This window comes from Flavitalea flava, assembly GCF_054461575.1.
Window position 1 is genome coordinate 57,672 of record NZ_JBTLQH010000015.1, and the last position, 57,671, is coordinate 115,342.

The 57,671-nt window shown below is 47.3% G+C and carries 37 protein-coding genes (2 of these 37 cut by a window edge); 6 read left to right on the forward strand and 31 right to left on the reverse strand.

Translation table 11 applies throughout. The features are described from left to right. From ACX0G9_RS15075 to ACX0G9_RS15140, 14 genes are all read right to left on the reverse strand, one after another. Positions 1 to 480: the beginning of a condensation domain-containing protein gene (locus ACX0G9_RS15075; RefSeq protein ID WP_459065755.1), read on the reverse strand. It extends 831 nt beyond the left edge of the window; 480 of the gene's 1,311 nt are visible here — the first part of the coding sequence; the start codon lies at positions 478 to 480; the stop codon falls past the left edge of the window. Positions 481 to 499: 19 nt separating this feature from the next. Then, positions 500 to 1,759, reverse strand: a complete 1,260-nt coding sequence (locus tag ACX0G9_RS15080; protein ID WP_459065756.1) for a condensation domain-containing protein — start codon at positions 1,757 to 1,759, stop codon at positions 500 to 502. A 4-nt stretch (positions 1,760 to 1,763) separates the two neighbouring features. Next, the gene (locus tag ACX0G9_RS15085) at positions 1,764 to 2,993 is read right to left on the reverse strand and encodes a glycosyltransferase (RefSeq protein ID WP_459065757.1); all 1,230 of its coding nucleotides are present in this window, start codon (positions 2,991 to 2,993) and stop codon (positions 1,764 to 1,766) included. Positions 2,994 to 3,013: 20 nt separating this feature from the next. Further along, the gene (locus ACX0G9_RS15090) at positions 3,014 to 4,273 is read right to left on the reverse strand and encodes a nucleotide disphospho-sugar-binding domain-containing protein (protein WP_459065758.1); all 1,260 of its coding nucleotides are present in this window, start codon (positions 4,271 to 4,273) and stop codon (positions 3,014 to 3,016) included. A gap of 15 nt (positions 4,274 to 4,288) precedes the next feature. Next, positions 4,289 to 5,062, reverse strand: coding sequence for an alpha/beta fold hydrolase (locus ACX0G9_RS15095; RefSeq protein ID WP_459065759.1), 774 nt, complete (start codon positions 5,060 to 5,062; stop codon positions 4,289 to 4,291). After that, entirely contained in the window at positions 5,050 to 5,352 is a 303-nt protein-coding gene (locus ACX0G9_RS15100) for an acyl carrier protein (RefSeq protein WP_459065760.1), read from the reverse strand. Before ACX0G9_RS15100 ends, ACX0G9_RS15095 begins: the two co-directional genes overlap by 13 nt. Beyond that, positions 5,340 to 9,740, reverse strand: coding sequence for a type I polyketide synthase (locus ACX0G9_RS15105; protein WP_459065761.1), 4,401 nt, complete (start codon positions 9,738 to 9,740; stop codon positions 5,340 to 5,342). The genes ACX0G9_RS15100 and ACX0G9_RS15105 overlap by 13 nt, the downstream gene beginning before the upstream one ends. A gap of 47 nt (positions 9,741 to 9,787) precedes the next feature. Next, positions 9,788 to 16,516, reverse strand: a complete 6,729-nt coding sequence (locus ACX0G9_RS15110; protein ID WP_459065762.1) for an SDR family NAD(P)-dependent oxidoreductase — start codon at positions 16,514 to 16,516, stop codon at positions 9,788 to 9,790. A gap of 291 nt (positions 16,517 to 16,807) precedes the next feature. Beyond that, positions 16,808 to 17,257: an inner membrane protein YiaA gene (yiaA, locus tag ACX0G9_RS15115; RefSeq protein WP_459065763.1), complete on the reverse strand. Its 450-nt coding sequence runs from the start codon at positions 17,255 to 17,257 to the stop codon at positions 16,808 to 16,810. A gap of 717 nt (positions 17,258 to 17,974) precedes the next feature. Further along, complete coding sequence (locus ACX0G9_RS15120) at positions 17,975 to 18,973, reverse strand: c-type cytochrome (protein ID WP_459065764.1); 999 nt, start codon at positions 18,971 to 18,973, stop codon at positions 17,975 to 17,977. Positions 18,974 to 19,013: 40 nt separating this feature from the next. Then, positions 19,014 to 19,730 carry a twin-arginine translocation signal domain-containing protein gene (locus ACX0G9_RS15125; protein ID WP_459065765.1) on the reverse strand — a complete coding sequence of 239 codons (717 nt, stop codon included), beginning with the start codon at positions 19,728 to 19,730 and terminating at the stop codon, positions 19,014 to 19,016. A 74-nt stretch (positions 19,731 to 19,804) separates the two neighbouring features. Continuing rightward, on the reverse strand, positions 19,805 to 20,440 hold the full coding sequence (locus ACX0G9_RS15130; protein WP_459065766.1) for a response regulator: 636 nt from the start codon (positions 20,438 to 20,440) through the stop codon (positions 19,805 to 19,807). Positions 20,441 to 20,503: 63 nt separating this feature from the next. Further along, the gene (locus ACX0G9_RS15135) at positions 20,504 to 23,626 is read right to left on the reverse strand and encodes a ligand-binding sensor domain-containing protein (RefSeq protein ID WP_459065767.1); all 3,123 of its coding nucleotides are present in this window, start codon (positions 23,624 to 23,626) and stop codon (positions 20,504 to 20,506) included. Between the two features lie 90 nt (positions 23,627 to 23,716). Beyond that, on the reverse strand, positions 23,717 to 24,181 hold the full coding sequence (locus ACX0G9_RS15140; RefSeq protein ID WP_459065768.1) for a hypothetical protein: 465 nt from the start codon (positions 24,179 to 24,181) through the stop codon (positions 23,717 to 23,719). Positions 24,182 to 24,503: 322 nt separating this feature from the next. On the opposite strand from ACX0G9_RS15140, the gene ACX0G9_RS15145 reads away from it, so the two are divergent. Beyond that, positions 24,504 to 25,676 carry a BamA/TamA family outer membrane protein gene (locus ACX0G9_RS15145; RefSeq protein ID WP_459065769.1) on the forward strand — a complete coding sequence of 391 codons (1,173 nt, stop codon included), beginning with the start codon at positions 24,504 to 24,506 and terminating at the stop codon, positions 25,674 to 25,676. A 15-nt stretch (positions 25,677 to 25,691) separates the two neighbouring features. Here the strand turns inward: ACX0G9_RS15145 and ACX0G9_RS15150 are convergent, their stop codons facing one another. From ACX0G9_RS15150 to ACX0G9_RS15190, 9 genes are all read right to left on the reverse strand, one after another. Continuing rightward, the gene (locus ACX0G9_RS15150) at positions 25,692 to 26,510 is read right to left on the reverse strand and encodes a sugar phosphate isomerase/epimerase family protein (protein ID WP_459065770.1); all 819 of its coding nucleotides are present in this window, start codon (positions 26,508 to 26,510) and stop codon (positions 25,692 to 25,694) included. 63 nt (positions 26,511 to 26,573) lie between these two features. Beyond that, a complete protein-coding gene (locus ACX0G9_RS15155) occupies positions 26,574 to 27,254 on the reverse strand; it encodes a GDSL-type esterase/lipase family protein (RefSeq protein WP_459065771.1) in 681 nt (226 codons plus the stop codon). A gap of 39 nt (positions 27,255 to 27,293) precedes the next feature. After that, entirely contained in the window at positions 27,294 to 28,490 is a 1,197-nt protein-coding gene (locus ACX0G9_RS15160; RefSeq protein ID WP_459065772.1) for a polysaccharide deacetylase family protein, read from the reverse strand. A 35-nt stretch (positions 28,491 to 28,525) separates the two neighbouring features. After that, positions 28,526 to 30,211: a DUF5597 domain-containing protein gene (locus ACX0G9_RS15165; protein WP_459065773.1), complete on the reverse strand. Its 1,686-nt coding sequence runs from the start codon at positions 30,209 to 30,211 to the stop codon at positions 28,526 to 28,528. A 26-nt stretch (positions 30,212 to 30,237) separates the two neighbouring features. Then, entirely contained in the window at positions 30,238 to 34,104 is a 3,867-nt protein-coding gene (locus ACX0G9_RS15170; protein WP_459065774.1) for an alpha/beta fold hydrolase, read from the reverse strand. A 58-nt stretch (positions 34,105 to 34,162) separates the two neighbouring features. Beyond that, positions 34,163 to 35,452 (reverse strand): glycoside hydrolase family 172 protein, encoded by a 1,290-nt coding sequence (locus tag ACX0G9_RS15175; RefSeq protein ID WP_459065775.1) that lies wholly within the window; start codon positions 35,450 to 35,452, stop codon positions 34,163 to 34,165. Between the two features lie 10 nt (positions 35,453 to 35,462). Beyond that, positions 35,463 to 37,760, reverse strand: coding sequence for an alpha-amylase family protein (locus tag ACX0G9_RS15180; protein ID WP_459065776.1), 2,298 nt, complete (start codon positions 37,758 to 37,760; stop codon positions 35,463 to 35,465). A 142-nt stretch (positions 37,761 to 37,902) separates the two neighbouring features. Beyond that, a complete protein-coding gene (locus tag ACX0G9_RS15185; protein ID WP_459065777.1) occupies positions 37,903 to 38,730 on the reverse strand; it encodes a phytanoyl-CoA dioxygenase family protein in 828 nt (275 codons plus the stop codon). A gap of 49 nt (positions 38,731 to 38,779) precedes the next feature. Then, a complete protein-coding gene (locus ACX0G9_RS15190; RefSeq protein WP_459065778.1) occupies positions 38,780 to 39,772 on the reverse strand; it encodes a sugar phosphate isomerase/epimerase family protein in 993 nt (330 codons plus the stop codon). 158 nt (positions 39,773 to 39,930) lie between these two features. Between ACX0G9_RS15190 and ACX0G9_RS15195 the strand changes: the two genes are divergently transcribed. Then, a complete protein-coding gene (locus ACX0G9_RS15195; RefSeq protein ID WP_459065779.1) occupies positions 39,931 to 40,803 on the forward strand; it encodes an AraC family transcriptional regulator in 873 nt (290 codons plus the stop codon). A 1-nt stretch (position 40,804) separates the two neighbouring features. On the opposite strand, the gene ACX0G9_RS15200 is transcribed toward ACX0G9_RS15195, so the two are convergent. After that, positions 40,805 to 42,184, reverse strand: a complete 1,380-nt coding sequence (locus ACX0G9_RS15200) for a sugar porter family MFS transporter (protein ID WP_459065780.1) — start codon at positions 42,182 to 42,184, stop codon at positions 40,805 to 40,807. 128 nt (positions 42,185 to 42,312) lie between these two features. Between ACX0G9_RS15200 and ACX0G9_RS15205 the strand changes: the two genes are divergently transcribed. The 3 genes from ACX0G9_RS15205 (at position 42,313) to ACX0G9_RS15215 (ending at position 44,944) form a co-directional block, all read left to right on the forward strand. Further along, positions 42,313 to 42,912 carry a nucleotidyltransferase family protein gene (locus ACX0G9_RS15205; RefSeq protein ID WP_459065781.1) on the forward strand — a complete coding sequence of 200 codons (600 nt, stop codon included), beginning with the start codon at positions 42,313 to 42,315 and terminating at the stop codon, positions 42,910 to 42,912. Between the two features lie 10 nt (positions 42,913 to 42,922). Beyond that, the gene (locus ACX0G9_RS15210) at positions 42,923 to 43,888 is read left to right on the forward strand and encodes a LysR family transcriptional regulator (RefSeq protein WP_459065782.1); all 966 of its coding nucleotides are present in this window, start codon (positions 42,923 to 42,925) and stop codon (positions 43,886 to 43,888) included. 75 nt (positions 43,889 to 43,963) lie between these two features. Next, on the forward strand, positions 43,964 to 44,944 hold the full coding sequence (locus ACX0G9_RS15215; protein ID WP_459065783.1) for a YeiH family protein: 981 nt from the start codon (positions 43,964 to 43,966) through the stop codon (positions 44,942 to 44,944). On the opposite strand, the gene ACX0G9_RS15220 is transcribed toward ACX0G9_RS15215, so the two are convergent. After that, positions 44,888 to 45,382, reverse strand: a complete 495-nt coding sequence (locus ACX0G9_RS15220; RefSeq protein WP_459065784.1) for a hypothetical protein — start codon at positions 45,380 to 45,382, stop codon at positions 44,888 to 44,890. The genes ACX0G9_RS15215 and ACX0G9_RS15220 overlap by 57 nt on opposite strands. Here ACX0G9_RS15220 and ACX0G9_RS15225 point away from each other — a divergent pair. Next, positions 45,330 to 45,440: a hypothetical protein gene (locus ACX0G9_RS15225; protein WP_459065806.1), complete on the forward strand. Its 111-nt coding sequence runs from the start codon at positions 45,330 to 45,332 to the stop codon at positions 45,438 to 45,440. The two genes, ACX0G9_RS15220 and ACX0G9_RS15225, sit on opposite strands and share 53 nt — an antisense overlap. A gap of 104 nt (positions 45,441 to 45,544) precedes the next feature. On the opposite strand, the gene ACX0G9_RS15230 is transcribed toward ACX0G9_RS15225, so the two are convergent. The 6 genes from ACX0G9_RS15230 to ACX0G9_RS15255 form a co-directional block, all read right to left on the reverse strand. Continuing rightward, positions 45,545 to 46,939 (reverse strand): aminopeptidase P family protein, encoded by a 1,395-nt coding sequence (locus ACX0G9_RS15230; RefSeq protein ID WP_459065785.1) that lies wholly within the window; start codon positions 46,937 to 46,939, stop codon positions 45,545 to 45,547. Positions 46,940 to 47,078: 139 nt separating this feature from the next. Beyond that, positions 47,079 to 48,254, reverse strand: a complete 1,176-nt coding sequence (uxuA, locus tag ACX0G9_RS15235; protein ID WP_459065786.1) for a mannonate dehydratase — start codon at positions 48,252 to 48,254, stop codon at positions 47,079 to 47,081. A 133-nt stretch (positions 48,255 to 48,387) separates the two neighbouring features. Continuing rightward, complete coding sequence (locus tag ACX0G9_RS15240; RefSeq protein WP_459065787.1) at positions 48,388 to 50,640, reverse strand: glycoside hydrolase family 3 C-terminal domain-containing protein; 2,253 nt, start codon at positions 50,638 to 50,640, stop codon at positions 48,388 to 48,390. A gap of 1 nt (position 50,641) precedes the next feature. Continuing rightward, entirely contained in the window at positions 50,642 to 53,872 is a 3,231-nt protein-coding gene (locus tag ACX0G9_RS15245) for a glucuronyl esterase domain-containing protein (protein WP_459065788.1), read from the reverse strand. A 190-nt stretch (positions 53,873 to 54,062) separates the two neighbouring features. Further along, positions 54,063 to 55,844 carry a RagB/SusD family nutrient uptake outer membrane protein gene (locus ACX0G9_RS15250; RefSeq protein WP_459065789.1) on the reverse strand — a complete coding sequence of 594 codons (1,782 nt, stop codon included), beginning with the start codon at positions 55,842 to 55,844 and terminating at the stop codon, positions 54,063 to 54,065. A 21-nt stretch (positions 55,845 to 55,865) separates the two neighbouring features. After that, positions 55,866 to 57,671 carry the 3' portion of a SusC/RagA family TonB-linked outer membrane protein gene (locus ACX0G9_RS15255; protein ID WP_459065790.1) on the reverse strand. It continues 1,395 nt past the right edge of the window, so the window shows 1,806 of its 3,201 coding nt (coding positions 1,396-3,201); its start codon lies off the right edge, out of view; it ends in the stop codon at positions 55,866 to 55,868.

The window sequence follows — 57,671 nt, forward strand, 5'->3', positions numbered from 1 at the left end:
ACCGGAAGCTGGAGTTGGAGACAAATGGGTATCCGGTTGATCAGCCACCATTAAAAGCTCCCGCATAAGATTTACCAGGGAAATACCGTCACAGATAAAATGAGGACATACTACCAGCAGTTCGGAAACCTCTTCACTTTTTAACCATATCACTCTGGCAAGCGGCCCCTGTTTCTTATCGAAGGGTGATTCCCATTCCAGCTTGGTCCGGATAAACCAATCCAAATCGGATTTTCTTTTTTCGATCAGCAAAGGAATATCTCCCATCTTTTCATCAACTACAAAATAGGGAATACCAGCGCTGTCTTCCTCCACTTTTGCCCGAAGCAATGGATGTTTGATTTGCAGTTGACGAAGAGCCGCCAATAAATTCCCGGACGGGAACGTTCCTCTTATTTTAACCGCTAATACACAATTGACTGAAGTGGCGTCATTAATATACATGATCCTTTCCCCTGATAAAAATTTTCTTCGTACCATAAGTCCTTTCTCTTTTATTTTATTGGCCCGGGACATTTTGTTGTAATAATTCCATAGCCCAGTATTTTATGGCCATTGCGTCTTTATTCTCCATGAATTGTTCATTGGATACGAAGGAAAAATCCAGCCTGCCCCGGAACGTAGAAGCGATAATAGTTGTTGGATTGGCGAACGGCCCGATAACGGTAGGGCTATAAACGGTTTCGATGGTAAGGTTTCCGCAGCATTCGGGAAGATCCAACCTCCCCATATTGGAAAACATAAAATCATTGCCTGGTTTGCCGTACGTCAAAAGCCGGATTAACTTTTTTAGAGAAGAATGAGCATACTCCATCGCCATCAAAACCGGGTAGGCATTCAGCTTAGTCATTTTTTTAGTGCCTTCCTCCTGTAAAAATGAAGCCATTTCCCAGAAATCCTTTTCCGGTTTACGACGATCCATGGACAGGGTTATGGAAAGACCGAAAGCAAAAAGAGTATCCTTTTTAACCGCCGGAACAAATTTCCGGATATCCACCGGACACATCACCTTGTTATGAAATCCGGCCCCCTTTACCTGTTGAAAGGCCTTTAGAAAAACCAGGGCCAGGATAGTATTTACCGTGATACCGCTTGTTTTACATCGTTTGAACAAGACGTCTGATTCTTCTTCCGTCAATTTCCAGTGAAGTAAATAATCCTTCTCCCTGCTTATTCGTTTTTTGTTCTTCGTACCTATAAAAAGGGATGCGGCGGAAAGGGCCAGACCCAAAAATGCGGAATTAGCCCAGGCTTTTAGCTTGTCCTTTTTATGATTGAATATCGGGGAAGGAATAAGATCTGCCAGGGAATGAAAGACAGGAGTTTGACCAATGATCAGGCCTGGTTGATCCAATAAATTCAGAAGATCGTTCAGGATCGCGGAAGCGGAGCCTCCATCACACAGACAATGATGAAATGACATGATCAGTTCGCCGGTTTCTTCACCCCTCAGCCATACCAGGCGGAGCAAAGGGCCGGTATTCAGATCGAAAGGCCTGGCCCATTCGGATTTTGTTTCTTCCATCCAGTCCGTATCGGAATGGCGCCCGGCAATACGCACTGGAATGGGAGGAACCGTTTGTTTCCCGAAAATAAAATAAGGGAGGCCTTTATCATCCTCCTGGATGCCTGCCCCCAGCAAAGAATGTTTTGCCTGCACCCTGGCGAGCGCTGTACGCAAACGGACGAGTGTAAAGGTCCCCCTTACCTTTACGGCAAAAACGCCATGAAAGGTAGAGGATCCATCCCCGTACATCATTCGCTCAGGGAATAAAAGTTTCCTCTTTTCGATCAGGTGTAAATTTTTTTCGATTTGTTTTGTTTTTAAATTCTTCCAGGTAAAAAACAGCTTTTTCGGCGCCTCCTGCCCGTATAAATGTTTCCCTTGTCAACAAAGCAGCTTTACGGTAACTATCATTCCGGAGAACTTCCCACAAAGCCTCCCTCAGTGCAGGTATCCGCATGCGTTTATAACGCAGGGCAATGCCGCAGCCCGCTTTTTCTACCAGGGAAGCGGTATGGAACTGGTCATAGGCCATCGGGAGAATGACCATCGGCAGGCCATGTAAGAAACTATCGTTTACCGTATTAAATCCTCCATGGCAGATCACCGCATCCACCCTTGCCATGATTTCCGTTTGCGGAACATAACGTTGAACGATAAAATTATCGGGCCAGGTCTCCAGGATATCCGGTTCCGTAGCGGCGATGATGGTAAGAGGTTCTCCGGCAAAAGCTTCTGTCAATTGCCTGAAAAATGTTTTTCGGATATCTACCAGCAGGGTTCCAATCGAAACATATACTATTGGCCGGGTGGTTCCGGCAAGGAGCCCCCAATCGAATTCAACAGGGCTGGGTCTCCCCTGTACAGGTCCTACGAATTTCATACCGGGGGGAGGATCCCTGATCCCTGCAAATTCCTGGGAGGTAAAAACAAGATTCAATTTATCCGGGTGAACCATAAATTCTTCGGTTGGAATCCCCAACTCCTGGTGCAGGCCCATTATAAGATTCTTCTGCCATTCAAAAACCCTGGGAGTCCTGATGGTATCTTCCAGCAATGCGGGAGGAACCGGAGTAGTAGTAACCAGGGGAATTCCTTTTTGAAAGGCACAAATGGCTCCTGCAAACATGGTACAATCACTAATGATCACATCCGGTTCAAAATCGTCCGCCAAACGGTTCAAACCATTCATCAGGATGCGGCAAAAAGGGAGATAGGTTTCTTCCAGGGCGAGTTTCAAGGCCTCTGCGCCACCGATCCGGGGTCCGTCATCCTGTCTTTTAAGGATCTTTCGGATCGTATCCTCGTGTTCTGCCAGTTCCTCCTGAGGAACCAGGAATTTTCCACCCCGGGGAATATGTTCCTGGTCTATTTCACGGATACCGACCCAGACAACAGCATGCCCCCTGGCCAACAGGCTGGCGCCAACACTTAGCGTGGGACTGATATGCCCGAAAAAAGGAGGTACGACAAAAAGGAATCTGGCCATGCTAATTTTTTTTCAATACGCTAAAATTTAAAATGGTCATTGCAGCAAGCCGTTTCGGGTTGAAAGGGTTTTACGGGTTGAACGGCCCTTTCCAACAATTCAGCGGCCTTAACCGCTCCCCCTGCCTCCTCAAAGGAGAGTTGAATACGCCTGGCGGCAGACCGGTATTGATCCTTGAAAAGGATTTCTTTAATCGCCTCGTTTAATTGGGTGGACCGGAATCGGGAAAAATTCAGTCGTATTCCACTTCCGCTTTGTGCAACCCTGCCGGCTACATGGGATTGATCATAGGCAATGGGAATCACTACTATAGGCAGACCATGCATCAGCGCCTCACTGACCGTATTATGTCCCCCGTGACAAACAACCCCATCGAGATAAGGGAGCAATTCAATCTGCGGGATCTTTTCCCGTACCAGGAAATTTTCGGGCCACTCTTCAAAAAGGGAGGGGTCGGTAACTACGATCACGGAAACAGGTTCATTACCCAACGCCTCCCGCACCCTGGCGAAGAATGTTTTTTTGTTAACAGGATCAAAGGTTGTGCCGATCGAAACCAATACCTTGGGCCGGTTCCCCATCGCGTGGAAGGCTGACCAATCGAAAGTGGAAGCAAAAGACCTGTGCCCGATTACAGGACCGGCAAATTGGTAACATGCGGGAAGGGACATCTCCCCGAAAAACAGGCGGGAAGTGAATACCAGGGTCAGCAAGGACGAGCAAATGATGGACTGGTCTCCCTGTATACCCAGTTCATATTGAATCGATTTTATTTTATTGACCTCCCATTCATGAACACGGGGCAATTCCTCCATTATCTTAAGGGCAGCAGGCGCGGTAACGGAAGTCGCATAAGGGATATTCCTTTTGAAGGCAGCAATAGCTCCCGCAAAAAGCTGATGATCATTTATCACCAGGTCCGGTTTAAATTTTTCCAGCCATGTCTCAATGCCCGGGGCCATATAACGGCTTAAAGGGATCAATACCTCTTCATACAGGAACTTAATACTTTCGATCCCGATCACGTTCCTTTCTTTAAGGATAGTCAGGAAATGTTCGTTCTTGCCATGTTGGTTCTTCCGGCCTTCTTCTATACCATGATCATCCTGTTCATACCGGACCAGCAACAAACGCCCCCCCGATGGTAATTGATCCTTTAAGGCGGCATCCAGGCTAATCCATCCTACCTCATGTCCCCGGCCGATCAGTTCAGCGCCAAGACTTAAGGTTGGGTTGACATGGCCGGCAAAGGGAGGAACAATAAAAACAAATCTTGACATAATCGGGTTATTAAATCAGGTTAAGTCAGTACGATAAAAAAAACCTTTCAGGGCACTGGCGATTAGCAAGGGTTCCTGGATGGGAATATTATGATCCCCATCGATAAAAGAAAGATGGGAATTCGGTATCCTGGACAAGAGCTTTTTACCGGCGGATACGCAGTTGGAATTTTTTCCATAGATCAGCAGGGTATCATGCCCCATACTTTCGATTCGTTGATCCATAAAAAAGTTTTTCGCGTAATGCATATCGTTCCTGATCGATGTCTCATTAAAAAGAAATTCATACATGCGATGGTTCCGATCCAATTGGCGTTTGCCCATCCTTATCCTGGTGGTGTCGGTATAATTATTAATATAATTGACCAGGAATTCCTTGCTGTAGATGTCAATAATATCGAGTGTTTCCTGGTCGCTGGGGTCCGGACCTTCAATAATGGCCAGTTTCCTTACTTTCTCCGGAAATCGCATGGCCATCTCCATCGCAATCAATCCGCCATAACTATAACCAACCAGGTGAACGGATTCCAGTTTCAGGGCGTCCATTAAAGCCAGCAGATCATCGGTCATCGAATGCAGATCATATCCCTTTGCCACACGATCGCTCAGGCCATGGCTTTTGAGATCGTACAGGACAACGTGAAAATCCTGCGCGATAAGGGGTGCTATCTTAAAATAATAAAGTGCCAGGTTACTGAACATCCCATGTATCATCAGCACGGGCCGGGAAGCGCCTTTATTCATTTCCAGGAAGTGAACCCCGGTTCTATGAATGTCTAGGATTGGCAACTTTCAATATATTTTATAATTTCCAGAAGATTAAGCTCAATAAGCTGATCCAGATCCATGTCGGACAGCCAGCCGGTAAAATCGATCCCTTCACCGAAATAACTTTTTACCTTTTCCGAAAAAGACACGATCTCGATACTGTCCATTTCAAGATCCCTGGTAAAGGAACTTTCTTTGGATATATTTATTTCTGCAGCGAAATCTTCTCCAATGACTTCGGAAATAAATCTTTTCAGAACAGTAAAGATCTCATCGCTATTCAGTTTTGTATTGGTCCCTAAATGGTCCATCCTATTATATAGTTTTTATGTTTGATTGTTCGGATTACAACATCTTTAATTCGGAGGTCATTCCCGTTGATCGCTTCTATTTCATAAACTCTGGGGTTGCCTTGTAAGCCCTTACCCAGGAATTTCCCATAGGCTTCCTTGGCCACCCAGCAGCGGGTGATCCATTCCGCAGGGTCGGTACCGGAAATATTGAATCCAGGCAGTTCCAATTCGTGGGAAGAAAAAGCCAGTTCATTAAAACCTGGCCCCCGGTCCCGGATCTCTTCTATATCGATCCCGATGGAATTACCATATCGGGCGGTTGCTATGGCAATATTTTTTTTATGGGCGATGGAGATATGAATGTCTTCGGTCATTTTCCCTTCAACAAAGGGTCTGCCGGACTCCTCTGAGCGTATCCTGAATTCTATCGGGTAAACGGGATCAACTCCTGAAAGGATGAGCAGGTTTCGGACTGCATCTTTTGCGGCTACCCTGCTAATCAGCCATTCTCTCTTTTTACTGGGGGGAAGTTTGTGATAAACCTTTTTCTCTTCCCCCGAAAAATAACGCTTCAGAATAAAATCCCAGGAAACTACCCGGGAATAAGCATTATCGAATAAGAATAATCCCGGAACAGGCTCCCCGGCCAGGAAATTATGCAAGGGGGCCATCGATACATTCCAAAGACGGTCATCAAATTCCAATCTCCTGTTTTGCCATCCCCTGATTACACACCAGACATCTTCATTTTTCTTTATTACAAAATCGGCCGTGGCAAATTCATCAGTGAGAGAAGTAAGTATGCAGGTACAATCAAATTCACCGGATTGGTTCTGCATATCTCCATAGAACTCCACTTCCTGTATTTTAACGGGAAAGGCGATCCTGTCTCTTGCCAGGGTCAGTTGCAGCCAAAGACCGAACAATTGCCCTGCATTATCCAACAGGGAACCCTTCCCCCGGCACCCTTCGATGATTCCGTTTATTCCCTTATCCCCAATTGTCTTTACCTTCTTTATTCCCTGGTAGGCAGGTCCATGGAACATATTTTTTTCATAGATCTCTCCGGGTAAAATATGCATGGGCAGGGGAATGCCCATATCGGCAGAAACCGTTGAAAGCGGATAGGATTGTTGTTGCTCCGCACGAAAACTCCAATCGGCCTTCCTTTCCGGGTCAGACAGCCAGACCTCCGCACGCGCATATTTATCCACGGTTAGCAACAGACAGTTTTCATCTTTCCATTCGCCTGACAATTGCTCCCGGAATGGGGAGGCTACTAACATCCATTGAAAAACCTGCACATGCATGATCTTTTTGACGACTTTACCCGGAGCCTTTTCCCGCGCAGTTTCCGCAAAGAGTTCCAGCACCATGGTCATCGGGATCACCGGGTCCATATCCTCCACCGGTAACCAACCGGATCTTTGTTTGACCAGGGAATGGTCTTTCAGATAAGGGCAATTGTCCAAAGAGACATCCAGTTGGGTGACAAATGGCAATAGCTTGTTCTTTACCGACCCTAATTCATTAAACCATTTGAACACATCCGCATTCATAGCGGCTATCTCTTCGGCATTACTGGCAAAGGCATTTCTAAGCGGAGAAGTTCCCAGACGCTCACCTAGCTCTTCCGCTGTAAAGATCTTTGTTTCCACATTTTTTTCTACTCCGATTGCCAAAAAGTTTTTTACAAAAGGGGAACCTAATTGAAGTTTGATAGGGTGCGGCCTATCCATCCCCAAAAAAGAAAGACCGGTCTCTTTCCCTTCCACAAAAAGAGCGGCAAGTACTCTTTTCAACTGTGCCAAACCCGCTCTTGAGGGAATACTGGCTGAAAGGGCGCTATGATTTTTATGTTTCAGAGTATCCTCAACGAAACCGGTAAGCCCCCCGGACCCTATCTGGATAAACATCCGCACTCCTTCCTGGTATAGTTTTTCGATTAATTCCCTGAACCGGACCGGTTGAACCAGGTGCTCGATGCTTAAATCCCGGATAGCTTCATATTCTTCGGGATATAGTTCCAGGGTTGTAGCAGACCAAAGGGGGATCGAGGCTTTGCGAAAATCCATGAGCTTCATGCCTTCCAGCAATTGATCCAGTTTGTCTTTTACAAAAGGCGAATGAAACCCTGACTGAAAAGGAAGGATTTGATGGAAGATCTGCTCCTTCCTTAAAAAGTCCGAAAATTTTTCAATCGCATGCTGTGTCCCGCAAACAATTATCTGTTGGGGGCAATTATCATTGGAAAGAAAGATATCCGGCTCATTCTCCAGATAATCTTTTATGCGGACATAGCCGCAGCCGGCAACGAGGAATCGGGCATCCTTATTTTCGAACAGTTCTGGTCTAAGGCTGGACAACAAGGTCAGTACGGAGGATTCAGTGATCAGCCCCGATGAACGACCGGCCAGCCATTCTCCCAAACTATGACCGGCATGCAGGTCAGGCTGCACGCCGAGTTGTTTAAGCGCAGTATCCAGAATGCGGGTCCTTTCCAATAAATCAAGGGATGCGTTGAACACGCCGGGGGAGCCATCCTTTTTTTCATGGGTATCCTTTATATTAAAATGACGGGCAATCGATTCCACTTCTCCCCCACTCAGCGCATCGAGGCCTGGAAAAAGAAAGGCCAGCTTGCCCCCCTTTGATAACAAAGGATCATTGGAAAACCAGATATCCTGTCTGTTCCTCCAGGGTTTGTTCTTTCTGATAATATTGACTGCTTTCAGTATCCTGTCCGGGGTAGGATCGAATAGGGCAAGCCGGTAATCTCCCCGACCAGTTTGTGCCTCAGGTTCTTCCAATGCCCTGATCAGGTCTTCTCCATTTGTCCTGGCCAGCAGCAATAGTTCTTTACCCTTTTCTTTATTCTTTCCGGACCCGGCAAGTACAGTTGACCCAGCTCTGATTAATGGCCTTCTTCCTGCCCTGGTGTTCAACCCATCGTCCACATCCGGACCATTCCAGCCTGCCAGGACAACATGTGCATTGATCCCTCCAAAACCGAAAGCATTGATTCCGGCCAGCCTGGGCAGACCCGTACTTTCCCAATCAACGGTTTCAATAACCGGATCGAACCGGGTTTTTTGCAGGAGCGTCAGGGGCTCTTCACAATGAAGAGTCGGAGGTAGCCGGCCATGATGCAAGGCGAGTGCAGTTTTGATCAGCCCCGCCATCCCGGCTGCAGGCATGGCATGACCGATCATAGACTTCACGGAACCTATACCTGACCTCGGCTGTTTGTTCCCGTTACCAAATAAATGCAAAATTGTTTCCAGTTCAGTTTTGTCACCAAGGGGAGTTCCGGTACCATGCGCTTCCAGGTATCCGATCTGATGCGGATCCAACCGGGCATTTTCCCAGGCCTCTGAAATGGCTCTTGACTGCCCTTTTATGGATGGACTCATCAGGCTGGTGCCGGAGCCGTCACTGGCGATCCCGACCCCTTTGATAATGGCATAGATCCTGTGTTTATCCCTGATGGCCTCTTCCAATCTTTTCAGAATGACAAACCCGCATCCTTCGCCTATCAACAAACCATCTGCCCGTTGATCAAAGGGACGAATCTGTTGTTTCCTGGAAAGTGCGCCCAGTTGACTGAAAATACTCCAGAAAGGTGCGTTCTGACATACATGAACACCTCCGGCGATGATCATATCCGAGCGTCCTGTGTTTAATTCATGTATGGCATGATCGACGGCAACCAGGGAACTTGCGCAGGCAGCATCGATCGTGTAGGCAGTTCCCCCAAGGTTAAGCCGGTTGGCCACCAAAGAGGCTACCAGGTTTGGGATCAGCCCCATGGCCGTATCAGCGCCAAAACGCCCTTTTTTTATCTGGAATTCCTTTTTTATCCTGTCAATTTCCACCCCCTTCAGATCGGGCAACAGGTTCTTTAATACCTGCACAATCTGTTCTCCGGTACGGATAATTTCAATAGCCCGTGTTGCTCCCGGACCGGCATAATTACCTTTCCCTATTATGATTCCTGTTTTTTCCAGGCTCAGTTCCTTTTCAAATACCGATGCGTCTTCGAGCGCGATATGGGCTAATCGCAGGGTAAGCAGGTGGTCCGGCTCCGTACCTTCTACCGCAAGGGGAAGGATACCGAACGGGATCGGGTCGAATTCTGCGAATTCATCCACAAACCCGCCTCTCCGGCAATAAAAACGGTCAACCTTTCCTGAACTGCCTGATGGAGAAATGGTGTTAAAAGAAGAAGTGTTTTCATAAGGGGAGAACTCCTCGAAAAAAATATCGTCCATCCGGTTCATCGGTACGGCCTGAATGGCATCGACCCTGTTCTCGATGTTTTTCCAGAATGTTTGAACATCTCCTGCCCCGGGAAAAATCCCGGACATTCCTATTATAGCCACCTCGGTATTATTAACTATTGACATTGGTTTGTTTTAACTGAACGGCATCTTTATTGCTCACGCCATTTGAATTATTCCGCCATAATGAGCACCTGGCTTTCTTTGCCGTATTTCAGCTCGTTCATAAAAGTCTCCAGTCCTTCCTGCACAGGGATTAGCGATATTCCCCTCCGTTCATATTCTTTCTCCAGATCGGGGCTTACCATTCCGGCTCCTTTCCAGGGACCCCAATTGAACGCCACCACCTTGCCTTTGTATTTCTTTTTTAATTCACGGGCATAATGATCCAATACGCTATTGGCGGCCGCATAATCCGTCTGCCCGCGGTTGCCATATACGGAGGCGATACTGGAGAATAGAACGATAAATCGTACATCCTCCTTTATCTGCTCTGCGAGTACGCGCAGAGGTGTTACCTTGGTGGAAAATACCCTTTCGAATGACTCAGCCGTTTTATGCTGGAATAACTTGTCTTCCAATAATCCGGCGCCATGAACGACTCCATCGATCCGGCCGTGTTCCATATAAATTGCCTGCAGGAACGAACCCAGTTCTCCTTCATTTCTTACATCGAGGGATTTATAGGATACGGTAGCACCGTTCATAGTAAGAGCGCTGATGGTATGTAGTATCTGATTTTGCTTATATATTTCCTGCGTCTTTTTTTCCAGGTCGGCAGGCCGCTGGATCTGCCCCTGTCCGATCAATAATTTTTTAATGGCATCCTTTGTTTTTAAGGCCAGAAAGGGATTATTTCTCTTATCCATTTCCTCCAGGGGTGACCTGCCTACCAGGATATAATGGCAGGGATAATCTTTTGAGAAACGGATCATTAATTCAGAGGTGATCCCCTGAGCTCCTCCCAGCACCAGTATAACAGACTCTTTGTTCAATCCGAGCTGTGCCGGTTCTTTGTTGGCCAGTTCGGAAGGTATCAGCCCGATAGTTTGTCGCTGACCGTTATGATAAACCACCTCTGTAGAAGGATCCTGACTCACCAGTTCAGATAACGTTATCCGTGCAATTTCATCAGGTCCCGCTTCTGTATCCAGGGATATCGTTCTGCATTGTGCGTGTTCCCATTCTTTATCGAGACTTTTTAAAAAACCTGTATATCCCTGAAAATGCCTCAATAAGCTTACATCGGTATCCCGGTCTGCCTGTTCCCAAAAATCTGACAGGACATATACCCATTTTATTTTTCCCGGATTCAATTTTTTCACCAGGGAAAATGACTGGCTGATAGTGAATCGTTCAGGAGCGGAAAGAATATCCAGCAGAATCAGTCCGTTATATTCCTCCAAAAGATGATGAGTTTCTGAAATTATTTCGGCCATCGCCCCGTTCTTCTCCAAAAGCATTTTAATGGCAGGCGCAACCGGCCCGGAATTTCCCGCAATGGCAAACCGCTGGCCGGAAAGCCTGTTGAAAACATCATTGCCTGTATCCTTATCCTGAACAGATGGCCTAAGCTCGAACCGGAATCTCAACAGCTTCTCTTTACCATTGGTTTTTTTTTCGGGGAGGATATCTCTTTTTCCGCCTGACTGATCATCGAGCCAAAGGACGAACCCGTTCAGGGTCTTTATCGATGCCAACTCTTCGATCTGAGTCTCTTCTTTTTTACCAGGGTGGGGAAAACCTCCCAATTGCGTTCTTAACTCCCCTATGATCTCCAATCGCTTAATGGAATCGATACTCAGATCGGCTTCCAGGTCCATGTCCATTCCCAGCATTTCAGGAGGATAACCGGTTTTATCACTAACCACGCGCAAAAGGATTTGCCGGATGTCCGCTTGAGTTAACCGGGAAGCCAATCCGGCGGTCGATGCTACAGCCGGTCCCTCCTCTTTTCTATTTTCAACATTCTCTGCATCTGCGCCGTTGATCAGGCTATTTACCTCTTTTACCTCCATTATTGGATTCAAGACATGATTTCCACCTTGCTGAGAATGACTTAAATAACCCAGCATCACATCCCGCTGCGCCTGTACAATGGATTTTACGCTACTCAGATAAGCTTCTACCAATTGAGCGGAATGGACGTTATTTTCTACTACTGGTTTTCTTTCTTTTCCCTTGAAAGATAAAGGAGTGACGATTGGGATAGCACCGTGGACCGGAAGTTTGCCAAAAGCAGGCAACGCCTTTTGTCCGTCGACGAACCATACCGTACCGGTCTTTTTATACTGCTCCGGTTTATTCAGGTCTATTTCTTTTACTCCGCGTCCTTCGAATAATCTTTCCAGGGAGACCGGCCTTCCACAAGCCATATATTGGGCAAGCATATTCAGTAAAAGGACAAGGCCATTTTCATCTTTGTCTTCTGTATGAAGAAACAAAAGGGATTCGTCATTTCCCAGAATAGCCTTAGCCAGACCGGTTAACACTTTCCCCGGGCCAGTTTCAATAAATATCCTGGCACCCTGGGCATGCATACCCCGGATCTCTTCCGAAAACCGCACCGGGTTTACGAGGTGATCGGCCAGTCTTTGTCTGATCTCGCCGGGAGTATCCGGATAAGGACTAGCCGTCGTATTTGACCATACCGGTATCGATCCTTTTTGAAAGACAATATCCCTGATAGCCTCTTTATACAAATCCTTTGACCGGGCGATCAAAGGACTGTGGAAAGCACAAGCCACTTCCAATGCTCTTCCGGCAATATCCCGGTTCTTCAATTGATCCATCAGCGCATGCATAGCAGCTGTTCCGCCTGCCAACACCCATTGCTGGGGCGAATTATGATTTACCAGGTAAATACCGGGAATCGTCACCGAATCGGCCACTTCTTTCAGGACGGCTTCCGTGCAGCTAACGGCGACCATCATTCCTTTATCTTCTCCGGCAGCATCCAGGATCGCCGCTGCCCTTTTCTCACTTACCGAAACCAATTGTTCTTTCCCAAAAACCCCGGCAAAACAGAGAGCCGGCAGCTCTCCATAGCTATGGCCGGCCACCATATCCGGTTCAATGCCCAATTCCCGTAAAAAATTGGCTATCGCCAGATCGACGATCCCCAGTAAAGGCTGGGCAAGCCTGGTATCTTTCAGCCGCTCGCGTTGTTGTTTGGAAGAGCCTTTAGTAAAGGCTGCCGGAGGGAAAAGTATCTGTCCGAATGGTGAACGACCTTCCAGTTGTTCCCGCATTCCGGGAAAAAGGACAAACAGGGATCTGGCCATATTGATACGCTGACTCCCCTGTCCGGGGAACAGAAAGGCCAGTTTTCCATTCATCTCCCTGGTAATACGTACATCTATGGAACCTTTTCCGGCAAGGGCCAGCTTCAATTTTTGCAAGGCATCTCCGGTTCCTTCCACTACCATGGACAATTGAACGGGTTTTGAGCTATAGCGGGAAAGGGACCAGGCAATATCTTTCAGATCGATGGCATCATTTTGTTCCAGGATGGAATGAACGGTCCAGGCAAGTTCTCTGGCTTCCTCCTGGGAATCCCCTCTGAAAACAAATAATTCTGCGGGCCAGGAAGGAGATGCCTTCACCGCATCATTGGCAACAACATCATTTTCGATGACTGCATGATAATTGGTGCCTCCAAATCCAAAGGCGCTGATCCCGGCCGTTCTTCTTGCATCCATCCAGATACGCGCCTCTTTGGAAAATACAAAAGGACTTAACTCTTCCTTATAATAATTATTAGGGACATTCAAATGGAGAGTCGGGGGGCGGATCCCATGATACACCGATAAGGCAGCTTTGATAAGACCGGCCAAACCGGCCGCACATTTTGTATGGCCGATCTGTGTTTTAACCGACCCTAACTGTGTTTGTCCGGCAATTGCCCCTGACCGAAGCCAAAGATCCGACAAGGCGCTTAATTCCGTTTTATCGCCTACTACGGTTCCTGTACCGTGAGCTTCCACCAGGCCTGATTCTGCCGGCGAAATACCTGCCTGTTCGTATGCCCGTTCCAATGCTTTTATCTGGCCTGATCTTCTTGGAGCAGTCAAACCAAGACTCTTTCCATCGCTGGATCCTCCCACCCCCTTTATTACGGCATAGATCTTATCCCCGTCCCTTTTAGCATCTTCAAGCCGTTTGAGAACGACCATCGCGACACCTTCCCCTAACGCAATTCCGTCGGCCTCTGCATCGAAGCTCATGCACTTTCCTTTTGGAGACAAGGCATGCGTACTGGAAAACAAAAGATAATCATTAATGCTGTTATGCAGATCCGCACCTCCGGCAAGGACCATATCCGATCTTTCCAGAACCAGTTCCTGACAGGCCAGGTCGATAGCAGCCAGAGAAGAAGCGCAGGCAGCATCTACCGTAAAATTCCTTCCCCCCAGATCGAGACGGTTGGAAATACGTCCTGCAATGACATTGGCCAGGATTCCCGGAAAGGAATCTTCCGTCAACCTGGGAAGGGCGGCATCGAGTTCCGGCGGCATTTCTCCGAAAATCTGCCGGAAAAGGGCTCTGAAACCATAATTACCTGCCAGGTCATTGCCTCCTTCCGCACCAATAATGACGGAAATATTTTCGTGATTAACCGACATATGAGAATCAGGAGCGCCATATCCTGCATCATCAAGCGCCTGTTTGGCTACCAGCAAGCTCAATAACTGAGTTGGGTCGATGGCAGCCAGGGATTGTGGAGGAATTCCATAGGCAACCGGGTCAAAATCGATCCTGGGAATAAACCCGCCCCACCGCGATGGGGTTTTATCGCCATTTACAGAAGTTGCATCATAATATAAAGCTTTATTCCAACGGTCGTCCGGTACTTCTGTAATACAATCCTTTCCGGATAGAATGTTATTCCAGTATTGCCCGATATCTTTTGCACCCGGGTAAATACAGGCCATTCCTACAATAGCGACGTTCAGGGGCTTTCCTTCCTCTTTGGACCGCAAAGGCATGGCGGCGGATTGAACAAGTATGAAATTCCCCAGGGCAACATCCTTATGCAGGTCGTCCATGGAAAGTACCCTATTCCGTAATGCAGCTACCTGGCCGATCATATACATACCTGCCGTTACTTGTTCTTCTTCAGGAACTGGAACTAACTCATCCCCTTTACGGTCAATCCCTTTAGCTGCCATTCTCAACCGACCAACATTCAGGGATTCCAATTGAGTCCACAACCCCTTCTTGTCCATACCTTCCGAAAGCAGCCTCTTTTTTTCCGCATGGAAGAATTCTGCAAAAGGCGAATGTAAACATCTTGTTTCGTGACCGGGGGCTGTTTCCAGCAGTACGGTTCCGGAATGGCAAATGGCCTGATCCTGAAATTTCTTGAGGATGGCTCCGGTCTCAACCGCTTCCTTCGTATACAGATAGGCGGTACCCATCAGAACACCAACCTTAACGCCCCTGGCTGCTAAAGGAGCGGCCATTACCGAAACAAAGGCTGCAGATACGGCATCATGAATTCCTCCTGCAAAAAGGATGCTGAACTGATCCCCCTGATCTTCCTGCAACAAACGTTCTATTTGCCTTTCCCAAAGGACCATACTTGACAAGGGTCCGACATGCCCACCGCACTCCCTGCCTTCGAAAACAAACCTTTTCGCTCCTTCCTTAATAAACATATCCAGTAGGTAAACGGAGGGAACATGCAGGAAAGTCTTAATGCCGGCTTGTTCCAGGGAATTCGATTGGGATGGCCTTCCCCCTGCGATCAGGACTACAGGAGGTTTCTCCTCTTTAATATATTCAATTTGTTCATCCCGTAATTCCTGTGTCAGAAATCCTAAGATACCTACACCCCAGGTTTTGCCATTCGCTAATTTTTTGGTGTTCCTGATCAGCTGCCTGGCCGGTTCTCCTTTTAATAAAGAAAGGGCTACAAAAGGAAGGGCACCCGCATCCGCAACAGCCTGCGCAAACTCCGGGATATCGCTCACCCGGGTCATCGGGCCCTGGGCGATGGGATAGGTTGTTCCCCAATCCTTGGCCAGGGCAGAATCCGGCCGGATTACATTCAACTGTTTCGCCTGGTTCAAATGACCATAAACAGCCTCTCTGATACCTGTGATCAACCTGCTTATTTTTTGGAACCGATGCGCAAGATCTGCGGAAAGGGCAATATCCTGTCCCAGTGGAAGGGATATATCCGGCCGGGTCCATGAACGGTAATGGTTAACTACCTTTGTTTCACTTCCGCTTAATTTCTCCAACCATTTTTTTATTTCTCCGGAAGTCCGGCATTCCGGAAATAAGAGGAACTGGCTGTCCAGAACGATTCCGGCTGCTCCGCAGGCCATTAGTGCCGCAGCAGTATGCACACCGATCCCACCTTGTACCCATATCCCGATATCTTTCACTTCTTTCAACACTTGCTGGAACAAAATAAATGAGGATTCATCGCTCACCTTCCCGGCGCCTTCATTCCCTTTTATAATGATTCCGTCAGCCCCTGCATCCTTCGAGGCTTTGGCCTCTTCCAGTGTGTGGACCTGGTAAAAAATGTTTAGTTTTTTTTCAGGATGTTTCCTTAAGCCGGCTACCCGGTGAAATGGAATAACCCTATAGGGTAAAATAAGGAGGGTAACTGAATCCGGTAACTCGATATCCGAAAATTCAGCAGGCCAAATATCCGGCAGTAAAATATCAGGAGACAGAATATCAGGAGACAAAACATCGGGGGGCAGAAGACAGACTCCAAAATCTTTATCACATTTCAGGGACATTTCCCTAAGGGCGCTTAACCCCTTTTCTTTATCACGGCCTAAATGCAGAACAGGGAATGCATTCGCTTTGTTTAAGGCTAATGCAAGACCTATATCGGGTTTCTCTAGTGGAGTAACTCCAATAATTTCGATCCTTTTCATATGTTATTTGGATTTGCACGCCAAATACATCCAGGTAACAATTTGGATATAATGGACATTCAGGAATAAAGAATAAGGTTATATGAAGGATAGCAAGGTAGTCAATGCATAACCCATACTTTACCCCTCCCCTTCATAACATATGCTAATCCAGGATAATTTTACCGGCATTTACCCCGCTGAAGGCACAACAGACCGGGCACACCAAAAAAAATCCCGGAGCAGGAGCCCCGGGATTTTACCAATTCGATATGGTCAATTAATGAGATCAATTAATAGGATCAATTGAAATTAATCCGTTTCTTTTCCGGTGCCATGGGCAGTGCCGGTAGGAGTGGATACCGGATTGGCTCTCGATACTGCCTGGTTGTCACGGGTATTTTTTTGTACCGTAATGGCTCCGAAAATGCTCAACAAAAAGGCAAAAGCATAAAAACCCTTTTCGCTTGGCAACAAAGTAGCATTCCAAAGTCCAATAACCAGCAGAATAATTGTCAAAATCGTAGAGAACCAACTTAGACCATAATAAATGTCGGTCACAAAAATCCCTTCCAACCGGTCCCGTACACATTTTTGAACCGAAATGGCCGCAAAGAGGCCGAACATCAGCACAGTAAAATAGTATCCCTTTTCATTGAGCTGCATGGTAGCATTCCAGAGCCCGACATTAAATCCTATCATTCCAATGAACAAGGCAATCCAGGATGCTGCTACATAAGCGTTTGAGGGTTTCTGTTGCATGGGTCTTTTAATTTAGGGGGCGTTTGAATCTTCCTTTAATAATCAACAACAAATAACGAAAGAAAAACAAGAAAAAACCAGCATTTCCCTAAACATTTATGTAAACTTTAAGGCTTATCACTACCAGGATGTTAAGTAACTAGTGGTTTATGGTTAGAATCACCCCGCTTAGGGAATGAGAAATGCCCGAAATCGATCAATATCATCTTTATTCAAAGAAATAAAGAGCTGGAAAATGCGTTGGACCTCATGTGAATTTTTGCCCACAACCCAATACCACAGCGTGTTTCACGATTCAATTCTTTGCTTTGGCATAATAGAATTAACATTAAGTTGTTTGAAGTGCATTCCTAAACCGCCGTATCTTTGATTTATCAAAAGGGAAAGAACCTGAAGAGAGAGAAAGGAGGAAAGGCTCCGGAGAAGAGAAAGGTTAAAAAACGAAGAAAAAGTAAGGTTCCCAACAAAAAGATATCAATCGCTCGAGATAAAGATTTTTCATATGGCAAGCAATCGTTAGAGGTCCGCTGTTTCTACAGTGGACCTTATTTTTTTATGGGGTTTTTTGGGAAAAATACCCCCATAAAAAAATAATCCAATGATGGCCCTTCGGCAGTGGAACCGTGTTCCACTTTGTTTTTGCCCAGGTTTTTTGAAAAAATAACCCCCATAAAAAATACCTCCATAAAAAAACAGGGATCGCATAATAAGTTGATTTTATGGCTTTTGCGTTAGCATTCCCGGCAGGGTTTCCCGATCTTTTTCAATCGGGCCAAAAGGACCGAATTTATGCTGACGCGTTGAAAAACTATCCGTGTATGGGCCAAAAGGAAGATCAACCGGCTTTAAAGACCTGTCCGGCCAATCCTGGCTGAACTTTTTATCCGGCCTGGGGCGGGAGTTTACAAAAGCGGCTACATCCCATGCTTCTTCATCCGTCAGAAGTGGGTTTTGATAAGAAGCTCCCAACGGCATATTATCTTTAACAAAACCGGCAAACCGGGATAAACGATACAATCCCGCTGCCGTATTATAACTATTCCGGCCCCATAATGGCGGGTATAGAAAAAAGCTGCCCGTGCTGTCTGTTTTTCCCTCTCCCTCCGGACCATGACAACTCATGCATTTATTTAGGTATACCGATTCGCCTTGGGTAACATCAGCCGCCCTGCCCAGGAATTTCAGGCTCCTTATCCCGCACCCTTTGAGTTGTGTTCCCCGGGGTATTTTCTCCCCCAGCCATTTGATATAGGCGATTATCGCCTGCATTTCATGGCTGCCGGAATCCAGGGCCTGTCCGTTCAGGCTCCTTTCAAAACAATCGTTCACCCGCTGGAAGATACTTTCGATGGCGTCACGTCTTTCCCTGAAACGCGGGTAGGTGGAACAGACGGCGCCGAAATTATCCCCCCAGGGAAGGGCGCCGGCTTCCAGGTGGCAATTCTGGCAATTCATTCCATTGGCATGGTGATTGATCCGGCCTTTCGGCCCGAAATAAAGGGATGTACCGGCGATCAATGTACGCCCGTTGCGGATCAGCTCCGCCTCCGGTCTGTAAGACAATTGGTGTGAGTCCGGTGCGATCCAGACAGACTCCCCGGTGGTCCCTGGGGAATCCCGGGAGATTGTCTTCCTTTTCCCAATAAACGATCCCGGCCTGGTCTCCAGGATTATCGCCAGGACTATCAATAGAACAGCTGCCAATACGCGAGGCATAGCATCCTGATAATTTAAGCGTTCGTGCTGCAATCCCTAATCATCCCGCAAAACAATAGGCGCAGCCATGTTCCTGCGCCCTCCCCACAGCCCATACTCCCGATGGCATAGGCGGAATATTCGGCAACAGACCGGACAACCAATCTTTTTTGACTTCCTGCGGGTCAAGATTCATTCCTCCTCCCACAACGTTACTATATACGGTCAGGGCCATATCACACACGCAGAATAGTACGCCGCTATCCTGCAATTCATTTATCCCGATAGCCACATTCCCGATACCGGGGACCTTATAATCGCCCGGTTTAGGCATCCAGAAAGGATTGTGTATGGCAGGAGATTTGGTGAGCGGATCCTGGATCTTGAACGTTTCCCCAAATTTGTATTTCTCCCAAAGTCTGTTCTCCATGGCAAAAGGAATGGCTTCGTGACGTAACACAACCACTACACTACAATCCTTTTCCGCTGTTCCCGTCCCCATATTGGTCAGTAAAAACACTTTGGGCCATGCAAAAGGAAAAATATCCTTAGGGCCCGTTGAATCAAATACCATACGATGTTTTCCCTTTATCTGTTTGAACCATTCATCCGCATCCGCCAGTACTTCATGGGGAGAACCCGATAAGGGTCCGGTCTCCGCAAGCAGGCTGGCAGGGCTTGCCAGCGTTGCGACTCCGAATGCTGCAGCTCCGGCAGCCAGGGTACCTAAAAAACCCCGACGGTCTGTGGAGGGTTGATTAACCTGATTATTTTCCATATGGCAACAATTTTCTTTCAAAATTGGAAACAAAAAAACGACCTGTCAATCCCATAATTATGGGACAAGAATTATTACAGCTTCCGGAAAGGAAAGGCCTTGGCAATGGCTTCCATACCGGAGTGCACCTGAAGTTTTTGGTAGATCCGTTTGATGTAAGTGCGTACGGTTTCGATAGTAATATTACATTGAGCCGCGATCATTTTATAACTGTTACCTTTCCCCAGCATTTGCAATACCTCCAGCTCCCGGCTGGTAAGTTTGCTTATTTCGTCTGCCGGGGCAGGCGGCCTGGAAAAACAATTCAATATCTTTCTGGCTACACTCGAAGTCATTGGCGCCCCCCCGTTGTGAAGGTCAATTATGGCTTCCACGATTTTATCCGGTGACGTTTTTTTTAGTAAATACCCGGATGCTCCGTGACAAATGGCCTGGAAAATTTTATGGCTATCGTCAAATACGGTAAGCATCATCACTTCTATTTGAGGGAAATCCTGCTTTATCAGCCGCAGACCTTCCAGACCACCCACGCCCTCCATTTCAATATCCATGAGGATCACATCGGGTCCGCATTCCTTCATTTGTTGCAAGACCTCATTACAATTCTCAAATGCCCCTTTTAATTCGAGCCCGTCAGCCGAACCGATTAATTCCGACAAGCTGTTGAGAAGAAAAGGGTTGTCCTCATATATTACTACTTTAACAGGCATCCGCGGTGTTTTACAGAACCGTTCACAAAATTAGCTCCTGTCTCCGGCTTTGCAATCCCATTATTATGGGATAAGGGGAACGCATACCTTAATTATTGTTCCCCCGCCAGGATGTGACCCGATGGTGAGCAAGGCGCCCAAAACAGCCGCCCGTTCCCTCATATTCTTTAACCCATTACCCTTCGACTCATGGGTCGTATCAAATCCGATACCGTTATCCTCCACCCTCAAATGGAGTTTATTCCCCTGGCAGGTTAGGCTGATAAAGGCCCGGTTGGCTCCGGAATATTTTGCCAGGTTGTTCACCGCCTCTTTAAAGATCAGCAAAAACTCTTTTCGGTTCTTCAAAGACATCGACAAACGTCCTGCCTTATCATCCGTTTCGAAACAAAGACGAATATCAGCCGCTTCCAACATTTCTCCTGCATACTCTCTCATCCGTATCAGAATATTTTCCAATCGTTCGTTGATGGGATCGATAGACCAAACGATATCACTCATCTGGTCCATAGCTTGTTTCGAGGCCCTGGCAATAGTGCTGAGCAATTCTGCTGATTTTTCTTTTAAGGTCGGATGGTCCGGGTTCTCAACAGCCATCCTGCTCATCATCGAAATGCTGCTTAAGGTAGAACCGATATCGTCATGCAGATCTCTGGCAATATTGGCCCGCATTTTATGCAATTGCAGCAGCTGTATTAGCCGGATCCGGTAAAAAATATAAAAGGCGGACGCCATGCAGACCAATACCAAAAGATAGAACCATCCGGTTTTCCGGAAAGGAGGAGAAATGATCAGCCGGAGATCCGTTCCTTTTTCATTCCACAACCCGTCGTTATTTGATGCTTTTACCCTAAAGTCATAGCTTCCTCCGTCGAGATTGGTATAGGTCGCTGAAGTCCTGTTCCCGCAGTAGGTCCAGCCTTTGTCGAAACCTTCCAATTTGTAGGCATACCTGTTATTGGCTGAGTTGGTAAAATTGAGTGCCGTAAAATGAAAGGTGATCATGTTTTGTTTATAATTCAGGCCAACCGGCTCAATGCGGGTACCAATTCTTTTGATGGGATATGGAGCATCGAATATGTTAAAGGCAGTAATGACCACCTCCGGGATTTTTCTATTGGTCATTAATCCGGCAGCATTAAAATAACAAATTCCGCCGGCCATCCCCAGCACGATCCTTCCGGAAGGCAAACACCGGAAAGCCCCTTCGAGGGAATTACCCGGAAGACCGTCATTCGTATAATAATTCCTGAACTTTCCTGAAAAAGGGTCGAAGTCGCTTAAACCATTGTTGGTCGCCAGCCAGATATGCTGATCCGGGCTTTGGGCCAGGTCATAAATATCGTTATTGCACAAGCCGTCGGCGGTTGTGAATGTTTTGATCGTATTATCCCGCAGATTCATCCTGGCCAATCCATTCTCCGTTCCGATCCATAATTGCCCGAATTTATCTTCCAGCAGGGCATATACATTATTATCAGGCAATGATCCGTTATTTTTCTCCAGCTGCCGGTAAATGGTCCATGCATCCCTTTCCGGTTCCAGCATGCACAAACCCTGATTCTGTGTCCCGATCCAGATTCTTTTTCTGCTGTCTTCCAGGAGGCAAAAAACGTGGTCATCCGGAAGACCGGAAGAATTATCTGCAGGATGCCTGTAGCCCTTCCATTGCCCGGTTCCCGGACAATAACGGTAGACACCTTTATCAAAGACAGAAAACCACATGCGCCCCTTACTGTCTTCCATAATGGCAGTGACCGAACCAGCTCCCATCCATGAACTATCCGTTAACAACCGTTTGAATAATTTCTTTTTTTTATCAAAGGTATAAACAGCTTCCTTCGTTCCAACCCAAAGAGTCCCCGCCCTATCCTGAAACAGGCAGTTTACGGAACAACTTACAGACCGGTGCCCCTCCGTTGGCAAAGTGCGATAAAAATGCCTGACCCCTTTCCCGGCGTCATAATACAGTAAGCCCTGACCGGAAGCGGCCATCCACAGGCCATTGCGGGAAGTATCGTCCCTGTCTGCGATCAGCTCGACCACCTCTTGTTTATGGAGATTCCCTCCCGTCAGTTCCGGTATTATCAGCGCTGAGAACCTATTGGCCAGCGTATCGAACTTGTCAAGCCCTTCGTCGGTTCCGATCCAAAGTATTCCTGAAGCATCCAGAAAAACTGCATTAACAAATTCATTGCATAAACTCTTTTTTTCGGCAGCCAGGTGATGCTGATGAGCAATAAACTGATTCAGTGTCTTGTCATAAAGAGCCAATCCGTTGCCGTAGGTAGCCACCCAAAATTGCTGTCTGCAGGGGGAAGGACAAATAGAGGTGACGATCCGTTTGCTTTCGTTCTTTTCCAGTCTATCGGGACAAGGCAGGATACTGAAATCATGCCCTGAAAATGGGTCGCGGGGCATAATAATTTGTTGTAAACCCCCATTCCAGGTACAGGCCAGAAAAGTATCCGCACTTTGCTGGCTGATCCTGGTAACCGATAAAGTTGGATTTCTGTTAGGATACGCTGCATCAACATGAAGAGGAATAAAGGCAAATAAATTTTTTCTCCAATCGAATAAAAGGATACTATTATTATTGGTGCCAATCCATATCCTTCCCTGATCATCCTCTAAAAGGGTGAGAATATGGGCTTTTAATCCGGAAGGCAGATCAAAACTGTGTATGCTCCCGTCGGGTTCCAGGAAATGCAATTGCGTTAGCGTGGTATACCATATTCTTTTTTCTTTCCCTGCAAGTACCTGATAAACCCTGTACCTGTCAATCGGCTCTCCGTTATTGCTGCGGATGTCAATGGAGTGGCAGCGATCATCTGAAAAATCATAATAACACAGCCCATTGTTGGTGGCAATCCATAATTTTCCATCAGCGTCGGGGGCGATCGAATTAATGATATTATTGACCAGGGAATTGCTGTCGTTGGCCAGATGCCTGTAGATGGTAAACTGTCTTCCGTCAAACCTGTTCAATCCATCGGTTGTGGCGATCCAGATGAAACCGTATCTATCCTGTGAAATTGCCCTTATCTGGCTGGAGGAAAGACCTTCTGTAGTTGTATAATGCTCGAACCGGACCGGACCGGATTCCGAAAGCTGGGCAAAACTGGTAATTGGCAGGGTTGCCAGACAATAAGCAAAGCAATATTGCAAAAACTTATTGGGTGTCATATGATAAATTTACTTTATAAATTCAACATATCACACCCTTTAAAAACCGTTACTGAAAATCAATAACAATAGGAGGAATCAATACCTGGATTAGAAGAACCAGCTGGACAACTGGGTCCGTCCGAATTGTAACCAGTTCTGAGCAGGCTTAGGGGTATTATCAACCAGGGAATGATCCTGAACCTTCACTTTCACGGCCATTACGCGTTCATCCATCATTCTTTCCTTCATTTCCTGAGACAATCCCTTGTTTTCTTTTACCTCAGCGATATCCGTGATCAGGTAGGCTGTACCTCTGACCTTTACAAATACCGGTGTACCTTTTTTTGAAAATTCCAGGGTGGCAGGAAGTTCCTTATCGAATGCATCTATATGAAATCGGGGGCGGGGAATTACAAACCATATCTGCTCTTCCTCATCCATTTCAACATCTGTAATAACATGAGTTGGCAGTTTTACCAAAGAAGAACTTTCAGTGAAGAACAATGCGCTTTGCAGTTCAATGATCTTACTTTTTAAAACTCCGGTCTGTGCTTCTTTTAATTCGAGTGTCATGTTTTCAGTATTGAGTAAAGATTAAATTTAGTTGTTGTCTGCGTTCGGTACCAGTAAGTCAATTGGCATACCAACTCCTAACTGATTGATTGTGACATAGATAAAAGCCCTCTGGGGGTCTGCCCACTTCCCATTGTGGGATATTTTTTCCAAAAAACAGGTAAAAGGCAGCCTAAATTCCCCATCCTCCCCTTTTTCCATGATTTTAACATGAATTCTTCCATACTACCTCTTCAATCTCGTTTAAATTAGCATCCACTTAAGTAAATTTGCGCACTTTAAGGCTTTACTTTATATGAGAGGTTCCTTGATCATTGTGCTAATGTTTTCGTTATCAGCGACTTCCATGGCGCAGCCCTATGCTTCTTCCAACAGAGGTAAAGGCGAGCTGCCCCAGGTAGACCGTTCTTTAACCGATACCATTCCCCTTTTAAATAAGGATCTTGTTCCCATTACCATAAAAATTCCGGCAAAAGCAGCCCCCGCAGGAGTGCCCCCCCAAAATCTGCTGGCCTTCCCTTTCGTAGTTAAATCATTGGAAACCAACTGGGGATTTGGGGGAGTGGTTGCGCGTTTTTTCCGGTTGGACCAACATGATTCCACCGTCCGCACCTCCGATGTAAACGTTCTTGGCTTATATACGCTTAAAAAACAGCTGATTCTGGCCCTTACGTCCACCCTTTATCTTCCCAAAGAAGACCAGATCATACGTTTCCAGGCCTCTTATAGTTATTATCCGAATAAATTCTGGGGTTTGGGCAACCATACTTCTTTCGAAGCCGAAGAAAGTTATAATCAAAAACAGTTTTTCTTCAATCCCCAATATCTCCGGCGCATCCATCGAAAAATGTATGTCGGCCTCTCCTATCAATTCCAGCATACCAGCACTATCTCCTACAAGCCGGGTGGCCTTTTCGATAAAGAAAATATTACCGGGCGGTATGGTGGATATACATCCGGTATTGGCCCCATTTTATCCTGGGACACCAGGAACAGTGCGTTTAGCCCTACTCGGGGCGTATTGGCAGAAATGCAATATGTTTGGTTCAATAAGGCATTTGGCAGCAATTTTAATTTCACGGTTTTTAACATGGACTTCCGGAAATTCTTTTATCTCTCCGAAAAATCGGTCCTTGGTTTTCAGGGAATTGCAGGTCTGACCTCTGGTAATACGCCTTTCCGCTATCTGGAATTGCTGGGTGGTTCGGATATGATGCGGGGCTATTATGGAGGGAGGTATAGTGATAAGTGCCTGATGGCCTACCAGGCGGAATACCGACGTTTTCTTTTCTGGAGGATCGGTGTAGTAGGTTTTGCGTCTATGGGTGAGGTAAGTCCCGATCTGGGGCACTTCGATCTGGACGGATTCCATTACGCCTATGGAGGAGGCTTACGTTTTATGCTCAGCAAGCAGGAAAAACTCAACCTGCGGATCGATTATGGTGTAGGAAGGCACTCCACGGCATTCAATGTACAGGTCCGGGAAGCATTCTGATCCAACCCTCTTTTATTATTTCCCGGCATATCTGTTTCGTAAAAAATTCATCATATAGACATTCACCTCCCATTGATCCGCGACAGGCTGAAGGGTATAAGGCTGAAGCGGCATATAGGGAGAAGGGCCGAACTCACTGGTTATGGTGAAGGATGATCTATTCCTTTCCCGTTGCAGGGTTATTACCCTATCCCATCGCACCAGGTGCGCCTCAAGAACTTCTTTCCATTCCGGCGCACGGGGATCGTTTATCTGAGGACCTTCTGTAAAACCGACACGGCTGTGTATATGTTCCGTTCTGCTGATGGCAAGATCAACGGCTTCCTGCTGGTCGTATAAAAGTGTTTCAGCCACGGCAATCCAATGAGAGATATCCAGGGTGATCTTTAGGGAAGGAATTATTTTCAGGTAGGAATGAGTGATATGAGAGGAAAAACTGAACTTCCCCCGATGGGTTTCATGGTATATGGGCAGTCCCATCTCCCTGGCGATTCCTTCAGCCCGAAGGATCAATGCCTCATTCCGTTCAAAGGAATAAAAGTCTTTTCCTGTCTGGGTATTGATGAAAAGAGGGTGGTATGATCCCAACAAACGCAGTCTGGCCCCATACTCTCTAAGGTGTTGTTCAAAATCGGGGGTGACCGTCTCCCAATGTTGCCCTATCCATAACAAACCATATTTGGCCAGGCCATTCATGATAGTTTCCTGCTCTTCCACGGATGAGGGGAGACTGATCTCCACGCCAGCATAACCAGCTTCTTTTACCCGGCTAAAAAAGCTATCCCACGAAAGTTGCTCCGAGCCCCAGCGGGGGCAAAAAAACAGGATCTTCATATATATTTCTTACAAATCTCTCCTTTTGTCTCTTCTTTGTCTTACAAATCTCTTCGTATCTATTTATTTTAGAAGGTAAGGCTGGATCGCCTTTTGCCAGATCGCATATCCCTTAGGATTCATATGCAACTTATCCCCGATGAACAGATCATCGATGGGTTGGCCTTCGGGGGTAAGCATCAGATGATAAACATCAACAAAGGCGGCATGTTTTTGTTTTTTAAGAAATGAGGAGATCCTGGAATTTGCATCTTCCATGCGGGGCATCAATTTCGCCCTGCTTGGGCTCGGCTTGATCGAAACATAGAGAATGTCAGCTTTTTTCAACTTCGAACGGATGGTTTGATATAGCTCTACAAAACGATTGTAAACAACCTCTCCTGTAACGGTATCCGACCCGGCCAGGTCATTATCTCCGCAGTAAATGACGATCTGTTTGGGATTATAAGGAAAGATAATGTCCGGAGCGTACTGAATTACCTGGGGAAAAGAGGAACCTCCAAAACCCCGGTTGATGATCGGGTAACCGGGAAAAGCCTCTCCTACCGTTTTCCAGAAACGGAAAGAAGAACTGCCTACAAAAAGAATAGGGTTTGCAGGCGGCGGTTGAATACTGTCCTGGTGTTTGAAGGCGGCAATTTCATCCCAAAAAGGTGGCTGTTGCGTCTGTGCATAGCAGGTACTGATATACGACGATGTGATAACGAGCGCTGTAAGGACCAAAAGAAAACGAGCTTTTTTCATACCGGGTTTGTTTTATGTTTTTCTATTGCTTTTTTGCCGCTACCAGGTTATGTTTACCGTCTGAGATCCATTTTTGGAATTCGATCCTCCCGTAAAACTTTCCACGACACAACCCTGGCAGGAGACCTTTTTAACAGGTTGTCCGGCCTTCCATACAAAACTAAGGGCTTTATGACGTAATCCCATGGGCAACCTTGTTGGATCAATACTAAGAATAATCCGTTTACCCTCCTTTTTAACCGTATACACCAGTGAATTACGGATCAGTTGATATTCCTGCACAGCCTGGTAGGTAGCCATCCACATATCGTCTTTGCCCTTTTCCCCATGCTCTGCGGCCAGCTCACCAAAAAAAGTTTTGAAATCTTTAAAGGTCAAACTGATACCCCAAAGATCCTCATTCCCGGCGCTATGTGTAAATGCATTGATCCAGGTCTTTTTCCCATTCGTCAACCGATCGGACAATTCAGAAAAGAACGTACTATCGGGTCTTCCATTTAACCATTTACTGCTAAGGAATTTGCGGCCGGCCCTGATATTATTTAGATCGGGCAGATTCCAATCTACTTTAAAATTCCCGCAATGGACCGCCAGCAATCCCTGCTCAAAGGCGGCGATTGTATAAGGCTCCTGGCTGATATGATCGTCTTTTCCTCCGGGTACGACGAATTGATTCATCTTACATCCAATATGGTCGAATACCGCCTCGTTATTTTTGCGAACCTCCGTGGATGCGTCAACCTTGTCTCCGGTCGCATGGGAATAACCATGATTGAATATATCCCAGCCTGAACTATACATAACCTTAATCTGCTCCCAGGACAAGTTTCCCGGATGTCGGAGGGTTTCCTGCCTGTCCGCTATCGAGGCTGCATTAATGGCCAGGGCAGCCTGAAAGGCCTTACGGTTACCGCACCCGTCTGTATAAAAAAGACCCGGATAATTTAATCCATCCCCTCCCTGGTCATGCCCCCATTGATCCATATACGAAGGCGACACCCTTCCTCCCGTGAAAAAGGGAAAGGCAACCAGGTAAGCGGAGATCAACCCGTCATCAAAGGTAAAACTGAAGGAGAAATCCTTATTATAGCGAAAAGGAGCCGGCTCCAGCGAAAAAGAAGAACAAGGTTTTTCCAAATCGAGAATAAGACGGATAGTGGTATCCTTCCTGATATCCCTTATTGGCCATCCGTTCAGACCCGAACCAATCAAAAAAACGATGATCCCCCACCGCATATATCCTGAATTTAATAAAAGGGATAAGACTGATTTTATTCAAAATTAGCCTTTACCGGCCCTGTAATAGCTTTTTGTGTTTTCCTTAACCTGATCCTCAGGATTACTCCATCGGGAGTAAGCGTGGAATGATAAGCTTCATCCCCATTCCAGATCCTTTTGCGCACCCATTGTCCTTTTTCATAATAACCTTCTTCGATCACCAGGTATTCGGAGGAAGAAAAACCTGATCCGTATTTTGGCCGGAACTGAAATTTAGCATCGAAGCCGATCACGAGGAATTCATCTTCGCCCAATTGCCCGATCAGCGCCCTTCCGGTAAGTGGAACTTTCCGGTAAGCAGGGAACCCATAAGAGAACAAAATATCATAGGATCCCAAACTCACCAATTCTTCATGAAGCCCATATTCTTCACCGACAGCCTTCAACCTTCCTGTGCCCTGCAATTCGGCGATCTTATCGATAGCCCCCTGCAAAACGCGGTAATTGTCAGCCATGCCGGAAAATTTATCGTCCAGTCTTTCTTTATTGCGTTCATCCCCGGGATCGGTCCCAAAGGGGTCGATACCATATACCGCTACCCCTAAGGCATTAAAATTACCCAAGGCATAGAACTGCCCGCGTGCAAAATCAATTCCTTTGCCCATTTCCGGTAAAAAGAAGGGATTATCGGGAAGGGCATATTTTCGGCAGAGCTCCGTAAATACATCATAATTGTTATGATAGATATCCGGTGCAAGCAGGGCAAGCGCCGGCGCTGTCGCCTTCCAGATAGGAAACATAGTAGATACAGGACCACCGCTGGGATATTCACCTGGCTGACGGAACCGGTGCTCTCTTAACCAGGCATTGGTATACATGGGCAGGCCATATTCCTGCTGACCGGCCACTGCAATGTCATTTATATAAAAGGCGATATGATAGGCATTGAACGATTCTGCGGCATCCTTGCCGAATACATCCAGCCAGGTACCAGGCTTTTTTCCAAGTTTTTGCAGTAAAGCAGCTGGCACCGGATTTTTAAATGCCGCATTTGCTGCGGGTGAATAATCGCGGTCTGTGCCCAATGATCCGGATTCATTTTCCACCTGAACCAGGATCACCGTATGTTGCTGGCCATCCAATTGTTTGAGATGCCGCATGACGGCTGCAAATGCTTTTTTATCCGCTTCCCGGTTAGCGCCCGAAATGGCTGATAAAACCTGGATCTCCTCACCACCGCCATTTTGCATCCGGGGAAATTTTTCCGGTTGGCTCAATACCCATTCCGGCGCATAAGAGGAACTTCCGTTTTTATAAGACCCGAACCAGAGCAGGACCAACCTGAGCCCTTCCCTACGTGCACCAAGGACCAGGCTGTCCAGGTCGGCAAAATTGAATTTTCCCGGCTGGGGTTCGATATTCTGCCAATAGACCGGCGCTTCCAGGGTATTGGCATGCAGCTCTTTTAATTGCGCCCATTCCTTGGTGAGGATATATGGCCAGCCGCTGCTGTTCCAAAGCTGGGCCCCTAAAGCCAGGTAAGGTTTGCCGTCTACCAGGAAACGGTACCCGCCATTTTCAATCTTTACAAAAGAAGGAAGATCGGATTTACTACCGGTCTTGAATGCCGGAGAAGAGCCAGTATTCGTTTGTGCAAATCCTGCACAGGCAAATAACAAAAGGGATCCACAAAAAAAGATGCTGAATTTTAGTTTGGCAAAGCGGAATCGATGTTTCATAATTTAAAGGTATTCACATTCCCCCTTTAGGGGGCTAGGGGGGTTTTAATCTTTAAGGTAACCCTTCCCCATGTCAGTTTTCTTTCAATGGGGTTGAAGGTCTTCGTTTCATAACAGGCCAGAAATTCCACGGCATGGCCATCGGGGCAATCTGAATCCAGTTCTATAACCGAGCTCAGGGTGAATCCATCAGGCCAGCGTGCTGGTATCATTTCGTCCGTTTGCCGTTCCATTCCGGATACTACCCAAGGATCGTCGTAATATAATCTTAACCGGTGACTCCCCTGGTAAAGCATGATCCGTTCACCGGGATCCGCCAATCCATCACCATTGCCATTACCCATGACGGTATCCCTAACCTGTCGTCCATCATCGACCCGGATCCTATCGAAGGGAGGAACCTTAAAAAATACGGGTACGGTGAACTCATCATTTAAGCCGTGCGATGCCCCGGACACGGTAATATGAAAACGGATATCCGCCGGTTCGGCATGAGGGGGCGGTTTTTTATAACAGGAAAGAATAAAGGGAGGCAGCGTGAGTAATCGTTGATCGGGAGAGACAGACATCGTTACGATGGTATCCTTCCACATTACCGAAGGATCTTTCGTGCTGATGGTAACCAGGATTTTACCGGGGGTTTTGTTTTCTCCGCCACGGTTAAAAAGCCGAAGGGTAAGCAGATTATCCGGACCGTTAGCCAGGAACCTGCCTTTTTTCCCAATCGAGTAATCTAAGAATACATATTCAGGAGCATCCTTCGCTGAAAAGATCCCTGCTTCTCCGCCGTCTCCGTCAAAATCCACCTTTATCCGTCCGGTGCCGTCGCTTTGGACTTTGTCCAGAAGAATCTTTTCAGGAACCTTTTCAGCTGCCCCGGTGGCCCGGGCGGAAGGTTGATATTTGGCCAGGCTGTAAATTTTATTCGGTTCATATAAAGGTGCCGTAGTGATCAGGGTATGGACTGCCTTCAGCGCAGGTCCATTGGGCAGCCACCGCTGTGTATAAAAACCAAACCCCTGTCTATCGACATTTTTAAGGAGCAGAAACCCGGGACGGTCTTTATCGCTTTCCACCTGGTAGTCCCAAACGGTAAAAGTTGGATACAGATCATAATGCGACCAGTTCACAGGATTTTTCACCTCCCCATTATGTTTCTTGAACGCATGGGTAACGAAACTGACCGCCTTTTCGAACACTTTTGTCTCGCCGGTTTTATCTACCATATGTCCGCCTGGGAAGGTCCAGTATTGAAGGGGTATCTGCTCATCCCAAATAGCCCCTGAATGGACTTCCTCGTTGAGAAAATAAAGGATATCGGTATTTCCATTGTGGATACGGGTGTCGACCTGCCGGAGATTCATGAACGTATAACGCACAGGATATAATTCCTGGTTGTCCGGATACCCCACAAAAAATTCCGGACTTCCCGCCAGGCTTACGGCTGCGCTTACCCGGTCCGGATATTTTCCTGCCAGGTACAAGGACATAAAACCTCCCATGCTGAATCCGATGATGCCCCGGTTATTCCTGCCGGTCAGGGTTCGCAGAGAGCTATCGATATGCCCCACCAATTCAGGGAAATAATCCTTCATCTGGGTCTGGAACTTAATATCTTCATGATTACCCACATTATAGGGCCTTGGTTCGGCCATGTCGATATTTCCATCCCACATGACCAGGATCACCTGGTATTTATCTACTACCGTTTTGAGTTTGGTATATTCCAGTTTGGCATTATCATCCATAAAATGCCGTCCTCCCCAACCATGAAAAAAGTAAATCACCGGATAACGCCGGGTTGACTGACCATATCCTTTGGGTAGATAAAGCCGGTAATATTTGGGATGTCCGAAGACCTTACTGTCATGGGTAAGATCCTGGTAGGCAGTCGCGGACTGGCCTGCCAGGGATGGCTCCTGTTTCAACAGGTAGCGAAAGGCACCCTTCTTTTCCCGCGTTTTATTCACCAGCAACAACCGCCAGATCTGGCGGTTCCCCCAATTATCGGCAATCCGTTTTTCATCCGGTTCGTTTGTTTCCATCAATTCTTTCTTAATGTCCCAGGCCTTTGCATCGTAATCCATTTGAACGGACCGTCCTCCGGGAACTTTGAACAATATCCTTCCCGGTTGTGAAAGATCCGCTGCACATACCGTCATAAATGTTTGACTTAGGATACCGCTGCGGGAATCCAATATGTACTCGTCATGAATGGATAATTCATTGCGTAGTTTATCCAGTAAGACAGTACGGTTCCACTTCTTTACGCCCGCATCCTGCGGATAGGCGGAAGCAATATCCATTTGCAATTCCATCTTATCCGTTCCGGAATGGAAACGAACCCCGCTGGCCCCGAATTTCCGGCCGGCAGCCTGCTGTACGCCATTGATCAGCGGTAAATTATGATGGGCCGAATTAAGGTACCAAAGGTCATACCGGTCTTTGGAAAAGGTTTTTTTATTGTAGGTGCCGAACCCTACATCGATAAGCACGGGTTCTCCATCCGAATAAAGCAATACATCGCCAACATCATTATGATTATGGCTTTCCCCATTATGGCCGGCATGGGAGGCCACAAACAAACCCTTGCCGGTACTGCCTGCCATTAATTGAAGATCAGGGAACCAGACCTCTTTGGCTGCAGGAGCGGCAGCGGGATTGGACGCAGCGCATTCTTTCAGCGTCAGTAAATTCCAAACGATCCTTGGTTTGGAAAAATCCTTGGAAAAAAAATCTCCGTCATCGAGATGATGATAGGCCCAGGCCCCGAAATCCCGGGTGTCCGGATCCTGAATGGATTTACCGACCCGGTAGATCAGCAGACCGTCTGCACCTATCGTAGGAGAGGCATCGGCTATATTGATAAAATAATTTCCTGCAACATGCATTTTGGCTATATAGGAGCCCAGCAACCTGATGACCGGCTCCTGGTAGATATTGACCTTTCCCCCTGTCGCACTTTCCAGCATGGTCAGCCCGTCAAACAATCTTCCCGCACCGCCGAACCAATAACTGGGACCTTCATCCACCGCACCGTCTCCCCCCAGCCCATTGATATAATTATCCAGCAGCCCCATTCCATGCATTAATTCCTTTAAGCGCCGTGGCTCTTCTTTTTCCAATAGTAGCAGGCTGATCATCCAGTTGCTGATCACCCAGGCATTCCAGTTATTGACAGGAGCATCTCTTTTTCCTGCCCCCAGGTAACTATAGGCAATGCTGTCTTTTTCCAGGGGAGCCAGGATACGTTTGTTGACTTCATAATAAATACGCTTACGTAACAACGGGGAGGCGCTGTCCAGTTGCGGCCCGACAAAATAGTCCGTAAGGGCCAATACTTCGGCTGTTTCGCTTGCGAAGAGGTCCACGGATGGGTCCTGTACATCTGGCAGGCCGATACCGGCCTTTTGCAGGTAATAGTGGGCAGGCACTCCCCAAAAACTTTCTTCGCAAAGGGACCAGACGCCATTGATGATCGCATCGGTAAACCGCCCTTTTTGTTCCATAGATTCGGCCAGCACCAGGCTGAACAACTGACTGCGTTTTTCAAAACTGACCTTTTCATAATTGGTACGGTTGCCATTACGCTGAAATTCCAGGTACAGCGTTGCAGGCAGGGCTGCGAATGGATCATGCATCTGTTTTTCCCCGATCCCGATGATCCGTAGCCGGATGGAGTCCGGAAGGCGTTCCTTCCATTCCTGTGCATTACGTGGAAATGGACGCCATTTGTCGTAAGGCAACAAGGCGGCACTAACCTGTTCTTTGGAGAACCGGTGCAGGAGGTTGCGTTGAACGATATCCTGCCCATTTACTTTATTTCCCGGGTAAAGGATAAAAAGGATGACAGACAGGCCGGAAATAAAAACGGGAAAGGTTCGGAAATTCATGCGTAGGGAAGATTTTAATTATCTCTCAGACAGGCCTTATTTATTTCGTAGGCTGGTCTTATTTTTCTTTCAGGCTCGCCGTCCTGATAGAGACAGGCTGCAGAACAGGCAAATTCGTTGATGGTTTATCCAGGTAAAAATAAGCGGTGGCGGATACATCATCCGACCGGTAGAAATTAGTCCAGGATCCGGGAACTGGATTTTTGAGCTCAGTGGCAGGACTATCTTTTTTGAACAGATGATTATTTCCTTTACCATTATCGGCTGTCGTAGGAATGAGCGGTACCTTTTGTTGCTGCAAAGCCATAACCTGTTCGGAAGGACCTCCCCCCAGCTGCTGAATGGTAGCCCGGAAAGCGTTCTGAAAAAATACAGGATCGGGAATATGATAACGATAATAGGCCCATTGAAGATTCTTTCCGTCGGAGATCAGACAGCCGGTATAATCGGTGTAGAATTGTCCCTGTCCCCATCCTGTCCCGATATAGTCTTCGGTTCCGGTACCAGCCAGGGTTGGGTACTCCTTATCTCCATCGAGATACATTTTTACTTCTCCCTCACCCCACCAGATGTCCTTATAAAGGGGATTGGCATTGATCCCTATGTTCACGCCCAAAAACCTTCCTTTTCCCTGGGTTTCAGGCAGCAATTCAAAATCCTTTCCGGGGGTGGTAGCCGTATCGCGGTGCCAGAAGGCATGAAAGTAAAGATCGTTCTCCTTCCATTCTTTTGTCAACTGGTAATCGACATCGAAAAAGAAATGGGATAGGCGTTTGCCGGATTCATTGGTAACGGTGATTCTGGCCCCTTTGCGGAAAGGCATGGGAATATAACAATTAAAGGACCGGCCTTCGGGATTGGCGAAAAGTGCATTATGAAAGGAGGCTGTTTTCCCCAATCCAACGCCAAAAAAATCCCCAAGAGGGACCGATACGGCGGGTTTATCGGAGTTATCCCAGAACATCTCCAGTTTGAGCGAACGGAGCATTTGAGCTGAACGATCCGGGATCGTGACCCAGATCCGGTTGATAATCCCCTGTTCGTGAATATCAAGCAAGTTCAGCGAGGCACCTGGTTCCAGGGGATAAAAAGGTTGTCCTTTGGCGCCTTGATTTTCCATCGCCCCTTTTCCTTTTTGGCCGTTCGGATTCTCCGGACTGCTCCACCGGGTAGAACCATTATCCGAATACTCATACCATTGATGATTATAAACAACGCTGTTTTTGTCCGTTGTGCTGGTGCAACCGGAATTAAATAGCATGGAGATCACTGCCAGGATTATGCCTCCGGGATGGAGGGTAAAAGACCCGGAACCAATGAATCGGAGTTGAGCGAATCGGTTAAGCATGTCAGGCATTTTATTTTAAACTTATCAAAAATCCTGCAGTCTCCTGCAATTGTTCTTCCGTTATCCGGATGGTCAGCGATCCATCCTTCCATTCCCATTTGTCAAAAAGAGTTTCACCAGCCCGGTTCAACTGGCTGATTGAAACGGGTTTTACCGGATATGGCAGTGTGATAGTACCGGCATCGAAAGGGATAATGGCCAGGCGGGTCGTGGAAAAAATATCCTGATCATCCTGGGACAGCAGCCCCCAGCGTCCTTCCCATTTCAGAGAGGCAAGGCGTTCGTTCCTCCGGTTATTGCCTGGGGATTCCAGGCTTTGAATTTTAGTGCTATGCTGCAAGCTGTTTCCGGCAGAACTGCCTCTCAATATCAGCGACGTCAGTACAGAATCCTTCCCGGTCTTTTCCATTCGGCCCCAGCAATTCATTTTGGGAGGAGCCGAGAAGTCTCCTATCCGGCTATCCAGCCAGAGCGGGTTCCAGGCGATAGTCTTACGAAACCAGCGATCGATTGCCAGGCGGTGGTTAAAATATTTAGATTCGACCGGCAATTCATCTTTCTGATAAATCGAAAGAACGGCTCCCGGGGGTCCAAGGATGCAGGTGTTGAGCACCACTTCATCATCCAGTTCCCATTTATAACCGGAAGACCCGCCTAAAGTGATCCCCTTGTCCGATAGCAAAGAGCCCCACAGGCTCCATTCCTGGTGGCCGCGGGCAATTTCATACCAAAGATCACCCTGGTCATCCATGGCGACAAGATCTATATTGTTCATCCATAACGGGCTGATACTATAGTATTGGATCGTCACCTGTGGATTGACGCTTTTTGCGGTAGCTGCAATCAATTGTGTCAGTTCATGGGCCATCCTTTCGCCGCGATAACGGGGATCTCTGGCAATGCCCATGGATGGGGACGGCAACCCATACCCGAAATCCAGTTTGATCACGGCCGGTTTAACGGTCTTCATAATTCCCAGGGTCCTGTTTTTGATAAATTCCCTGACCCGCCCAGAACTTATGTCCAGGCAAAAATAAGACTCTTCTGTGGGATCAAAATTCCAGTTGGCCTTGCAGGGCCTTCCATTCCGGTCGAGGATCAGGTCATCCTTCGTCAGGCCATAGGCAAAGGGATCGGTGATCCATCCCACAGTTTCCCAAACACCGATGTCCACGCCATTTTCCCTGGCATAGGCGATATCTTCGAAAAAATGAGGAAATTTTTTAAGATTGGGTTTGCCGGCTCCCTGGGACTCTTCCCAGGGATCGTCGAAAACCAGCACTTTGGCGCCAACCGATTTGGCAAAATCCGCGATAGGACGTGTCAGGTATTTTTTTTGCCCCCACATGCCCCAGCTATTCCAAACGGACTGTGGAGCAGCCGTCGTTCCGGGTCCTTTAGCTGGAAAGGAGCGGTAATATTGTTTAAAGGCTTCCCAGGCATTCCCCCCCATGCCCAAACGCAGAGGTTCAGCCCATTTACGGGTCTTGCCGGGTAAGGCGCCCCAGATATCCTCATTGTATACGTACTGGAAGCAGCCCTTCGTCGATTGTATATGCAGGGACATGGCCGCATCCGGAATACTTCCAGCACCGATGGCGACGAATCCCTCATCGGACCCCATGCCTGCGAACAACAAAGGCCGCGGATAAGCAGCGCCGTAAGGAGTACCCATCGAAGGCCCGAAATTTCCGAGAGCTATATTGGCCTGCCCGAAATCCCACATCCGGAAATAACTTTGCGGTGTGCCTCCTTTTGCACCGGGAACGCAAAAGCCGAAGGATTGCCAGTCCGGCAGGAACGGACGATCCCAGGTAGGCCAGACGGAAGATCTTTTGACGGCCTCGTCGGAGGCTCCGAAATACATCTCGATAATCGCCGGAGGAGTATTCAGCCATTCGACCGAAAGATCCGTGAACCGTATCCCCCATGTTTCTTTACTGATACCAAGATGGCCGCGACCATATGGGCCTATTCGAAGTTCAAGATTGACAAACCCTGTTCCCGTATCTGCACCGCCTTCAGCAGCGGCCTCCGTTCCTTTCTGTTTGTTCATCGTCGCTTTGACGAAAACTTTTTGTTTATTCACCTGAAGCCAGAAAGAAGGCATCAAACTGCCCTGCCAGATGACAGAACGATTCGGAAGATGAATTACCCGGGCGCTGTCTGCATTTAGCCACCATTCGAAAACAAAATTGTTCTGCGTGTACGTAAAAGGCTTTTCCACAGCGGGGGAAAAGCCGGCATCGGCATGGGTACGGCTTTCTGTAAGCAGCAAAAGAATCAGCAAGCAACGGCATAATTTCATGGCCCGAATCTAATTATTTTTTCCAATATCATACTATTCACTCTCACAATTGTCAAACGAACAATTATTCGCAAGTCTACATGCTTATTCATAGCAACCCTGCAAATCCGGAACTTTATTTACGAAAACGATGTAGTCGGTTCTAATCCTTCAGGCTCGCATCGCTGTCTTTATCGAGAAAGTCCACTCCCCCGGAAATACCGCCCGCAGCGGATTTAAGTAATTCTTCATCAGGTACCGTGACAAGCGGAGTAATACAGGAGGTAGATTTTTCATTATAGGGTATATTGGTCTGTCGATTGTAACAGGAGATCATAGACCAGCGGGAGGCCCTGGAGAGATTGGCATCCGAGCGATGCAGGATATTGCTGTGAAAAAAAAGCACATCCCCTGCTTCCAGCTCCACATATACCAGATCCATGGTTTTCAGAGCCAGGTCTACATAACGTTGAGAGGCACCGACCTGTTCTCCCGCCTTTCCATGTTCGACTCTACCCATCTTATGGGATCCCCGGATAACCTGCAGGCATCCGTTCTCTTTCGTCGCTTCGGTGATTGCGATCATGACCGAATTCATTTCTTCCGGCAAAAGAAACTCATTTTTATACCAATATCCGTAATCCTGATGCCATTCCCAGGCTCCGCCTACCAGGGGCTCCTTTTGCATGAGCTTGGAATGAAAATGACAGACCGGGGAAACGCCTTCCAGCAGGGCATCAACGGACCGTACCATTCTTTCGCTCCTTGTCACCATGCCATAGGCGTCATCTCCCGAAGTGAACCATAATGCGAGTTTTGATTTCCTGCCCGATTCATCATTGACGTTATAGGTATTTTTATTGATAACTGCATCTTCCACGGCAACCTTATACAGTTTGCCGATCTCCGCGGGAGTAAAAAATCCTTTTACGATCAGGTATCCGTCGCGATTATATTTACTGATTTGTTCCTGGGTCAATCTGAAACTCATAATAAAGGCTTTAAATGATTATGAAGAATTAATACCGGTATGACCGTCCTCAAAATCCCCATTGCTTTGCCACGCCAAGATCTTCCTTCACACATTCCAGCGATGTTTTGTTACGGCATGTTTCCTGTTCGATGATAAACTGAAATGTACCACCCCTTTTTCCGGCTTCCTTCACTACTTCTTTGATGCCTACGACTCCTGTTCCGAGAATAGCGCTTTCATATCCATCCATGCCCCCCTCCCCTTTTGTTTCATCTTTTACATGCATGAGTTCGAAGCGGCCGGGATATTTTTTTACTATTTCCAGCGCTCTGCCCCCGGCACCATACATGTTGCCGGTATCCAGTTGCTGGCCCACTATCCGGGGATCGGTATGTTCAAGGATCAGATCGAACAGGAGTTTGCCATTAAACTTATCCTTGAATTCAAAATTGTGATTATGATAACAGAATTTCAGGCCCGAGTTTTTACACAATTCTCCGCTTTTATTAAAAACTTCCAGGTATCGCATCAACGTATCATAATCGGTGCGCCAGCTTTCTACAATTGTCGGCGTAACGACAAATTGCTGGCCTGCGATGGCCGCATCCTCAACCGTATATTTCCATCTGTCGGTAAAATCTTGTTTAGCAATATCCCAATGTTCTTCGTTGATAATTGTGTGGCCGCTGTACATTTTTAATCCCAATCCGTCCAGCAGCTTTTTAAAATCTTTCGCCGTATGTCCATAAAATTTACGGTCCCAATACCCGGCGTGTTCCACATAGCGGTAACCCATGGCAGCCAATAACTGTAACGTGCCTGCGGCATCCTTGTTCATTTCATCACGGACTGAATACAATTGCAGACCCAGGATCTTTTGTTTTCGATGGGCTTCAAATCCGGGGCCTTCGGATCCGGGGCCATGAGATCCGGTGCCTTGAGATCCGGTGTTTTCGAATCCCGCGTGTTCAGAGGCGAAGGACGGGATGGTTGGCAGAACTGCAGCTGCGGCCAGCGCATAAGCGCTATTTTTAAGGAAAGCTCTTCTGGAAGGATTCATACGGGAAAACTACGATTTTAAGTCTCCGGACTATGCGCTTAAATTTCCAAAAAACGATACTATATTACCCTGCAAAAATTAGTTTTTTAAATTTTAAGACAATATTTCGCCGGAATCCCTAATTTTATGTCGAACGATCACTTGTCAATCCACCCAAAATGACACCCGTACTTGAATATCTGCCACCGGAAGGAGAAGAATCCTTTTTCGCACAGGCCTTTGATCTGCCTTATTTTGCCACCCCCTGGCATTATCATCCGGAATTTGAATTAGTCCTGGTGACCAGAAGTCATGGCAAACGTTTTATCGGCAATTCCGTGTCTGACTTCCGGGACGAAGACCTGAGTTTACTTGGCCCCAATCTTCCTCATTTATATAAAAATTCTTCCCTCTATTATGAAAATAATCCGCTCTACCGGGCGCAATCGATCGTGATTCATTTTTCCGAAAGATCGTTCGGAGAAGGTTTGCTTAATCTTCCTCAATCAAAAAACATTCGCGGACTGTTCGAGCGGTCGGGCAGAGGAATGGATATAAACGGGCAGACTAAAAAGGAGGTCATCCAAAAAATGTACGGACTGCTGGAGGTAAAAGGAATGGATCGGTTGATCCGTTTGCTGGACATCCTGCATCAATTATCCGGCTCAAAGGAGTATGAACTGGTCTCCGACCCTGGGATAATCGGTCATAATTCCCTGGATGCCGAAAGGCTAGATAAAGTATTTCAATATACCCTGCAAAATTTTGAGCGGGAGATCCGCCTGCAAGAAGTAGCTGCATTGGTATTTATGACCCGTACCTCCTTTTGCCGGTTTTTCCAGGAGCGTACCAAAAAGACCTTTTTTACTTTCCTGAATAATATGCGCCTGAACCAGGCCAGCCAGATGCTGATAGATTCCGACAAAAGCATTGCCGATATTACTTACAGCTGCGGATTCAACAACCTCTCCAACTTCAACCGACAATTCAGAGCCAAATATGCCTTAAGTCCGAAGACCTATCGGCAATCTTTTTCGAAAGTGCTGCAATGATTTATTTCCCCACCAACAGCCCCTCGATTTCTTCCAGTGATTTCCCTTTTGTCTCGGGTACCTTAAAATAAATAAACAGGAAATAGACCATACAGATCAGGGCATGGATGCCGAAAGTTACCGGAAGACCCCAATAGGTTTTCATGATCGGGAAAGAAGCTGTCGTTAGAAAGTTCGCTATCCAAAGGGAAAGAGTGGCCAGGGCCATCAGGGATCCCCTGACCTTATTGGGAAAAAGTTCGGACAAGGTAACCCAGGTAACGGGCCCCAGTGTAGCAGCATAGATCGCGATAAACCCTAATACAAAACCCAGGATCCAGGGCGCTGGTAAAGGCAGGGCAAAGGCAAGAGACAAACCCAGGGCGTCCAGGCAAAGCAGGACGGAGCCTACCAGCAGTAATTTACGCCTGCCTTTCCGGTCGATCGTTCCGATGGCTACGAAGGTAAATACAAAATTGATGAGGCCCAATATGACGGATTGTAAAAAAGCAGAGTCTCTGGCCATGCCTGCCTGTTTAAAAATTTCAGGGGCATAAGAGAATAAAGAGTTTTGTCCGTCCAGCTGAGAACAAACCGCAATTATCACGCCTAATAGGATGATGCGCCGGTATTTCTTCTGGAAAAGATCCTTCCAGTTTTCCTTCGTTTCGCTGGCAAAACTTTGTTTTATGTTCTTCACCTGCTGTTGTGCATATCCAGGACCGCCAATATTCAGCAGGATCTTACCCGCTTCGCTCAGACGGTTTTTCCGGATCAGCCACCGGGGGCTCTCGGAGACCAGGAAAAGGCCAAAGAAAAACAATAAAGCCGGAACGGATTGAGAGGAGAACATCCACCGCCAGTTATTAATACCTGTATCCAACAGGAGATAATCGGCCAGGTAGGCTAAGAGCAAACCGGAAACGATGGCCAGTTGATAAAAGGTAACCATACGCCCCCTGAATTCGGTGGGAGCTATTTCGGCGATATACATAGGGCATACAAGAGCCGCCACCCCTACCGCTACTCCGCTAAGGAGACGAAAGAAAATAAAGACCGGTATATTCCCTGCCCAACCCGTCCCAATCCCCGTCAAAGCAAAAAGAAACGCACATAGCAGGAGTAGTTTTTTGCGGCCAAGACTTTCACTGAGACGCCCGGCGATCAGGGCGCCAAGAGCCGATCCCAGATTTATACAACCAACTGCCCAGCCCACACCGGCCTCGCTGAGTTTAAAATAGGTACTGAAAAAGGGAATGGCTCCGGAAATGATCACCAGGTCAAAGCCGAACAATAAACCTCCCAGGGAAGCAATGGCACAAACAAGATACAGGTATCTGCGTCGGTAGTTTGCTTTTTCGGAACCTGAGGTCCCTTCACCGGGAAAGGTTGTTATTGGCATATGGCTAAGAATAATTCATCAAATATGAGGGCACAGGAGCAAAAGCAACGTACATATATTGCCGGGAACCGGTACTATATTTTCCAATCCGTATCTTTATAATCTCTTAATCAACCAATTCTTCCTATATGGTAAGCGCAATCGTTCTGGCAGCCGGATCATCCCGAAGGATGGGCAACAGGAATAAGTTATTGCTTCCTTACAAAGGACAAACGGTTATTGCGCTTGTAGTTGGTAACCTGTTATCCGCCGGGATGGGAGAAGTGATCGTCGTTACCGGTTTCGAAGCAACGTTGGTGGAAGAAGCCGTCAAAGACCTGCCCGTCAGGGTGATCCCAAACCCGGATTATGAAGAAGGAATGACAGGGTCCATACAGACCGGTGTTCGGGAGGCAAAAGGAGACGGCTACCTGATCTGCCTTTCGGATATGGTCCTGATCGAACCGGAAGAATATGCTCTCCTCAAAAATACCTTCGAACAACAACAAGGCTCCCTTCCTAATGGTATCTGGGTACCCGTCTGGCAGGGCGAAAAAGGCAATCCGGTCCTATTCTCCCAATCCTATAAGGATCTTATTATTAACCATGCGGAAAAAGAAGGATGCAAAAGCATTGTACGCTCCCATCCGGAAAATATTAACCTGGTGATCATGCCTTCCGGGCATATTCTGAAAGGCATGGATTCCCCGGAAGAATATTCTTCCCTGATCAATAAACCAGAAATCTAAGGACTATTCCATGCACCTGTCCTTTGGCTCTTTTCTTTTCGTATCATCCAAACCTACAGCTACCTTTGCCCTCATGTTTGACTTTCGTTTAAAAGTATTTCATACTGCCGCAAAGAGACTCAACTTTACCAGGGCATCGGAGGAATTGTTTATCACGCAACCTGCGGTGACCAAACATATACATGAGCTTGAAAATCACTTTTCACTCAAACTCTTCGAAAGAAATGGCACCAAAATAAAACTGACCGATGCCGGTGAGACCCTGTTGCAATGTACCGATCAGCTTTTTGCCGTTTACAGAAGCCTCGAATTTGACATGAGCGATCTGGCCAAACGTCATAGCGGGAGTTTACGGGTTGGCGCCAGCATGACGGTTGCACCCTATGTTTTGCCTCCTATTCTCGCCGCATTCCATAAAAAATATAAGGAGGTCCGGGTAACCCTGATCAATGGAAATACAGCGCAAATGGAACAGGCGCTCCTGGATAAGGAAATTGAATTGGGCATAGTGGAAGGACATTCGAAAAATGCCTCGATCCGGTACACGGAATTTAAAAAAGATGAGATCGTCCTCGTAGGGCGTGCCGGACATCCCCTGGCGCAAAAAGGAAACCTACGACCGGAGGAGCTCCGGCAAATTCCGTTGTTGTTACGGGAACCCGGTTCAGGTACGCTTGAAGTAATAGCACATTCGCTAAGACCGCTGGGCATAAAGTTATCCCAATTGAAAGTGGAAATGCAGCTGGGCAGCGCGGAAAGCATCAAATCCTATCTACTCCATAGTCCCTGTCTGGCCTTTCTTTCCATCCATTCGGTGACCAAAGAATTATCCAATAAAGAATTGGTACTGATCCCCGTGAAGGGATTAAAAATAGAACGTCCCTTTTTCTTTATTCAGCCGAAAGGGCATGGTGAAGCACTTCCAGAATTATTTATGCGATTTACAAGAGTGGCTTACTCTAATAACTTAATGTAATCGGGGATAACCAAACACGATTTCCACCTCACTCTTTTTCAAAGGACCTTTGATGCCGAAACAAAAAGGTGTTTTATGGCAAAGGCGATAGTTTCTCCCTTCTTATTTATTGGTGCGTTCTGTTTATGTCTTGGTCCCTGGATGTCTCCACCCTTCGCTCTTTTAACGGGCATACTGGTTGCACAAAGTATCGGCAATCCTTTTATAGCATTAAATCATAAAATTACCCGGATCCTTTTGCAGGCGTCCGTAGTTGGGCTGGGATTTGGAATGAATGTACATATGGCCATCGCGGCCGGCAAACAGGGTTTCTTTCTCACTGTTATTTCCATCACCGGTACTTTACTTGCCGGATGGTTGGTTGGTCGTTTGTTAAAGACGGATAAAAAAAGTTCCTGGTTAATCACCTGCGGAACGGCCATTTGCGGGGGCAGTGCGATCGCAGCTATGACTCCTGTTATCCGGGCTAACGAAAAACAGGTATCCGTTGCTATGGGAACAGTCTTCCTATTAAATGCAGTGGCACTATTCCTTTTTCCCCTGGTGGGTCACTGGTTACAATTGAGTCAGCTGCAGTTTGGGTTATGGAGTGCGATTGCTATCCAGGATACAAGTTCGGTTGTTGGGGCTGCTGCAAAATATGGACCCGAAGCCCTGCAGATAGGCACAACGGTAAAACTGGCTAGGGCCTTATGGATTATACCGGTTGCATTGCTAACTGCTTTTGTTCAGAACAGAAAAGAAAGAAAAATGGACAGCCAACCTGACCATGAACCGAAGCTGACAAAAAGACCTCCTGCCACCATTCCCTGGTTCATCGGTTTTTTTATAATCGCTCTCCTCGCTAACACCTATATACCCTATATCCAACCAATTGGGAAAAGTATCGTAAAATTAGCCGGGACCGGACTTATGCTGACTTTATTCCTCATCGGCGCCGGCCTTACCAGGGACGCGATCCGTTCTGCCGGTCCCAGGTCATTTTTACAGGGATTATTATTATGGCTGATCCTTTCGGCGGTTGGTCTTATTGGTGCGACGGCGGGTCACCACTAAGGTTTTTTTAAGCACTTCGGAATTAGCGCATTGATTCCAGTAGAATACCGCTCTTTTTCCATTCACATTTTTATAATAATCCACCAACTCCCAGCAAACGGCTTTATTCATGCCGTGTTTGAGATGCCAGAGTATCCTGTCCAACAATTTTTCGATTTCTGCTTCATCTCTGCTTTTCTGGGCAATGATCTCTTTTACTCTTTTTTCAAAAAATGGAAAACAGTCGGTGATCACTTTATGCCAGCCAAAAAAGGTTCCCCTTTTGTAACTGAAGGTTTCTACAGATTCCTTTTCCGGTAGTCCCTGAGGATCATTCCGGGGCTCATTTCCGGGGTCATTTATTGTACCTTGGATAGGATCCATCGTTGGACCTATCGTTGGACCTATCGTTGGACCTATCGTTGGACCTATCGTTGGATCTATTATTGGTTCTTTCATTGGAGTTTTTTTGATCGTGAAAAAGCCGGCGTCCCGGACGGCTAATCACTTTAACTAATTTTATAATATAAAAATAGGGGTTTTTCAAATAAAATAAGGGTAAACCAATTAAAAATTTAATGGTTTACCCTTATGGAGTATTTTTTAAAAGGCCTTTTCGGGTCAGGCTAATCCTCTCAGTTCCTCGATCCCTTGTACGGACTTGACCAATGGATTACCCAATAATTGACTACCGGTAGGCGTGATCAAAAGGTCGTCTTCAATCCGTATTCCTCCAAAAGAATAGAAATCCTCTATCTTATCGTAATTAATAAAAGCATCCAGTTTTTTTGCTTTTTTATAGACTTCCATCAGCTGTGGGATAAAATACAAACCAGGCTCAACGGTTACTACAAAGCCTGCTTCCAGCGCACGGCCCAAACGAAGGGATTTTAAGCCGAATTCTTTACTCTTTTTGAGATCCGGGGTATACCCGACATATTCCTCGCCGAGGTCTTCCATATCGTGCACATCCAAGCCCATCATATGTCCGAGTCCACACTGGAAGAAAAGGGTATGTGCCCCGGCCTGCACAGCTTCTTTGCTATCTCCTTTCATTAATCCGACCCCTTTCAAACCTTCTACCAATTTTTCACAGGCCAATAAGTGAACATCCAGGAATAACTTACCTGGTTTCAACGCATCTATGGCAGCCTGTTGTGCAGCGGCAACTACTTCGTAAAGTTCTTTCTGAAGACTGGTGAATTTTCCGGAAACAGGGAAGGTGCGGGTCATATCGCCTGCATAATGCATGGCATTTTCAGCACCGCTGTCACAAAGAACCATTTGCCCGGCCTTCATGATATTGCTGCTATAGTGATTATGCAGGACCTGACCATTGACGGTCAGGATGGTAGGAAAAGAAAGATTGCCGCCGGAACTGATAGCGATGCCATTCACCACACCTGCCAACTGTGTTTCAGTCATTCCTTCCCGGGCGCCTTTAATGGCCGCCAGATGCATAGCGGAAGTTATTTCAACAGCAGCTTCAATCTCACGTATTTCTTCCCGGGTTTTATAGGATCGTTGTGCAATAATCGCCTTTATCAGCGTTACAGAAGATTCCTCCTTTAAACAAACTTCGGGTATCTCTTCCAGCCAGTCCACGAGTTTAAAACTATTTTCCATCCGGTATGGCGGCAGATAATGTATGGTCTGGCCTTTTTTGCGGGCAGCTTCAATAAATGCGCCGAGAATATTCACGTCCCTGACAATGGAGATGCCTGTAGTATCGGCTTCTTCTTCAAGAGTGGGCTGGGGTCCCGTCCAGATGATTTCATCCATCGAACTGATATTGCCAAAAAGGATATCCCAGTTATTGTCGATATCCAGCACTCCGGTCAGGCCCGGTCTGTCCAGCCCAAAAAAATACAGGAAATTACTATCCTGTCTGAAGTGATAAAAGTTATCCTTGTAGTTCATACTACTCTGTTCGTTTCCCAGTAGTAAGATCAGACCTGAACCAACCTGCTTTTTTAATTTTTCCCTTCTGGAGATATAGGTGGACTTATCAAACATTATCGGATAATTTAGATCAGCAAGTTACTTAGCAACTTTTAAAAAAAGACTGTTTTCCCAATTTTGCTGCTAATTCTTTGGCGATCTTGTTTTATCCGTTATTTCGACAACTTCGTCCGGGAGAAGGAGATTTTGGTCCTTACAGCCCTCCCGCTATCCCCCACTGCATTCCCCTTAGTTCTGCCAGTCCTCTCAATCTTCCAATCGCGCTATAGCCGGGATAGGTCTTCTTTTTGAGGTCATCCAGCATCTGGTGCCCATGATCGGGGCGCATGGGAAGCGAAACTTTCCTTTTTTGCATGACTAGTAAAATTTCTTTTACTACGCTGTACATATCTACATCTCCATCCAGGTGATCGGCCTCGAAGAAATTCCCTTCCTCGTCCCTTTTGGTACTGCGAAGATGTATAAAATGAATATGCTCTCCCAGTCGACGCACCATACCGGCGAGGTCATTATCCGACCTGACCCCATACGAGCCGGTACAGAAACAAAGGCCATTTGCAGGGGAAGGAGCGCAGTCAAGGAGTTCGCGGGCATCTTGTTCGGTGCTGACGATCCGGGGCAGTCCAAGAATCGGAAAAGGAGGATCATCGGGATGGATCGCCATTTTTAAACCTGCCGCTTCTGCAATGGGAACCACCTGTTGCAGAAAATAAAAAAGGTGCTGTTTTAATTTCGCGGCGTCTATCCCTTCATAAGCACGCAGGGCTGCCAGTATCTGCTCTTCCGTAAATCGTTCCTCGCTGCCCGGCAAACCCAATAAGGTATTCCTGTAAAGAGTTTCTTTTTCGTCCCCCGTCATATTCGCCTGGCGTGATTTTGCCTTTTCTATTTCTTTATTTGTATAGTCTTTTTCAGCACCTGGTCTTTTAAGAATGAACAGATCGAATGCGACAAAAGCAGACTTTTCAAAACGCAGAGCCTTACTGCGATCCGGCATTTCGTATGAAATATCCGTCCGCATCCAATCGAGGATAGGCATAAAATTATATGTCACTACCTTCAGACCTGCCTTGGCAACATTCTGCAGGCTTTCCTGGTAATTCTTTATGTATTGCAGGTAACTTCCTGTTTGTTTTTTAATGTCCTCATGTACAGGCAGGCTTTCAATCACCGTCCAGGTCATGCCGGCTCCTTCTACTTCTTCTTTTCTTTTGATGATCTCTTCAAGTGGCCAAACTTCTCCGACGGCGATATGATGCAGCGCGGTAACAACCCCAGTACAACCCGCCTGCCGGATATCCCATAGGCTGACAGGGTCATTGGGTCCATACCATCTCATCGTCTCTTCCATTAATAAGGGTCTTGCCATTTTGTTATCCTTTTAGTCTTTTTAATCTACTTAATTTTCTTAATCTTTTCCAATAATATCAGTCCCGATTTTCTGTTTATTGGCGACCCGCTGGCCGCATCCCTTCAACCGTTTCAAAAGTTTCAACCGTTATTTAAAGTGCTTCCGTAAATTCTCCCTCTACTCCTTTTGCCGCACCCAATATAAGGCTACGGTTGCAGGGAAGCGACCCGGCGATACTGATCCTGATCTTTCCGGCCGGTAAAACACTTTTCCCTTCTGCATCTACTACGGCCAGTTTATCCGGCGAAAGGGTAAAATGAATCTTCCGGGAAGTACCGGGCCCCAAATATACGCGCTGAAAACCTTTCAAGGCATATAAAGGGGTTTCTTCTCCCAAATTTTCATGGGTAATATATAATTGGACAACCTCTTCAGCGCCCATTTTACCGGTATTGGTCAAGGTCAGATCGGCAGTCAATGTTTCTGATTGGTGAACAACGGTTTTCGACAAATGCAGACCGCTATAGGCAAATTTTGTATAACTGAGGCCGAATCCGAAAGGATATAACGGTTCTTCCTTCATATATCTATACGTCCTGCCCTTCATAGAATAATCTTCATAGGGAGGTAATTGTTCCAGGGATTTTGGAAAAGTAACCGGCAGTTTTCCCGAAGGAGCAACCTTTCCGAACAAAATATCGGCCAACGCATTTCCTCCTTCTTCACCGGGATACCAAACGAATAAGACGGCATCTGCCAGTTCCTGCACCTCTGCCAGATTCATGGGACTGCCGCCTGTGATAACGGCAATGACGGGTTTGGGATTTCCTTCTTTCAATTTTCTCAGATAGTCTACCTGGTTTTTTGGGATGGCATAATCCAGCCTGTCTCCGGCAGAAGAAGAAGCTAGCGATTCCCCCTCTTCTCCTTCCAGAAGACTGGATAGCCCCAGAACGGCAATCGTAGCGTCTGCTGTTTTCGATTCGCCGGATGCCCAGTCTATGGGATTGACATTGTCTCTGTCCAAAAGAACGCCCATCCGGTAAGTCAGCTGACTGCCAGGCTGCACCTGAGCCGCCAATCCTTCCAAAAAGGTTACTAACCGGTTATTAGTGCCATAATAATTACCGATCAGCACATCCACATTACTGGCATTCGGACCGGTAACATAATATTTTTTCAGCCCGTTTGATAAAGGAAGTACCCCGTTATTTTTCAATAGCACGATTGATTTTTGGGCGACCTTCCTGGCCAAACGGCGATGTTCGGAACTGTTAATAACGGATTCCGGAATTTTGTCATAAGGGTTTGACCCGGACGGATCGAAAAATCCTAACTTAAACCGGGTACGCAAAAGAATGGCCAGGGAACTGTCGATCTGCCGTTCCGTGACCAGGCCCTGGCTGAGAGCGTCGTTTAAAGCAAGATAGGTATCCCCGCAATTGAGGTTTACCCCCCGCTCAAGGGCGAGAGCTGCAGCCCCTGCCTTGCTTTTCACTAATTTCTGGGTTTCGAAAATATCGCCGATCGCGTCGCAATCCGATACGATATGACCTTTGAACTTCCATTGGTCCCTTAATACGTCCTGCAACAGATACGTATTTCCGCAGCAGGCCTCCCCATTGGTCCTGTTATAGGCGCACATGACAGCTTCTACCTTGGCATCGACCAGAGCATGAAAAGCTGGCAGATAGGTCTCCCACAGATCTTTTTTCGAAACTTCAGCATCGAATATATGGCGAAGTTTTTCCGGTCCGCTATGGACGGCAAAATGTTTGGCGCAGGCGGCTGTCTTCAGGTATTTCGGGTCATTGCCCTGTAATCCACGTACAAGCGCTACCCCCATCTGAGCGGTCAGATAAGGATCTTCACCATAGGTCTCCTGCCCTCTGCCCCAGCGCGGATCCCGGAAAATATTGATATTGGGGGTCCAGAAGGTCAATCCCCCGAAGCGATTCCGGTAGTCTTTTTTTACACCTGCATTATACATGGCCCGCGCCTCATCGGAAATAGCAGTAGCCACCTGACCGACAAGCCCCTCATCAAATGTGGCAGCCATCCCGATAGGTTGTGGAAAGATCGTGGCAACACCCGACCGGGCGACACCATGCAGTGCTTCGTTCCACCAATCATATTCCGGAATATGAAGACGGGGAATAGCCGGGCTGTTATTCACCATCTGGTAGATCTTTTCCTGCAGCGTTAGACGCGGGATCAGGTCCTTCACCCGGGCATCCGGAGAAAGCGATGGATTTAACCAGGCCTCCTTTACTCCTCCTCCCTTTTCCGGGGATGCAGATCGCGAAGCAGTAAGCGTCTGACCTTGCGAATTTTCACCTAAGGAAAAGACAAGGCAAAGGACAAAACAACAAATCCTGATGGTTGGGGTAAAGAAATGTTTCATGTTAACTAAGGTAATTTATATAATGAGGATTAGAAGTGGTTGACTTTGATATACCGATCGGCAAACTGCAGAAAGGCCGGCCAGTTTGGCCCGGTCGTGTGGCCGCCGCTATGTTGTCGGAAGGCAATATCCCTTTGGCATCCACCCAGGTCCCTTCGACCTTTGGCGAGCCGGAGCTGATGAACACCGGGCGTGGCGCACAAAGCGCAATCAGTTCATGCGCATCGACAGGAAGATCGTTTGCGGTAAGCGGTCCGGCATATTTAATAAAATTGCCTGCCATCCAATGATATTCGAAAGAGGATGCAACATTCTCTACCTGTTCTCCAAAATGACGCCGGTGTATCTTCGTTCCCCCTTCACCGGAAGAACCAACAAAAGCAATCGCAAAACGAGGGTCATAGGCCATCGTTACGATAGCCGCTTTACCATAACGGGACAGACCCTCGATCCCCACTTGTCCGGCATCCACGGACCGGTCGGTTTCCAAATAATCCAAGGCACGGCCGGCTCCCCATGCCCAGGCACTCAGAGCACCCCAATCATCTGGTTTTCGCGGTTGCCCTTTGGCAGCGAGGCCGATAATACCCTCCGTCAAACCTGCTCCGTTATCCGGCTGATAACTGGTGGGAATCAGGATCGCATATCCCCAGCCTTTTGCCAGAACCTGCTCCTGCCAGCTTGGGTCGGCGGGCGCAGATCCGGACGAGGGAACCGGAAGCCTGCTAACCTGAGGCCTGATAACCGGGGGCCGGAACCCTGGCGGAAATACAAACCCGAATTCCATAATAACAGGAACGGGGCCGGCAGCCATAGCCGGAGTAACCAGCGTTAGTTGAATATCGACGGTGAGCAAAGGATAGCCAGTATTATCCACATGCCCCAACAACTTTTTTGTAATAACGGGAAATGCCCCGATCGTATCCCGGGACGCGTTAACCAGCTCCCAATTCACTTTTGGCGTGTAAGCGGGAACCCGCCCATATACCTCCCGGTCAAAATCTTCGACGATCTCCGGGCGTCGTTGCTTCCACCACATTTTTGCCGAAGTCACCTTTTTACCGTTTTTTAGACGCAGCGGATCAGGCAGGCTGGAATAAGGGCTGGCTTTGGACTCATCATTATTAGCCGCATCCTGCGCCTTTGGATTACCGGATGGTCCGGGACGGATCGAATCGATATGCAAAATCTGCATTAACCGCCGGTGATCCTGTTCAGCGGTCAATTGCACCGGAGGTTTCAGGCGGGGAGAAATCCTGTCCCCATTCATCAACGCCACCAAAACAACCGCCGTGTCAGTGCGGAAAGGAGAAGCCGGCAGTCCTTCTTTATTATATAAGTTCGCCCCTTCGGGATTATCGGCCCAGGCATAACGAACAGCAACAGGATTTGGAACCTGGTCATTCCATACGACTACCTCATTGCCTTCGATCGAAGCCTTCGCCCAGAAAAAGATCTTATCCGGACCGGCAATCGCAAAACAATGTAATACACTGTCCCCATTGGCGGCTCCTTTGGCCAGCAAACCAGACCCGGTGTTGGTAAAACTGATCCTGATCTTATGCCCTTCTTTCTGCATGGACCGGTAGAGCGGGCCGGAAAAAACAAGTCCGGTTTCAGTATAAGCCACTTTTCTGGCGACCAGTGCTAATCTTTTTCCAACGTCTTCTTTATTCAGGGGATGGATATCGTTCCATTCCCCGATATCGATCGTAACGGCCATCCCGGTTTGGGGAAGAGAAAGGGTTCGAAGTTGCGCTTCTCTTAATTCGGCCCAATTACTTTCCGCCGGTTTAGGCTTAACCTCCGTAAAATTTGGCAGTTGTACAAAAAGGAAGGGAAATACACCCTGCCCCCACTCCCTTCGCCAATCTTCGATCAGGGCTGTGAAGAGCCGGTTATATTCTTTTGCCTTTGCCGTATTGGCTTCTCCCTGGTACCAGATCACACCTTTTATGGCAAGGGGTAATAAAGGAGCGATTATTCCATTGTACAACCCTCCCGGCTGATATTGAAAAAAAGTATTGCCTGGTAATGCAGGAACATGCGCGCCCCATCTGAATTTCCAATTCCCGCTAAGATCGATCCGCAGATCCTTATCGATGAGGCAATAGGGTTTATCCGGAACAAACCCTCCCTGTCCGGAACTATTGATCACCCTGATCACGATACTATTCTTTCCCGGGCGGAGGACCCCTGCCGGCAATTCATATCTTCTGGGTGGGTATTGATATCCGGTAGTTCCAGCGAAAACACCATTTACATACACTGAATCCTGGTCAACAATCCTTCCTAAAAACAATTTTACTGAATGCCCCGTCATTCTTTCTGGAATATCGATCTCCTTGCGCAACCAAACGACTCCGTTCTGCAACCAGGTATACGGGACCGGCTCAAAAAATCCCGGAATACGCATTTGCTCCCAGGAAGAATCGTCGTACCCAGGATCCAACCAGGATTTGTTTTCGCTATTGTTCAGCCCGCTATCCTGCTGCCAGAGGCGTTGATACCAATCCTTGCTGACGAAATTTTCTTTTTTCCGTATGCTATCGGTAAAGGCATTGTCTTTGAACCGGTCGGCTACCATTTGGTATTGTGGGAATGCCTTTAATGCCTTTTCACTTAGCCAGGCTTCTGCAGGTGATCCGCCCACACTGGTTTTGATAAGGCCGATCGGTATCTTTTCCTGATCATTCAAAGCCTTCGCAAAAAAATAGCCAACGGCAGAAAAATTAAGGACGGAGGATGAAGACGCAGTCTCCCATTTCCCCGAAGGAATTTCATCGGCCGGTCCCGAAAAATAATATCGCATAGGCTGGGAGAATTGACGGATCGCGGGATTGCCGCAGTGGGCAATCACCTCCGCATATTTTTCTTTTACCCTTTCCATAGACAATTCCATATTTGATTGTCCGGAACATACCCATACGTCTCCAATCAGGATATCCTTAAGCACTATATGATTTTTCCCATCTATCTCCATAATAAAAGGTCCCCCGGCTGCTGTCGGAGACATGCGGACAGACCAGTTTCCACTGGCCCCGGTAACTTCTTCATAAACAGCTCCGTTGAACCTTACCGATACTTTCTCACCCGGCGTTGCCTTGCCCCATATGTTCACCGGAACATCCCTTTGCAGGATCATACTATCCCCCACCAGGCGGGGCAAGACCACCTGACCAAAAACACCCGGGGCTCCCTTCAATATCCCCGCAATCAATAAGATGCTCAATACCCGTATTTTCAAATTTGTTTTTATTTCAGGTTAACGAATGGCTGTTCCGCAATGCAAATTTTATTCAAGGCTGTTCCGCGACGCAAAGAGTTTTGAAAGCGCAGTGCGACCGAACTTCGTCCTGAACACTGTTCAGGACTCGTTCCTAACCTTCGCTATGCTCGGTTATCAAAAATAGCCCGAAAAACTAAAACCCCGGGTTCTGCGTAAAGGCCGGACCTGAAGTTACCAGGTTTATCTGGGTCGCAGGAATCGGCCTAAGCGAAAAAGCATTGGCAGGACTCGATGCCAAAAAACCCGGGTTCGCTTCCGTCGGGTTAAATTGGCTCAGGCGTTCCGCCAGCGAATGCGTCCGGACAAGGTCCCACCATCTCTGGCATTCCCCGAACAATTCCCGGGAACGTTCGTCCAGGATAAAATCAAGGGTAACCTGACCCGGGGTGATGGTTTGCGCCAATACGGCCGCCGCATTCTGTACAGGCGTATTTGAAACTTTGTACCCTGCCCTTTGCCGGATCACATTAAGCATATCCGCAGCGGAATTATTATCGCCCGCTTTAAAATAGGCCTCCGCAGCGATCAGGTAAACATCGGCAAAACGAAAGAACACAAAGGGGCGGCTGGATGCATCGTTTACATCGGCCCTGTTCGGGTCATCATATTTTTTTAGGGAAGGATACATCGTGGTGGTATAAGGAGAACTTCCATTCGCTCCTGTTGGTGTAAGGATCACTCCTTTAAAAGCGGCCCGTTGTGCTGCACTGACCTCGTAAGGCGGAGTCCAGATCCCGGTGTCCACACCAACGGTCAGGGCTCCCCGCGGGGTGGTTACGCCGGCCGTATTGGCTGTCCAAACCGTTTGAAACGTATTATCAAAACGGGAGTCATTGACCAGGTCGGTAAAAACCTCATTCAGGACATAATTAGTATTTGGCCGGATACGGATAAATGGCCGTCCATTCGGGATATCCCTGGTCATGATGGCGCCTCCGCCGGAGGCGGGATAATTTGCATTGATCGTTGGATAATTTGGACGGAAAAAGAAATTCGTTCCATTTTCCTTGGGGCCATTTGCTCTCACACCCGTAGTACGTTCCCCGTATTTCAGATCGGCTTCCCTGTCGATGACGAACAAGGTTTCTTTACCGTATTCATTCCCCGGTTTATTGGCATCCCCGAAATTCTGCCAGAGATCGAGACCATAAGTTCCCTTAGCCGCAATAAGTGCAGAGGCAATCGAAGCAGCCTGCGCAAAATCACCCGGGCCTGCTGCACCTGACCAGCCCCTGGTCAGAAACACCTTAGCCAGAAGATATAAAGCAACGGGTTGGGTGGCAGGCTTGCCAAGGAAAGGCGCTGTAGGGGCAGCCGGTAATTCGGTTGAAGCTTCCGTCAGGTCTTTAATGATCTGCGTATATACATTTGCTATAGATTGCCTGGAATCTGAAGTAGTTGCGTTGGTGATAAAATTGAGATGCAATGGCACGTCACCAAACGTTTGTACCAGGTAGAAATAATAAAAGGCACGCAGGAATTTCGCCTGGGCCAGGTACTGAACCCGGGTGGCCGTATCCAGGCTGGCCGTCGCACCAAACTGCAGAACGCCGTTCAGTGTATTGATATCCTGGTAGGCAATATTCCACAAGGCGCCCATATCGTCGGTCTTGGCAGACAGACCGTTATAGGTCCAGAACCAGATGCCGCTGGCGCTTCCGCCTGCCAGAACTTCATCTGTGCCGGCCATGGTAATATTCGTAAATCCTTCGGTACCCCATAAATTACGCATATCGGAATAGACTCCGGAAATGCCTCCCAGGATGCCCCCCGGCGTATTGAAAAAGGAAGGAGTGATTTGAGATTTGGGGTGTTCTTCCAATAATTTGGAACAACCCGCCAAATTTAAAAGGGTAATCAGGGCCAGGATATATATAGGACCCGTGAAAAGAAGTTTATAGATCTTCGGCTTCATAACTGATATATTTAAAAAAAATTAAAATTTTACATTGACTCCCAGGTTAAACTGACGGGTAGGCGGAGCATTCAAACCTACGGTAATAGCCCTCAAAGGAATAGTTGGTACAGATCCTCCGGTAACGGCCGTAGTTACACCTCCGGCATATCCGTTTCCCTCCGGGTCAAGACCCAGGCCGGAGCGGACTAAAGGCGAATAAATAATAAAGGGGTTTATCGCCGTCAGATACATTCTTACTGAACTGATCCCTGCCCGATTCAATAATTTGGGCGACAGCGTATATCCCAGGTTGATACTCCTCATCTTGATAAAGGATCCGTCCTGATAGGCCAGTGTGGAGGCATACAGGAATTTATCAGCGCTGGCATCGGGTCTTGGAAAAGCATTGGTGGCATGCGAAGGCGTCCAGTAATCTGTCTTCACCTGGTTATTCCTTCCGTTATTGAAAAAGTCAAAGCCCTGTGCTCCCCCATCAGAGGTAATATAGGTTACCGCGACCGTCTGTCCCATCCTGGCATACATGACCACCGACAGGTCGAAATTCCTATAGGCAAAACGGTTCGTCAATCCACCGGTCCAGTTTGGCTGATAATTACCTATGACCTGTGCATCATTGGCATCGATCTTTCCATCGGGTTTGCCATTCGGTCCGCTGATATCCTCTACTCTTATCTGTCCGGGTCGTTGTCCAAAAGTCCTGGCCGATGCTGAATCCGCTGTTTGCCAGATCCCTGTTTTTTTAACGTCATAGATGACCGATATGGGCTGACCGACAAACCATCCGTTAGCAATATCTTTTTTTAACGCAGGATTCTGCAGTTGAACGATTTTGCCTCTGTCCACCGAAAAGTTCAGATCGGTCGACCAGGTGAAACCGCCGGGCGTCTGCACATTAATACTGCTGATACTGAGTTCAAATCCATTCCCTTTTGTTTTACCGGCATTTACAATCGTATTACCTGCACCGTTACTTCCAGGCAGGCTTTCCTGCAGCAGGATATTGCTGGTCCGCTGATCATATACTTCGATGGCACCGGTAATGCGATTTTTGAACAATCCGAAATCAATTCCAATATTGTACTCGGAAGTAGATTGCCATTTTAAGGATTTATTAGCCAGGCTGGTCACCAGGTATCCGGAATTTTGACCCAGGGTGACGGGACCAAAATTATAGGCATTGGTGCTGAGGGCACCCAAGGTGGCATATGGATTGATACCCTGGTTGGAAGTTATTCCCCATCCTCCCCTGAGCTTAAGACTGGTTACAGCGGGAATAGTATTCATAAATTTTTCGTTCCCGATATTCCATCCGGCAGCAAGAGCGGGATATGTGAAATACTGATTGCCGGGAGACAATACCGAAGATCCGTCTGTACGGACCGTCGCCGTAAAAAGAAAACGGTTATCGAACGCATAGTTCAGACGGGCCATATAAGAGATGAGCCCTCTTTCAGAAAAGGAGTTGTTGCCCGGACTGGTCGTATTGGCATTCACCGATCCTGCCAATCCCAGGTTATAATTCTGTATGTAATCGGCAGGGATGCCGTTCCCGCTGAAAGCGCTGCTCTGGGTATGGTCTTTCTGGAAACTATACAACCCCGTAAAAGTGATCCGGTGTTTTTCCCTGATGGTCTTGTCATAGGTCAACAGGTTTTCCACGGTGTAGGTCCATGCTTCGGCATTCAGCACCGATTCATTGGCGCCGCTAAGTGCCGTACTGGAATTGTAAAAAGTATTCGGTCCTGAATAAGTCCCCTGTTGGTCCTGCAGATAATCCAATCCTACGTTGACACGGTATTTCAACCCCTTGATAATTTCCCATTC

Bases quoted from the DNA above. Each gene is read 5' to 3' on its own strand.
- ACX0G9_RS15250 (WP_459065789.1), bottom strand. From the start codon at position 55,844: ATGAAGCCGAAGATCTATAAACTTCTTTTCACGGGTCCTATATATATC.
- ACX0G9_RS15080 (WP_459065756.1), bottom strand. From the start codon at position 1,759: ATGATGTACGGGGATGGATCCTCTACCTTTCATGGCGTTTTTGCCGTA.
- ACX0G9_RS15240 (WP_459065787.1), bottom strand. From the start codon at position 50,640: ATGAAACATTTCTTTACCCCAACCATCAGGATTTGTTGTTTTGTCCTT.
- ACX0G9_RS15170 (WP_459065774.1), bottom strand. From the start codon at position 34,104: ATGAATTTCCGAACCTTTCCCGTTTTTATTTCCGGCCTGTCTGTCATC.
- ACX0G9_RS15110 (WP_459065762.1), bottom strand. From the start codon at position 16,516: ATGAAAAGGATCGAAATTATTGGAGTTACTCCACTAGAGAAACCCGAT.
- yiaA (WP_459065763.1), bottom strand. From the start codon at position 17,257: ATGCAACAGAAACCCTCAAACGCTTATGTAGCAGCATCCTGGATTGCC.
- ACX0G9_RS15125 (WP_459065765.1), bottom strand. From the start codon at position 19,730: ATGGAAAATAATCAGGTTAATCAACCCTCCACAGACCGTCGGGGTTTT.
- ACX0G9_RS15135 (WP_459065767.1), bottom strand. From the start codon at position 23,626: ATGACACCCAATAAGTTTTTGCAATATTGCTTTGCTTATTGTCTGGCA.
- ACX0G9_RS15185 (WP_459065777.1), bottom strand. From the start codon at position 38,730: ATGAGTTTCAGATTGACCCAGGAACAAATCAGTAAATATAATCGCGAC.
- ACX0G9_RS15150 (WP_459065770.1), bottom strand. From the start codon at position 26,510: ATGAAGATCCTGTTTTTTTGCCCCCGCTGGGGCTCGGAGCAACTTTCG.
- ACX0G9_RS15205 (WP_459065781.1), top strand. From the start codon at position 42,313: ATGGTAAGCGCAATCGTTCTGGCAGCCGGATCATCCCGAAGGATGGGC.
- ACX0G9_RS15090 (WP_459065758.1), bottom strand. From the start codon at position 4,273: ATGTCAAGATTTGTTTTTATTGTTCCTCCCTTTGCCGGCCATGTCAAC.
- ACX0G9_RS15120 (WP_459065764.1), bottom strand. From the start codon at position 18,973: ATGCCTCGCGTATTGGCAGCTGTTCTATTGATAGTCCTGGCGATAATC.
- ACX0G9_RS15155 (WP_459065771.1), bottom strand. From the start codon at position 27,254: ATGAAAAAAGCTCGTTTTCTTTTGGTCCTTACAGCGCTCGTTATCACA.
- ACX0G9_RS15100 (WP_459065760.1), bottom strand. From the start codon at position 5,352: ATGGACCATTTAGGGACCAATACAAAACTGAATAGCGATGAGATCTTT.
- ACX0G9_RS15200 (WP_459065780.1), bottom strand. From the start codon at position 42,184: ATGCCAATAACAACCTTTCCCGGTGAAGGGACCTCAGGTTCCGAAAAA.
- ACX0G9_RS15130 (WP_459065766.1), bottom strand. From the start codon at position 20,440: ATGCCTGTTAAAGTAGTAATATATGAGGACAACCCTTTTCTTCTCAAC.
- ACX0G9_RS15190 (WP_459065778.1), bottom strand. From the start codon at position 39,772: ATGAATCCTTCCAGAAGAGCTTTCCTTAAAAATAGCGCTTATGCGCTG.
- ACX0G9_RS15165 (WP_459065773.1), bottom strand. From the start codon at position 30,211: ATGAAACATCGATTCCGCTTTGCCAAACTAAAATTCAGCATCTTTTTT.
- ACX0G9_RS15220 (WP_459065784.1), bottom strand. From the start codon at position 45,382: ATGAAAGAACCAATAATAGATCCAACGATAGGTCCAACGATAGGTCCA.
- ACX0G9_RS15180 (WP_459065776.1), bottom strand. From the start codon at position 37,760: ATGAAATTATGCCGTTGCTTGCTGATTCTTTTGCTGCTTACAGAAAGC.
- uxuA (WP_459065786.1), bottom strand. From the start codon at position 48,254: ATGGCAAGACCCTTATTAATGGAAGAGACGATGAGATGGTATGGACCC.
- ACX0G9_RS15085 (WP_459065757.1), bottom strand. From the start codon at position 2,993: ATGGCCAGATTCCTTTTTGTCGTACCTCCTTTTTTCGGGCATATCAGT.
- ACX0G9_RS15195 (WP_459065779.1), top strand. From the start codon at position 39,931: ATGACACCCGTACTTGAATATCTGCCACCGGAAGGAGAAGAATCCTTT.
- ACX0G9_RS15215 (WP_459065783.1), top strand. From the start codon at position 43,964: ATGGCAAAGGCGATAGTTTCTCCCTTCTTATTTATTGGTGCGTTCTGT.
- ACX0G9_RS15160 (WP_459065772.1), bottom strand. From the start codon at position 28,490: ATGCGGTGGGGGATCATCGTTTTTTTGATTGGTTCGGGTCTGAACGGA.
- ACX0G9_RS15230 (WP_459065785.1), bottom strand. From the start codon at position 46,939: ATGTTTGATAAGTCCACCTATATCTCCAGAAGGGAAAAATTAAAAAAG.
- ACX0G9_RS15140 (WP_459065768.1), bottom strand. From the start codon at position 24,181: ATGACACTCGAATTAAAAGAAGCACAGACCGGAGTTTTAAAAAGTAAG.
- ACX0G9_RS15105 (WP_459065761.1), bottom strand. From the start codon at position 9,740: ATGTCAATAGTTAATAATACCGAGGTGGCTATAATAGGAATGTCCGGG.
- ACX0G9_RS15145 (WP_459065769.1), top strand. From the start codon at position 24,504: ATGTTTTCGTTATCAGCGACTTCCATGGCGCAGCCCTATGCTTCTTCC.
- ACX0G9_RS15210 (WP_459065782.1), top strand. From the start codon at position 42,923: ATGCACCTGTCCTTTGGCTCTTTTCTTTTCGTATCATCCAAACCTACA.
- ACX0G9_RS15175 (WP_459065775.1), bottom strand. From the start codon at position 35,452: ATGCTTAACCGATTCGCTCAACTCCGATTCATTGGTTCCGGGTCTTTT.